This window comes from Brucella tritici (assembly GCF_902825325.1).
Taxonomy (GTDB): Bacteria; Pseudomonadota; Alphaproteobacteria; order Rhizobiales; family Rhizobiaceae; genus Brucella.
In genome coordinates this window covers 1-57,671 of the sequence record NZ_CADEAR010000008.1, presented here as the reverse complement: position 1 = coordinate 57,671, position 57,671 = coordinate 1, and the positions used below count along the sequence as shown (strand labels likewise).

The following is a 57,671-nucleotide window of genomic DNA, read 5'->3' as shown; positions in this document are numbered from 1 at the left end:
GGCCTCCTCCGGTACTGATCCACGTCCCGGCTGGTAATAGCCGGGCGTATCAACCAGACGATTTTCGCCAAGACGGCTCTGGGCAACCTTGTTCGTCACCTGCAGGCTGTCGAAGCCGGTCCGCAGCATCAGGGCAGCCTGATCGATCAGCACATCACCAACGGCACGCAATTCGCCCGCAAACCCCTCGCGGCGCAAAATCTCGGCCTTGGAATAAGAGCGACCGTCATTGAAAGCCGGGAACTGCAAGGCGATCAGAGGCAGGCTGCCCAGATCATCCAGCAGCGGTTCAATGGCTTCGCCCGGCGCAACCGACACGCCGATCCGGTGATTGGAGGCGCGGCGACGCTCCTCATCCAGTCCAAGCCAGACGGCCAGCGGAATGATGATCGCCGGGGTATCACCAGCCGCTTCAAGATCGTCGGCAAAGACATAATCGTCTTCGCGAAAGCCATCGGCAGACCAGAGTTTGGTTTCGTTGATATCGCTCATTTCCGGTCACCTGCTCCCAGTTTCTGCAAGCTGTCGGACAGACCCGACAGATGGATGCCGCATTCTGTCTTTTCCGACCCCGCCCAGCGTCCGGCACGTTGGTCTTCGCCATCGCCCACAGGCCGCGTGCAAGGCATGCAGCCGATGGAACGGTAGCCCTGCGCGGTCAAGGGATGCGGCGGCAGATCATGCTTTTCGGCATAGGCCTTGAGATCGCCTGCCTGCAAACGCGCCAGCGGATTGATACGAATACGCGGGCCGACCGATTCAAACGTTGCCAGGCTTTCGCGCGTCGAAGCCTGAAACTGCTTGCGACCCGTCATCCAGGCCCGATAAGGGGCCACGGCACGCGCCATAGGCTCGACCTTGCGGATGAAGCAGCAGCGGTCCTTGTCGGTCATCGACAAGGCACCGAAGGGATCATCCGCCTTGAGACTATCCTCAAGCGGCAGGATATCCTGCACATCGGTCAATCCCAGTCGGTCCACCAGATCATGACGATAATCGAGCGTTGCCCGAAAGTGCTTTCCCGTATCGAGAAACAGAACCGGTGTCGCCGGATCGATTTCCGCGATCATGTGCAGAAGCACAGCCGATTCTGCCCCGAAGGAGGAGACGACCGAAATCTGCCCTTCATAGAGTTCACGCGTGACGAGCGCGATCACTTCCTGCGGGGTAGACGCGCCGTGGCTTGCCTCCAGAAGGCGGGCTTCGGCGGCGGCAGTTTCTTCCGCATCAAGCTGCACGGCTTATTTCTCCATAAAGCGCGTGTTTGAACGGTTCCATGCCGACGCGGCGATAGGCGGCAAGGAAGGTTTCTTCCGGGCTTTCGCGCAAGGCGAGATAGGTATCGACCACCGTTTCGATGGCATCAACCACCTCTTCCGACGAGAAGCCACGACCAGTGATGTCACCGATGGTCGAATGCTCGTCCGCCGAACCGCCAAGCGTGATCTGATAGAGTTCCTCGCCCTTTTTCTCAACGCCCAGAATACCGATATGGCCGACATGGTGATGGCCGCAGGCATTGATGCAGCCGGAAATCTTGATCTTGAGATCGCCGATTTCAAGCTGGCGCTGCTGGTCGCCGAAGCGCTCGGAAATGCGTTGCGCCACCGGAATGGAGCGTGCATTGGCAAGGGCGCAATAATCGAGACCAGGGCAGGCGATGATGTCAGTGATGAGGCCGGCATTCGCCGTCACCAGCCCATCCGATTGCAACAGATCGTAGACGGCTGCGAGATCGGCCTTGGCCACATGCGGCAGAACCAGATTCTGCTCGTGGCTGACGCGGATTTCATCAAAGGAATAGGTTTCGGCAATATCCGCCACCAGCTCCATCTGCTCAGCACTTGCGTCGCCGGGAATGCCGCCAATGGGTTTGAGCGAAATGGTGACGACCGCATAATCCGGGTTCTTGTGCGGCGTGACATTGCGCGCCACCCAGCTTGCAAATTCCGCATCGGCCTTCTGGGTAACAGCCAGCACTTCCCAGCCTTCCGGCCGTTGCGGCAGCTTCGGCATGCGGAAATAGCTTTCAATCGCGTCGATATCGCGCTGCGGCAGCTTCAGCTCGCCATTGCGGATTTCTTCCCATTCAGCATCGATCTCGCGGGTCAGTTCTTCAACGCCCGTTTCATGGACGAGAATCTTGATGCGCGCCTTATATTTGTTGTCGCGACGGCCATGCAGATTATAGACGCGCACGATGGCCGTCACATAGGTCAGCATGTCCTCAATGGGCAGGAAGTCACGAATCTTCTTCGCCACCATCGGCGTGCGACCCTGACCGCCGCCGATATAGACGGCAAGGCCCAGATCGCCCGCCTCGTTCTTCTTCAGCTGCAAGCCGATGTCATGCACCTGAATGGCGGCGCGGTCATGGTCCGAGCCGACAATGGCGATCTTGAACTTGCGCGGCAGATAGGAAAACTCCGGATGCAGCGACGACCACTGGCGCAGGATTTCGGCGAAGGGGCGCGGATCGGCCACTTCGTCGGCGGCAGCGCCTGCGAAATGATCGGCGGTTACGTTGCGTATGCAATTGCCGGAAGTCTGGATGGCGTGCATCTCGACTTCCGCCAGCTCTTCCAGAATACGCGGCACGTCCTTCAGCGCAGGCCAGTTATACTGGATGTTCTGGCGCGTGGTGAAATGGCCGAAGCCACGGTCATAGACGCGGGCAATGTGGCCAAGCTTGCGAAGCTGGCGGCTCGAAAGCGTACCATAGGGGACGGCCACGCGCAGCATATAGGCGTGCAATTGCAGATAAAGGCCGTTCATCAGACGCAGCGGCTTGAACTGGTCCTCGGTCAGCTCGCCAGTCAGGCGGCGCTCAACCTGATCCTTGAACTGGGCAACGCGGGCCGCAACAAAATCGCGGTCGAATTCATCATAACGGTACATGGTTTAATCCAGATTCAGGAGGCGCGCTTCAATTCAGGCTTTTCGAGGGGCAAATCGCCAAAGGTCACGATGGTCGGGCCAGAAAGGCGGATGCGTTCGCGCAGGCGGATCGGGTAAAGCCCCTCTGCTCGCTCCTCGACATCGATCACATTCACATCGACAACCAGATTGGCTTTCGCTGCAACTTTGCCCGCATCTTCCAGCGCCGTCACGGCTTCGGCATGGCGGGCGATCAGCGCGCCGTCGATGGTTTCCTGCCAGGAGCCGTCGGCACCGAGCCACACAGCCTGCCCGTCGATCAGCCGGTTTGCAGTGAGAACTTTTACGACCATTTCCAAACTCCAAACTTTTGTTAACCGCGCATCCTGCGGGTTTAGGCTGCGACGGAAACCGGCCTGAGGGCCAGCGCTTCGGCTTTATCGATTGCGGCACCGGCGACCGCATCGCCAATGATCACCATGACCGGGCCGGAAAGTTCCTTGCGGTTTTCCAGATCCGGCAAATCCTTCAGCGTGCCATGGAACAGGCGCTTGTCCTGTCGGCTCGCATTTTCCACCACCGCCACGGCGGTATCTTCGTGCAGGCCTGCACCAATCAGGCGCGCGGCAACCGATGCCGCGACCGTGGAGCCCATATAGACGGCAATCGTTGCACCGGAGACGGCGAGCTTGGCCCAGCCCGGCAGCACATCGCCCGTCATGTCATGGCCAGTGGTGAACACCAGCGACGAGGCGACACCGCGCAGCGTCAGCGGCAATTCCATATCCGCAGCGGCAGCAAAGGCCGAGGTGATGCCGGGCACAATTTCGAAACCGATACCAGCGGCACGCAGCGCCGCCATTTCCTCGCCTGCGCGTCCGAACACCAGCGGATCGCCGGATTTCAGCCGCACAACGCGCTTGCCTTGCCGCCCCAGCGAAACCAACAGGCGATTGATCTCTTCCTGGCTTTTGGAATGGCAGCCCTTGCGCTTGCCGACGGCAAGGCGTTCAGCATCGCGGCGGCCCATGGCAATCACGCCTTCCGGCACCAGCGCATCATGCACGATGACATCGGCTTCCATCAAAGCGCGGTGGGCGCGCAAGGTCAGCAGGTCTTCAGCACCCGGACCGGCACCGACCAGCCAGACATAACCGGCGGCATTGTCGCGCTGCTCGATCAGGTCGCTCGCAGCCTTATAAGCTTCGGCGCGATCACCATTTTCAATGGCACTGGCGACACGGCCCGAAAAGAACCCGCGCCAGAAACTGCGGCGCGCCAGCCCCTTGGGCAATGCGCGCTCGACCAGCGGACGCCAGCTTTCGGCAAAATGCGCAAGCTCGCCAAGGCGCGGCGAAAAGGCGGCATCGATACGCGCGCGAACCATCTGCGCCAGAACCGGAGCGCTTCCTTCCGAACCAATTGCAATCGTCAGCGGCGCACGGTTGACGATGGCAGGCGTCAGGAAATCGCAAAGCGCGGGACGGTCAACGACATTGACCGGAACCCTCTCGGCCTTGACTGCGGCAGCAATGGCGCGGTCCTGCGCCTCATCGCCAGTCGCCACGAAAACCAGCTTTGCGCCCGCGACATGTTCCGGCGCAAAAGGTGCCGCAATATACTCCGCACCATGGCTCGCGATGAAATCGGCCAGATGGTGTACTGTTTCTTCGGCAATAATGCGAAGGCGTGCGGACGTCTGCGCCACGAGGCGCGCCTTGTTCAAAGCTTCCTCGCCGCCGCCAACAACGACAACCACTTCTTCCGAAACCCGGAAGAAGGCAGGAAAATCAGCCAGTAAACGCTTTTGCGGTAGAGACACGGCGCGATCCTTGGGAGCATTTCCAGCGAAAGTGGATACCGGTTTCGCGTGCGGAAATGCATCTGGTAAAAAGATGGCGCCATTATCCATGGAGAGCGGGAGATTTATAAGAAACGGGCTTGCGCGTGAAAATCACGGCGAGCATCACTTTTTCTCAAAACAGCCGATTGCGGGATTTTCATTCCCCGGAATGATCCCAATATACCCCACAATTTTTATAGGATTTACATGGGCTTATAGATAGTTTCCCGACACGAAGAATGCCGGAACATGTTTGGGCCACCGTCGCGGCAGCACGGCAATCAGATCGAAACGCAACGACAGACGGTCGTGGTCGGGCTGGCGTTGCAGCCAGAGATCGGCGGCGGCTTCGATGCGCTGCATGGCCTGTGGCGTGACAGCGAGTTGCGCCGCTTCCAGACTGCTCCGTGCCTTGACCTCAACGATGAGCACCAGATTGCCTCGGCGCGCGATCAGATCGATTTCGCCAAGTCTTGTCCGATAGCGCCGTGCGACAATCCGAAAGCCTTTCAGAAGAAGCATCACAGCCGCAAAGCGTTCAGCGCTGTGTCCACGAAAGAAAGCGGTTCGCTTTTTCTCGCGGAGGTCTGTCATCGCTGATCCGATTTCAGTTGCATGAGGCGCTGATAGAGAACGGATTTCTGGCCGCCGGTCATGCGCGCGGCTTCGCCTGCGGCCTTGGATGGCGGCAGTTCGTCGGCAAGCGACAGAAGCAACTTGTCGATGTCTTCCTCGCTTTGCGGAATGGCGTTGCCTGTCGGGGGACCAACCAGCAGAACCACTTCACCGCGAATGCGATCCTCACCGTCGAATTCCTTCGCCAGTTCGCCCAGTGGCGCAGTGCGAATGGTCTCGTAGGCCTTGGTCAGTTCGCGGCAGAGCGCGCCCAGACGATCCGGGCCGAACACTTCCGCCATTTCGGCCAGCGTCGCCGCCGTCCGGTTTGGTGATTCATAGAAGACCAGTGTTGCGTCGATCCCCTTGAGGCTTTCAAGCTTCGTCTGCTTTTGCCCGTGCTTGGACGGCAGGAAGCCACAGAACATGAAGGCGTCGGTCGGCAGACCGGAAGCGGCGAGTGCGGCCAGAACGGCGGAAGCACCCGGAATGGGGACGACACGAATACCGGCCTCGCGCGCCTCGCCGACCAGACGAAAGCCCGGATCGGAGACAAGCGGTGTACCGGCATCAGACACCAGCGCAACGCTTTTTCCCGCTGACAGCGCCGCTATCAGCTTTTCACCGGCTTCGGCAGCATTGTGCTCGTGATAGCTGATGGGGCGGCGCGCTATACCATAGCGGTCGAGCAGAACGCGGGTCACGCGTGTATCTTCACAGGCCAGAATATCGACGGACGCCAGCGTTTCGATACCGCGCAGCGTCATATCGCCGAGATTTCCGATGGGGGTCGAGACGATATAAAGAGCAGGTTCCAGTGGCCGGGCGCGCATTGTCGTGCCGCCAACCACATATTCGCGCCGCCCATCGCCAATATTCTGGGCGCCTGTTTCTTCCGTCATTCTACATCCTTCAGTGTCTGAATCAAAAAGCGGCCGGCTGTGGCGAAAATGGTGATTTCGAGAACCGGAGCGCAGCGTACATTAGAGTACGTGAGCACCGGAAGCGCAGAAATTGCCATTTGCAGCCCGGCATGGCGTCTTTTGGATCAGACACTCATGCTGCCAGATCGGCAACCAGCGCATCCAGCACCAGCGCACCGTCCGGCGTTGCGCGAATGATGCTGCCGCCCATCGGCTCGATCATGCCCTCGGTGATCAGTTTCGCCAGACGCTTCTGGTCAACGTCGTGACCAGACAGCCGCTTGTAGCGATCCAGATCGATGCCTTCGCGCAGACGAAGCCCCATCATCAGGAACTCGTCGCCCTCCTGCCCGCCATCAAGATATTCTTCCTCGATAATGCCGTGGCCGCGTCGTTCAACCTTGTCGAGCCAGGTTTCCGGATGCTTTTCGGTAATCGTGACCGTACGAACGTCGTTTTCCACGAAACGCCCATGCGCGCCGGGGCCGATGCCGACATATTGCCCATAGCGCCAATAGACGAGATTGTGCTGCGACTCGCGTCCCGGCACGGCGTGGTTGGAAATTTCATAGGCAGGAAGACCGTGCTCTGCTGTCACCCTTTGCGTTTCCTCATAGAGCGCTGCGGCATGATCCGGCTCGGGCGTGGTCAGTTTGCCAGCCTTCCAGAGATTGTAGAACTGCGTGCCTTCCTCAATCGTCAACTGGTAAAGCGACAGATGATCGGCGGCGAGCCCGATGGCCTCTTTCAGTTCCTCCCGCCAGTCCTCGATTGTCTGGTTCGGGCGTGCATAGATCAGGTCGAAGGACAGGCGCGGGAAAATCTCGCGTGCCAGCCGAATGGCCGCCTTGGCTTCCTCGACCGAATGCATGCGGCCAAGACGACGCAGATCAGGATCATTGAGCGCCTGAATGCCGAGCGACACACGATTGACGCCTGCCGCGCGATAGCCGCGAAAACGGTCGGCTTCCACACTTGTCGGATTGGCTTCCAGTGTCACCTCGATGTCCGCTGCGACAGACCAATGCGACGCAATACTGTCGAGCAGTGCACCGACGGTTTCCGGCTGCATCAGCGATGGTGTGCCGCCGCCGAGAAAAATGCTGGTGACGGTGCGCGGGCCAGTGCGCTCGCGCAGCGTTTCCATCTCGCGGCGGAACGCTTGCGAAAACCGCGCCTGATCCACCGGCTTATGGCGGACATGGCTGTTGAAGTCGCAGTAAGGGCATTTGGCCAGACAGAACGGCCAATGCACATAAACGCCGAACGCGGTTTCCCCATTCGCACGCGCGATGGGAATCGTGCTGACGCCGTCCGCTAACGCCTGTGAAGAGGGAAACAGCTTGTTCATTTCGCGGAAGCCTGCTCCACGTTGAGCGCCTTTTCGGCGAAAAGCTTGAAGGCACGGGCACGGTGCGACAGAGCCGAAGCGTCACCGGGTTTCCAGCCATGCTTTTCGTCGGCAGCCATTTCGCCAAAGGTCTTTTCATGACCGTCCGGCAGGAACACCGGATCGTAGCCGAAGCCGGTCGTGCCACGCGGCGGCCAGATCAGCATGCCTTCGACCTCGCCGCGGAAATATTCCGCTTCACCATCCGGCCATGCAAGACAGATGACGGATACGAAACGCGCCTTGCGCTTATCGGCCGTCAGCGCGCCCTTTTCCTGCAAAAGATCCTCGACCTTTTGCATCGCCATATTGAAATCGCGCGTACCGTCTTCGGTCTCGGCCCAGTCGGCGGTATAGACACCCGGCTCGCCGTCGAGCGCATCGACCATCAGGCCGGAATCGTCGGACAATGCGGGCAACCCAGTGGCTTCAGCCGCTGCAAGGGCCTTGATATAGGCGTTTTCTTCAAACGTGGTGCCGGTCTCGTCCGGCTCCGGCAGGCCAAGTGCTGCAACAGAGCTGACATCGAAACCAAACGGGCCGATCAGCCCGTCGAATTCCTTCAGCTTGCCCGCATTGTGCGAGGCGACAATCAGCTTGCCCTTTTCCAGCGTTCTCATTTTCAATTCCATAGTTTGGGTTCGGCGATTTCCAGCGAATTGCCGGATGGATCGCGGAAGTAAATCGAGCGCGCACCGTTGGGCCAATCGAAATCGGCCTCAATGGCGACGCCATGTTGTTCCAGATGTTTCTGCCAACCGTCGATTTCGGCACGACTTGCGGCAAAACATACATGACCCGGCCCCGTCGTGCCATGGGCTGGCACAGGCAGATGACCGGGCAATGGCGGTTTAAGCGTCTCTTCCGCCTTGAAGAGCAGCAATATACCCTCGCCGCAGCGGAAGAACGCGTTGCGTTCGCTGAGCTGGCCCACCGGTTCCAGCCCCATCGTGTTGCGATAGAATTCTACCGCCTCGGCGACATCGCGAACATAGAGTGCCGTTTCAAGAATACGTGCAGCGCGCATGGATTTTCCCCTCGGTTGCGACGCATCCGATGCGGTTCATCGAGATTCCGGTTATGGCGAGCCGAAAATGGTGGTCTTTGAGACCCGGAGCGGAGTGTACTTAAAGTACATGAGCACCGGAAGCGAAAAAGAACGCCATTTGCAGGCCGCCAGAGCCGGAATAACGCGAACCGTCAGGCTACGGCCATCTTCTGCAAGGACACGAGGCGATCGACACCGCTGCGTGCGAGCTTCATCAGGTTCAGGAACTCTTCTTCCGAGAAAGGCGTACCTTCGGCAGTTCCCTGAATTTCAACGATGCCGCCCGTGCCGGTCATGACGAAATTGCTGTCAGTCTGGGCGACGGAATCTTCCGCATAATCCAGATCGAGAACCGGCGCGCCTTCATAAATGCCGCAGGAAATGGCCGCGACATGATCCTTCAGCACCTTCTCGACCCGCACCATCTGGCGTGCTTCCATCCAGCGCAGGCATTCATGCAAGGCCACCCAGCCGCCGGTGATCGCCGCCGTGCGCGTGCCACCATCGGCCTGAATGACATCACAGTCCACCGTGATCTGCACTTCGCCCAGAGCCTGCATGTCCACGACGGCGCGCAAGGAGCGTCCGATCAGACGCTGGATTTCCTGCGTGCGACCGCCCTGCTTGCCGGCAGCGGCTTCGCGACGCATGCGATCGCCGGTCGAACGCGGCAACATGCCGTATTCCGCCGTGACCCAGCCCTTCCCGGTGTTACGCATCCAGCCAGGCACCTTTTCTTCAAGGCTTGCCGTGCACAGAACATGCGTGTCGCCAAATTTGACCAGGCAGGAGCCTTCCGCATGTTTGGAGATGCCGCGCTCGAAAGAGACGGCGCGCATTTCGTCGGCAGCACGCTTGGATGGACGCATATATCAAATTCCTTGGTCGAGTTTTTTGGGATTCAAAGTTTTCCGTGCGGCTTTTTAGGCCCCCCGGGCGCAAATAGAAAGGAAATTTGCGCTTTGCCAGCCCAAAGATATGTCGAGAAGTGTTGAGAGGTCTGCCAGGACAGAGCTAAAGACTTTGACGCTTCGACTTACGGTCTTATATTTATCGCATGCCATTCATAGGGTTCGCTACCATAACATGATGAAACCGCCGGAACACCAGCTCTTGAGTTCGCTCGACCAGCGCTCGCGCGATATTTTCCGGTTGATTGTGGAAACCTATCTAAACGATGGCGACCCTCTCGGCTCACGCAATCTGTCCCGGTTGTTGCCCCACACACTTTCTCCTGCGACCATCCGCAACGTCATGAGCGATCTGGAGCATCTGGGCCTCATCTATGCGCCGCACATCTCAGCTGGACGTCTGCCGACGCAGATAGGTCTGCGTTTCTTTGTCGATGCATTTCTGGAAGTGGGCGACCTGCCGCCGGAAGAGCGCTCTTCCATTGAGGCGCAGGTTCGCTCCGCCGGAATGAACAATTCGGTCGAAAGCGTTCTTACCGAAGCAAGTCAGGTCCTTTCGGGCCTTTCGCGCGGCGCCGGCCTCGTACTTGCCACCAAGGCGGAAGGTGCGCTGAAACATATCGAATTCGTTCGTCTCGAACCGACGCGGGCACTCGCCGTTCTGGTCATGCAGAATGGCGATGTCGAAAACCGTGTCGTCAGTCTGCCCGTCGGTATCAGCAATTCGCAGCTGGTCGAGGCATCGAACTTTCTAAACGCCCATATTCACGGCCACACGCTTTCTGAAGCCAAAGCCGAATTGAAAAAGCTGACGGAAGAAACGCGGGAGGAACTTGACCAGCTGTCGCAGGAACTGGTTTCCCAGGGGCTGGCAGTCTGGAGCGGTGCCGGAACGGATCAACCGGCGCGGCTGATTGTTCGCGGTCGCGCCAATCTTCTGGAAAATATTCATGCGCAGGAAGACATCGAGCGCCTACGTCACCTGTTCGATGATCTCGAAACCAAGGACGGCATGGTCCAGCTTCTCGATCTTGCCGAGGCCGGATCAGGTGTCCGCATCTTCATTGGTTCGGAGAACAAGCTTTTCTCCCTTTCGGGCTCATCGCTGGTAGTCGCCCCCTATCGCGACAGCGAGCAAAGGGTTATTGGTGCTCTGGGAGTCATCGGGCCTACACGGCTCAACTACGCGCGGATCGTTCCTATGGTGGACTACACCGCCCAGATCGTTTCCCGGCTCCTGCGGTAACTGTGAGACTTGCCGGGACAAACCAAGTCCCTGAAAATAGACCTTGATTTTACTGGCATGAAACTCGATATCCGCCCCAGAAGATATTCAAGACGGAAGTAGCACTATGGCTGACGAAAAAAACAAATCCCAGAATCCCGATCTTGAGCAGCGCGACATCAACAATCCCCGGGATCGTGAGGCGCTGAACCGAGCTGCCGACGATTTTCTGAAGGCACGCAAGGCTGAAGCTCGTGCGGAAGCTGCCGAGGATGAAGCTGAGGCGTCCGTGGATGAAACCGCAAACCGGATCGCGATGCTCGAAGCCGACAATGGCGAGCTGAAGGACCAGCTGCTGCGCGCTGCAGCCGAGATGGAGAACCTGCGCAAGCGCACCCAGCGCGATGTGCAGGATGCACGCACCTATGCCGTGACCAACTTCGCCCGCGACATGCTGTCGGTTTCCGACAATCTGCGCCGCGCACTCGAGGCTATCCCTGCCGAAGCCCTGGCGACCGACGCGAGCCTGAAATCGCTCGCAGACGGCGTGGAAATGACCGAACGCGCCATGCTGCACGCTCTGGAACGTCACGGCGTCAAGAAGCTGGAGCCGGAAGGCCAGAAGTTCGACCCGAATTTCCATCAGGCCATGTTCGAAGTACCGAATCCGGATTTGCCGAACAACACAGTCGTGCAGGTTGTGCAGGATGGTTACGCCATCGGCGACCGCGTTCTGCGTCCGGCGATGGTCGGTGTGTCCAAGGGTGGCCCGAAGGTAACTGCCGACAATGGCGGCGCGGCTTCCGACGGCAACGCCTGATTTCAGCAATAACCGGTGAAAATTGGAGCGGCGGCTTTGTCTGCCGCTCTTTTCATTTCCGCAGTCCACTTTGCAATGAGGTACATATTGCTATTGGAGCGAACCGGTGAAAAGTTGTCACTGGATGTGTGGAGGAGACCGGCTGCGTGACTATACCTGAGTTTCTGAATTTCGCAGGCGTTTTCGTTTTCGCGGCGACTGGCGCCCTTGCCGCTTCGCGCCGCCAGCTCGATATTATCGGCTTTCTGTTCCTTGCCAATATTACCGGTATTGGTGGAGGAACACTGCGCGATCTCGTCCTCGGCGCGCCAGTTTTTTGGGTTGTCGAGCCCGCTTATCTGCTGGCGGGCACGCTGGCAGCGATCTTCGTCTATTTCACCGCGCACATGGTGGAGTCGCGCTATCGTGTGCTGCTCTGGCTCGATGCCATTGGCATGGCGGCTTATACGGTGTTGGGTGCGGCCAAAGGGTTGGCGCTTGGCTTCGGGCCGTCCGTCGCTATCGTGACCGGTATATCCACAGCTACCCTCGGCGGCATATTGCGCGATATGGTGGCGGGTGAGCCTTCCGTACTGATGCGCCGTGAAATCTATGTCACGGCTTCGCTCGCCGGTGCGTGTCTTTATGTTCTGCTTGCGTGGCTGCAGGTCGAACCAGCCATATGTGCAATCGCAGCAGCCTTGATCGCTTTTGTCATTCGCGGCGGCGCGCTTTATTTCGGCTGGACATTGCCCGTCTATAAAAGCCGTCCCGGACGCACGGAAGAAGAACTTCAGCGCGACCGGATCATCAGGCCGGAATAACTACTAGACCAAACCGGCCTGGCTTGCAGCAGCCTGCAGGCTGAGCTGCGGACGCGGTCCCATTTGCTGGATGATAAGACCTGCCGCCAGCGAACCTAAACGCGCGCAATCTTCAAGTGAACGCTCGTTTGTATAACCATAAAGGAAACCGGCTGCATAGAGATCGCCCGCTCCGGTCGTATCGACCAGCGCATCAATTTCAATAGCTGGGATGGTCAAAGTTTGGTCTGGTGTGATGACCACCGCACCTTTTTCCGAACGGGTGATGATCGAAAGCGTGCAATCCATACGCATGGCGGCAATCGCCGTTTCAAGCGACTGCGTCTTATATAGAGATTTCGCCTCATCTTCGTTGGCGAAAACAATATCGACGGTGCGCGAGCGCATGAGTTCCAGAAACTCTTCACGATACCGGTCGACACAGAACGGATCGGAAAGCGTCATTGCCATCTGGCGTTTCTTCTCGTGCGCGATCTTCGATGCCATGACGATGGCTTCCTTCGCACGTGGCGGGTCCCACAGATAGCCTTCGAAATAGGTCACCTTCGCATCGGACACCTTGGAGGTCTCGACATCTTCCGGTCCGAGTTCCACGCAGGCGCCAAGATATGTATTCATCGAGCGCTCGCCGTCCGGCGTTACGAAAATCATTGAACGGGCGGTTGGCGATCCTTTTTCCAGCGGGCGGGTATCGAAGGCAACGCCCTGCGCGCGGATATCATGCGCGAAAACACGGCCCAGATGATCGGTCGCCACCTTGCCGAAATAGGCCGAGCGTCCGCCCAGACTTGCTACGCCCGCTGCCGTATTTCCGGCACTGCCGCCGGACATTTCCGTCGCCGGACCTGCAATCCGACTATAAAGCAGTTCCGCACGCTCCGCATCGATCAGGTTCATCGCACCTTTGACGATACCGTTCGTTTCCAGAAAAGCGTCATCGGTACGCGAAAGAATATCGACAATGGCATTGCCGATACAAAGAACATCGAATGTGGCCATGAGCGCGAGAAGCTCCCCTTTTGATTAGTCTCCTATCCGCCTGACCCAAAGCGCAACGCGCTTCAAGTGCTTTTACGCAAGTCGCGCTCGGAAAACCGCTATGCACTTTTCCGCGACGTGCTTCAGGCCGGATATGCGGTAGTCATGTGCGTGCCGGTTTAGCGTCTTATAGGCAAATAGCAGCTTTAACGCTTTCGCTTCAACCAACATGAACCGTTGGTAATGCGCTCGCCACGTACAGGCAAGTCACTTAGCGGTCAAATTGGGGATAACCGGGCAAGGGACAAACAACATGACTTATCCACAAGCCCAGATCGCATGCTCTTGGAAGCAGACAATTCCTGTCAGGCAAAAGCCGATATATCGTAGCGACACGCAGCACTTTCCCAGAACTACGCGATACTGCGCGGCTAATTGGCCAATGTATTATATAGATCGCGTTCTTAAGCGAGACTGTGCTTTGCCGCTTATTCTGATGAAAGCACGGTCTCACTCACCGAATGCTCGCAACCCGTTAGGGGGCTGTGCCGGATTTTCTCTCTGAGAGTATCGAACATCTGTGGGGAGAGTAACTCCGCAGTGGTCCATTCACCTGTTGAGCAACAGAACCCGGCTTATGCAAAACCCAAAATCTACCATCCCGCAGATACCGACCGATGGTTATTTATTGGCACGGCGACTGTTTTGATGGATCAGTAGCGGAACGACCGTTTGCCGAGTACGTTCTATTGCGTCAGCGGACGGGTCGTAGCACTTATTTTCAGGCTCCCCACGCCTCACAAGCGCGTTAGCAATTTCGCGCCGAACTCGGCGCTCGTTCGGGTGTCGAGCCCACATCTCACAGAGTTCATAGCTCCGACGCCCATCAAAATAGGCCACTACGTCGGCGGGTGGTGCAGAGGCAATCCATAACTCGCTGCCTTTAAAACCTAGCGCAATCTTGCCATCAGAAGTACTGGAACAAGCTGACAAAGCGAGACATGCCAACAAATTAATCGAACGCATTTTTTAATTTCCTTCTTTTATATATTTGGCAATATTAAATTGCATAATTATTAAATAGATCTTTTTTTAAATATAAAACCAATAATATAAAAAGTTTAATTTACCATTTAAAATTATTAAATTAATACAAGCATTAAAATACTTTTATAATAGAAATTTTGTCAATTATACGACATCATGCATTGTAAATTCGCTTATTTCATCGTAACCACCAGACTAGATGGCGTATTAAGTATTTTGCTGAATGATATATTACATATATCATTCAGTATTATATGTCAGAATATTGGGAACAAGAATTATTGTATACCCTCCATAGATTCATATCCTAGAGATGGCGATGGCACGTATCTCGCCGCCCTGTCTGGCTACCCTGCATATCTCCCGCATTGTGGGTAGCGCGGCTTGCGCAAGGGTGAAGGCATAACTATTTTCATCCTCATCAACAGTCGGAATTGGATCGAAAATGATCTTGGATGCTGCCTTGAAAGCCCTGAAGCGCCTGACCACACCGGAGTTACGCGCAGTTTTCTGGAAGACAATAGGGTTGACGCTGTTGCTGCTCGTCGGCCTTTGGGCCGCAGTCCGTCAAATCTTTTTTACTTTTGCCTGGCCGTGGATGGAGCAAATTCTGCCTGGCATGCCGGAATGGGCGGGCTGGTTTGGTATCGTCGCCGCTATAATCGCAGGCCTTGGTCTGGCGCTTGTGCTCGCATTGATGATTGCACCTGTCACAGCGTTAGTGGCGGGCCTCTTTCTCGACGACGTGGCCGAAGTGGTCGAGCGAGAGGATTATCCGGGCGATCCTCCAGGCACGTCCTTGCCGATTGCCCGCTCCGTCGTCGTTTCGTTGAAATTTCTCGGTATCGTCATCCTCGGCAATATCGTCGCCTTACTCATGCTGTTTATACCAGGCGTCAATCTGATCGCCTTCTTCGTCATCAATGCCTATCTGCTTGGGCGGGAGTTTTTCGAGTTTGCAGCCATGCGCTACCGATCCGAGGCCGAGGCGAAGGCACTAAGGTCGCATTATGGCGTGACAGTCTTTCTGGCCGGGTTGCTGATTGCAGGCTTCATGGCGATCCCCATCGTCAATCTTTTGACCCCGCTTTTTGCGGCCACAATGATGGTCCATCTGCACAAAGCCATCTCGCGGCGGGAGGCCGCGCTCACGCCTGCGGCGGCAAGGGGATAAGCGGCGCGGGGATATCGCAGGTTTTCGCCGGATACTTGCAGATATCGGCAATCACGCATTTCTCGCATTCCGGCTTGCGCGCCTTGCACACATAACGCCCATGCAGGATGAGCCAGTGATGCGCATGAAGCATGTATTCCGCCGGGATAACCCGGACGAGGATGGCTTCCACGGCCTCCGGCGTTTTTCCGAGCGCAAGACCAATCCGGTTTCCAATACGCAGAATATGCGTGTCCACTGCCATAGTCGGCTGGCCGAAAGCCATGTTCAGCACCACATTGGCGGTCTTGCGGCCAACGCCCGGCAGCTTCACCAGTTCGTCCCGGTCCCCCGGTACTTCTCCGCCAGAATCGCGGATCAAGGCTTCGGACAGAAGAATGACATTCTTTGCTTTATTACGCCAAAGACCGATGGTGCGAATGTGGTCGCCGACTTTCTCTTCGCCGAGCGCCAGCATTTTCTGCGGCGTATCGGCAATTGCGAAGAGCCCGCGCGTCGCCTTGTTGACCCCAGCATCGGTGGCCTGTGCCGATAAAACGACCGCGACAAGAAGCGTGAAAGCATTCACATGCTCCAACTCGCCCTTCGGCTCCGGTCTCTGAATGGAAAACCGGCGAAATATCTCATGAATTTCGTCTGCCGTATAAAGCGTACCACGCACCCGACGTTGAGGGCGGGCGGCGGAAGAAGCGTTCACAGGCGATTTGATTTTGGCCTTTTCCATTCCGCCTCTATAATGGTTTCTCTATCGACAAAACAATCAGCAGCTTGACGCAGCCCACTCAAAATGGCCCGACAATCTGCCAGATGACCTGAATGCCATGCATCATCCAGACGGCGCAGAACCTGACCGGTTCGACAAACCCATTTTCGAAGCCCTGCTCACTCCCTATCGTTCGCTGGGGCGGACGGGCTTCACCATCCTGATGGGAGCCCTGATCGGCTGCTGGATGTTTGTCGGCATTCTTTTCTGGTCCATCGGTGCGTGGCCGATCTTTGGATTTTTCGGCCTCGATGTTCTGCTGATCTATCTCGCTTTTCGCTGGAATTACCGTGCCGCCCGCGCACGCGAGGAAATCTCCGTGTCCCGCTCTGCCCTGCAGATTCGCAAATATGCAGCGTCTGGCAAGATGACTGTACATCGTTTCAATCCATTCTGGACACGGTTCAAGGTCGCGCGAAAGCCGGATATCGGAATTACCGGCATGAGCGTCGAAAGCCGTGAAGCGAGTGTCGTGATCGGAAACTTCCTCTCCCCGGACGATCGCGAAAGTTTTGCAACCGCTTTCGGTGCAGCGCTTTCAGAAGCGCGCCGATAGCAACACTCCTAATCTTTCCGGGTATATCGCGCCTGAATTTCGTTTTACCTTGAAACGAACGAATCCGGATTGGCCCTTGAAGTCAGGCTTTTCACAAGCCATATCAGTGAGCGAGGAGATACGCCGTAAGGGTTCTCTTCATAACGGTCGCTTCTCATCAAGGACTGATGCAATGACAAGAATGACTCCGTTTTCGAGCCCTTTGCTGCTCGGATTCGATACGATGGAAAAGACGCTGGAACGGATCGCTAAATCCGGCGACGGTTATCCGCCCTACAACATTGAACGCCTGCGCGGCGAGACGGGTTCCGAACGCCTGCGCATCACTTTGGCGGTGGCCGGCTTTTCCAGCGACGACCTCGAAGTCATGACGGAAGACAATCAGCTCGTCATCCGTGGACGCCAGACCGACGATACCGAACGCGAGTTTCTGCATCGAGGCATAGCCGCCCGACAGTTCCAGCGCGTTTTCGTTCTGGCGGACGGTATGAGGGTTCTCGGTTGCGATCTGAAAAATGGTCTTCTGGCCATTGATCTCGACCGTCCGGAACCCGAACGGCTGGTTAAACGAATCAACATAGCGGTGAAAGACTGAACTTGTTCAGTTTTTGTTCAGCACAATGCCGCTATATTGAAAATGTGAAGCTCTGATGCGGCATGGTCGCAAATGACATGCCGACGAAATGGAGGCTAAGACCATGGACAGACATATATTCACCGAAAACGAATTCGCCCATCTCGGCGAAGGTGAAATTGCCTATGTGCGCAAGATCCGTTCAGATGACCTTGCCCGCAGCTTCCCTGCCCTCCCACCGATCGAGCCGGGCCTGGAACTCTGGGCGCTCTTTGGTGCCAGCGGTGAGCCAATTGTGCTCTCTGATGTTCGCGCCACCGCGCTACAGGGTGCACAAGACCACGAACTGCGCACGGTGATGCTGCACTAAAGTTTGATGCGATACCGGCTATCGCCGGTATCGCCACTCCGCACGTACTTTGTGCGGAAGTTTCCAGCGCATGCAATCGCCGCAAGCCATCGTCAGGCAGCAATGTGCTTCTGCTTGGGTAGTATGTTTTCCCTAGAAATTGTTTCTGCAAGCAAACAAACAAAACCGCCGTTCGAGATGAACGGCGGTTTTGTTTACGAGAAACTATTTGAACTCAGGCAGCGTTGGAGGCTGGTTGAGCGGTCAGGAATGAATAAAGTGCCTGCGCGTCATGTGTACCGCGCAATTTGGCAACAGTATCGGCGTCGCGCAGCATACGGGCGATGCGCGAAAGTGCCTTCAGATGATCCGCGCCGGCATTTTCCGGCGCGAGAAGCAGAAAAACAAGATCGACGGGTTGATCGTCCAGCGCCTCGAAATCGACCGGGGTTTCCAGACGAGCGAAGATTCCGGCTATTTTGTTGATATTCGCCAGCTTGCCGTGCGGAATGGCAACGCCATTGCCGACCCCGGTGGAACCGAGGCGCTCACGCTGGAGAATTGTTTCGAAAACTTCACGCTCAGGGAGACCGGTCAGTTCCGCAGCCTTCTCAGACAAAATCTGCAAAAGCTGTTTTTTGGAGCTGGCTTTCAGCGCCGGGATAATCGCCCCGGGCTGAATCAGATCACTAAGATCCATTCTCTCCGTTCCTTCTTCAATCAGGCCTTTGTGGCCCGGTTTGGGGAAGCGCACGCGGCCGCCTAATCGCGATCCGCTGCGTGCGCTTCAGGTTTGCCGTCAGGCGCGAGGCGCGGCCTGGCGGGTGACCATCGATGGATCGACCCAGCCGATATTGCCGTCCGCGCGACGGTAGACGATGTTAACTTCATCATTGCCAGCATTGCGGAACACCAGAACCGGATTTTCAATCAGGTCCAGCTCCACGACCGCCGACGCCACCGACATGGTGCGCAGGGCGACGGACGATTCCGCAACAATTGTCGGCGCGTAATCTGCCGGAAGATCCTCCTCTTCCTCCGACAGCGGTGCCATAACACGATATGCAACGTCATCATAGATCGCATCTGGCTGCGTAGCCGGGCGCGACTTCAGACGGCGCTTATAGCGGCGAAGGCGGGTTTCGATCTTGTCCGCCGCTGCTTCAAAAGCCAGCTGCGGATCCTGCGCGTCGCCAGTGCTTTGCAGGGTTGCACCGCTATCGAGGTGCAAGGTGCAATCCGCACTGTAACGCGAACCGGACTTGGTGACCGTAACCTGTCCGGAAAAGCCATGATCGAAATATTTGCCGACAGCCTCATTCACCCGATCAATGATCCGGGTTGTGAAAGCTTCACCGACGTCCATATGCTTTCCAGATACACGCAGAGTCATTTGGCACACCTCATTTGCGTTACACCACAGGACTCAGTCTAATCACAAGGCGAGCGAAGCGCAAAGCGAACCAGCATCAAAGATGCTTTTCGTCCTGTGCGTTTTCCAACTAAATTCACGGCGCCTGCACGCTTCTCAGGCACACTTTCCGGCGAGGTGTTGAAACACCTTCCGAAAAGCCTTCGAAGTCGTGGCTGCTCCAATCGTTAGCCCCTTTTCGGGATGGTTGCCGCACATCGCTCTGTTACGTAACGCCCCAGTAGCTGGTCCGTTGCCAGGATTGTTCTGGTCCGGCTTCCCCGGAGCGTCACATTGCCCTTCCTTCAAACATATGAACAACCGCAATTTCTTCCAGAAATTACAGCGATATTATCAGACTTTGCCCGCAGAACGCATTCGCCGGAAACGTCCAACCCATGTCTTCATCCCAAAACCGGTACTATTTTGAAAAGACATGCTTCAATTCTGCTTTGGCGTATTTTCGACAGCAGAAATACAAGCGCTTTCTGCTGACATCGCGCCAATTCACGCTGTCGACTTGTCATGAAGCCCCTAAATAAAGGGGGCCAGACATGTGCCGCAGCGCGAGCCGGGCTTCTATTGGGTGAATTGGCGCTTGTCAATTGGTCCTCATGCCAGTTGGTCGTCCTGCAATGCCGCTCTCTCCACAAATCGAGATCGAATTTTTCTGAAAGAGCAGCGCTACAGATCCAAAATTTTAGAGCATTCCTCCCTATTCAAATACGGGAATGACGCTCAAGAGGTACAATCGGTGATTTAAAGCGGTCCCTTCACAGCGCAATTTGTGGAACCGTTCTGGCTACGCAATCAGGAAACCGACGATCTTGCCTTCTTTTCACGCCTGCGCTGAACCGATGAAGCAATATTCATCGATTCCCGATATTTTGCGACCGTTCTCCGCGCGATATCCACACCGTCCTTCTTCAATGCATCTACGATAGCGTCATCGGACAGCACGTCATCGGGCTTTTCAGCATCAATCATCTGGCGGATGCGATGGCGTACACTCTCCGACGAATGAGCGTCGCCGCCCTCGGATGAAGCAATCGAAGCTGTAAAAAAATAGCGCAGTTCAAACACCCCGCGCGGCGTGGCCATGAACTTGTTTGCCGTCACGCGGCTGATGGTCGATTCATGCATACCGACCGCATCGGCGACAGTACGCAGATTGAGCGGTTTCAAGTGGGTCACCCCTTGTCGCAAAAATCCGTCCTGCTGCCGAACTATCTCCTGCGTGACCTTGAGGATAGTGCGCGCACGCTGGTCAAGGCTGCGTACGAGCCAGTTCGCAGTCTGCATGCAGTCCGAGAGAAACGCTTTTTCCTCGGCCTTCACAGACGCACTGACTTCTGCATAGTACTCGTTGTTGACGATGAGACGCGGCATCGCGGCGGCATTCAGCTCGATAGCCCAGCCGCCGTCACGTGATGGCGTCACAAGTGCATCCGGCACGATGGCATCCGCCACAGAAATCTCGAATAATGAACCGGGCTTTGGATCAAGCATGCGAATTTCGGTCAGCATATCGAGAATATCGGCCTGATCGACGCCACACAGCTTCTTGAGCGTCGCGAAGTCGCGCCGCGCCAGAAGATCGAGATTGTCGACCAGCGCCTCCATCGCCGGATCGAACCGATCCTTGAGGCGCAACTGTATCGCCAGGCAATCCCGCAGATCACAAGCAAAAAGGCCAGGCGGATCAAAGCTTTGCATTGTTCCCAAAATGCGCTCGATCTCAACCGTTTCAACGCCCAGATTCTGTGCAAGCGCAATAATATCGATACGCAGATATCCGCCTTCGTCCAGCGCGTCGGCAAGTGCTGTCGCGATGAAGCGGTCTGTTGCTCTGGAAAACGTCAGCGCGATCTGTTCTGCCACATATTCACTCAGCGAAACCCGGCTGGCTGTGACTTGATCTATGTCATAGCCACTGCCTGAAACATATCCGTCGCCAATTGACGATTTCCATTGTGCGGCAAGATCGGGGCCGATCTCGTCAAAGCGACCCGGATCGTCTGGAAAGATATTTTCAAGCGAACTGTCGAAAGTGGATGAGAGATTTTCCGCGTCATCCGAAGCATCCGTTTTGAACCAGTCGCCGTCCGACATATCGTCGGATGCCAGATCGTCATCGCCGGTTTCAGTACTTTCCCGCACTGGTTCCGCGCTCGAAAAATCATCATTCGCTGCCTCAATTCGATCCAGCAGCGGATTTTTTTCGATTTCAACATCGAGAAACTGTTCGAGCTCAATATGCGTCATCTGCAGCAGCTTGATCGACTGCATCAGCTGCGGTGTCATCACCAGCGATTGCGATTGACGGAAATCGAGCTTGGTCGACAGAGCCATGCGACGCGTTATTCTCCCCCGGTTAAACCCTGTCAATCATTGCCGAGCACACGGTCAACGCCCACGCTACCTTGACAGCAAACTTGCCTTCAGACGGCATTCCATCGACATGGGACCTGTGAGTCCATACAGAAGAATAAGCCGCCCGCTCGCAGCCGTTTTAGACTGAAAGCGTATTTGAATGAAAACTGGTATGAACCTTGCTTGTCAATTCAGAATGTGCAGTTTTGGGACAAAAGGGGAAATAGTCGCGATTCCGCTGCACTTTCTGCAACCTTGCACAGAACCTGACAGGCCCGAACCGATGCCCAGTCAGAGTGAGGCACTTCCGAAGGAAAGCGAGACGACCTGAAAATGCCCTGAATATTAAAGTGTGAATTGATCGCCGAGATAGAGCCTGCGCACGTCTGGATTGGCGACGATTTCGGCAGGACGACCATGTGTCAGCACCTGACCGGCGTGAATAATGTAGGCGCGGTCGATAAGGCCGAGCGTTTCACGCACATTATGGTCAGTAATCAGAACGCCGATACCGCGGCTGGTCAGATGGCGAACGAGCTGCTGGATATCCGAAACGGCGATCGGATCGACGCCGGCAAAAGGCTCATCGAGCAGCATGAAGTTTGGGCGTGATGCCAGCGCACGCGCAATTTCGAGACGACGACGCTCGCCGCCTGAAAGAGAAATGGCAGGCGCCTTGCGCAGATGAGCGATGTGAAACTCTTCCAACAGCGCATCCAGTTCGGAAGCGCGCTTGGAACGATCCTTTTCTACCACTTCCAACACGGCCTTGATGTTGTTTTCCACCGAAAGGCCACGGAAAATAGAGGCTTCCTGCGGCAAATAACCGATGCCCAGGCGGGAACGACGATACATCGGCATCGACGTAACATCGAAACCGTCGATCTCGATGGAACCGGCATCAGCCGGGACCAGACCCGTCACCATATAGAAGCAAGTGGTCTTGCCTGCGCCGTTCGGCCCTAGAATACCGACAGCCTCGCCCGCACGTACACCGAACGACACGCCATTGACAACCTGCCGTCCGCGATAGCTCTTGCAGAGACCGCGCGCCACCAGCGTACCCTTGAGGCGCGTCGACTTACCCGGCTGGCCGGGCATCGCGCCCGCGACATCGGATGGTGCGTTGACATTTTGCGATGCGTCTTGCGGCCCGTCAGCCTTCTTGTTCCAGAACAATCCCACGCCTGCTCCGGTCAGTTCTGCTTGGGCGCAGCACCGCCCTGCTGTTGATCTTTCGGAGCCATGATGATCGACACGCGACCCTTGGTCTGACCCTTGCAGCTTTCGACATTGGCGCGGCCAGTATCGAGATGCGCCGTCAGCTTGCAACCGGTCACGACATTGTCGCCATCGGTCAGGACCACTTTCTGTCCCTGAAGAACCATCACCTGGTTTTTCGCATCATAACGACCGGTATCGCCAGTTGCGACCTGCGTGCCAGATTTGAGATAAACTTTTCCGGAGATGTCGATGTGATCGATACTTGATGAATCAAGGCCTCCGACGCCAGCACTTGCCGGTTCCGGGGCTTGCGCCTCGCCGTCTTTCTTGGCTTTATTGTAATAAACGGTCATCTGCCCGGCCTTCAGCAAGGCATCGCCCTGCGAAACGGCAACATTGCCGGTAAATACGGCAATACCTTCCTTGTCGCGCATCTCCAGCTTGTCAGCGTCGATCTTGACCGGCGCCTTGCTGTTGGAAAGCTTCAAGCCGTTCACCGCCGCACCTTCCTGCGCCAAAGAGGCCGTCGGAGCCGCGACAAGCCCAAGCGCCAGAACTGCAAATCCCATCCGCAAAGTGCGGGCCATCGTACCCTTGTTCATCTTGCCCGTCTCGCGTTCCATATATCTTCAGCTCCCCGAAGCATTCGGCCCTCCCTGGGCCAACATGCGGTCAGACGCAACATTAAGCACTTTGCAGCCAAATGGGAACATTCGGCATCGCAGAATGCGATCAAAAAAGCGGTTTAGAGCCTGTAGCACCCTGACAGCATCAGAATCACGCTCTAACAATTTGTTTTCGAGCACATTTCAATCTGAAAATTAACTTCAGAATGCACTCAAGCGCCGCACAGATATTAATCGGTCCGAACGATTCCCTGTCTCAAATCAGGCAACCTTCTCAGGGAGCCTTGTTGGGCGAAACAACGCTGCCGTCAACAGTCATTCGAACCTTGTTCTCGAAAATGAGAACCTTGCCGTTGTCCTTGACCTGCATGCTGTCGGCCAGAATATGCGTGCTGCCGCTACGGATATCGACGGGCTTGTCGGTCGTGATCTGCCCGCTCTTGAGGTTTACGTCCGCAGAACGCAACACCGCACGTAAACCGTCATCTGTTGTAACAATAAAGTCCTTATCAAGTTGCAAACGTCCATTGGCATTATCGTAAATGCCGGATGTTGCCTCGACTTTGGCCGTGCCCTTTTCACCAACAGGCAGCTCGGCCGAAATGCCTTCAAGCGCAATCGCGCCGCTGTTCTTCGCGTCCTGCGTCGCCTTCGCCGCAGTCATCGAATAGGGACGATTATCCTTGGTATAACCGTTGAGATGCGGGCTAGTCATGACGAGCTTGCCGCTTTCGCCACCATTATTCACTTCCACCTTTACAGGCGTATTCGGCGTTGCAAGAAACGTGTACCATGAAAACACAGCACCAACGATAATCGCTGCTACCGGAAGCGCAGTTTTCAACACCCGGACGCGAACGGAATGACGCTGCGCAGCATGGAAAAGCGACTCGGCTTTCTCCGACGCACCAAAACGCATGCCACCTGCGCCGCGACCCGGAGCGGTCGCGTTCTGCGGCGCATGACTATGTGTGGTGTCGGCAGTCATCTTGCGTTCGATTCCTCAACGGCTTTCATAGAATTCGGCAATAAGCGCGTCTGTGTCGCGCTTTTTCATTTCAATAAGGTTTATTTGGGGTGAAATAGTCGGCCGCTCAATAGCTTTATACCGCGCAAAACACCGCACCCGCCTCGCAGATAAGGAGCAGGAACGGTTTATGCCTTTGATAATTCAGCCCAATTTGCACTCCACTAAATTAAGTAGAATGCTAATCAACTCTTTGATACCACATAACAACCCCGAATTACAGCAGAACGTAATACAGTTTCCGCGCGTTCACGCGCTATGTCTGATGGCGACGAGAAGAATTCGACGCTGTTTCATTACAATAGGTATTTCGAGTACTATCTTAGCCAGACCGGCTTATCGAAGAGACTTGCCGCATGCCTTCATTCGAGGCAAAAGGTGACTAGTCAGGCGCAAGCCGCGCTATTTGAACGAACGGATGGACGGGAATGGCTCAGGACGCCGAAGCAATCATCGAACGCCGGAAACTGCGCAGAAAACTGACAATCTGGCGTGGAGCCTTCCTGCTTTTGATAGCAGCTTTGATCGCCGTATTCGCTTCATGGTCCTTGCGTGGCACCAATTTCAACCAGCCGCATATCGCCAAGGTTCGCATTGAAGGCACGATCTTCGAGAACGAGGAATTGCTGAAGCGCCTCGACAAGATAGCCAAGGACGATGCCGTCAAGGGTGTGATTCTGGTTCTCGATTCGCCCGGTGGAACGACGGTGGGCGGCGAAGCGATTTTCGAAGCCGTGCGCAAGATTGCCGAGAAAAAGCCGGTCGTCACGCAGGTAGGAACACTTGCCGCCTCCGCCGGTTACATGATTGCCAGCGCATCCGACCATATCGTCGCGCGGCAGACATCCATCGTTGGTTCAATCGGAGTTCTGTTCCAATATCCCGATGTCTCGAAGCTTCTCGATACGATCGGCGTGAAGGTCGAAACCATCAAATCGTCGCCACTCAAGGCAGAACCCAATTATTTCAGCCCGGCCAGCGAAGAAGCCAAGGGTATGATCCGCAACATGATTATGGATTCCTATGCATGGTTCGTGGACATTGTCGAAAAGCGCCGTTCGTTTACGCATGAACAGGCGCTGGCGCTGGCCAATGGGGCAGTGTTTACGGGACGACAGGCACTGGACAAGAAACTGATCGACGGGTTGGGTGGTGAAGAAGAGGCCATTGCCTGGCTCGCAAGCAAGGGGCTCTCCAAGGATCTGCCGCGTCTTGAGTGGAAGCCAGTCAGCAGTGACACGGGTTTCTCGCTCCGCGATCTCGTCATTCATGCTGGCGCCCGCCTTATCGGTGTGCCACAGGAAGCAGACGGCATATTGAAGGAGATTGCCAAGGAACGCATCTTTCTTGACGGACTTCTCTCGGTTTGGCACGTTGACGGTACGCCTGAAGCGAATTGACGCCAGCCGGGCAAACTTACACAATATCCGGTAGATACCGGATGAAACAAACAGAAGAACAGGGGTTTAAAGCCGTGATCAAATCGGAACTCGTTCAGATTATCGCCAGCCGTAATCCGCATCTCTTTCAGCGCGATGTTGAAAACATCGTGGGCGCGGTATTCGACGAGATCACAAACGCCCTTGCGGATGGCAATCGCGTTGAGTTGCGCGGCTTCGGTGCCTTTTCGGTGAAGAACCGCCCTGCCCGCAGCGGCCGCAATCCGCGCACCGGCGAAACCGTGGACGTGGAAGAAAAGTGGGTTCCCTTCTTCAAGACCGGCAAGGAACTGCGCGACCGTCTCAACGGCGCAGTCTGATAGACACCATGGCGGCTAAACGCATCATCGCCATCATCGTTCTCGTGCCGCTTGCAGTGGTTCTGATTGCGTTGTCGGTTGCCAATCGCGCATCGGTGCAGTTCACGATCGATCCATTCAACCCGGGCAATCCCGCCCTGTCCTATAATGCACCACTGTTCCTATGGCTGTTTGGTGCACTTCTTCTCGGTGTTGTCATCGGTTCCCTGGTGACCTGGCTCACGCAGGGCAAGCATCGCCGCAAGGAGCGGATGTATAAACAGGAAGCCGCGCGCCTGCTTGAACGGAGCACCGCCGCCGAAAAGCGTAATATATCGGTCGTGAACTCCTGAAACGCCCGCTATTCTCAAACCCCGGGAGCAAAACTTCCGGGGTTTCATGGCCGAAATACCCTTTGTGAGCGTTTGAACGTCGTTTTCCCCTTTCGCGCTGGCCTTGTTTATCCTACCTAGACCCCAATCATGATGATTGGAGTTTCGGGTGAAAGCGCCAAAGGGAAAAGGCAAAAAGCCGTCGGGCGGCAAACAGGACCGCGGTTTCGAGCGCGCAAGACATGATGCGCCGCGTTCAGAAAACAAATTTGAAGGCCGATTTGATGGCAAGTCTGACAATAAAGGCTCGTCTTTCAAAAAGCCGCGTCCCCAATTCGCCAAGGCTGCACCCAAGCCCGTAGACGACAAGCCTGCCGCTCCGCTTCGCGAAATCAAACCCTATGCCGGTGCACGTCCGGGAGAAAGACTACCGCTCATTCTCGAAACGGAGCCCTCCCCCGATTATGCGCTTCTCGATAGCGGCAACGGGTTGAAGCTTGAGCAATATGGCCCCTATCGGATTGTCCGCCCCGAAGGTCAGGCGATCTGGTTGCCAAGCCTGCCGCAGAAAGAGTGGGATCAGGCCGATGCCGTCTTCACCGGCAACACCGACGAGGAAGGCATGGGGCGCTGGGCGTTTCCAAAAGAGCCGCTCGGCGAAACCTGGCCGATGCAGCACGACGGCATTTCCTTTCATGGCCGGTTCACGTCATTTCGCCATGTCGGCGTGTTTCCCGAGCAGGCAGCACATTGGTCTTACATGGATGGGCTTATCCGTGAAGGGGTGAAGTCCGGGCGCGGCGTGAAGGTGCTCAATCTGTTCGGCTATACGGGCCTCGCCTCATTGGTAGCGGCACGGGCAGGCGCGGAAGTGACCCATGTGGACGCATCCAAGAAAGCTATTCTCTGGGCGCGTGAAAATCAGGAAATGGCCGGGCTTTCCGATAAGCCGATCCGCTGGATCTGCGAAGATGCGATGAAATTCGTGCAGCGCGAGGAGAGGCGCGGCAGCTTCTACGACATTATCCTGCTCGATCCACCTGCCTATGGGCGTGGCCCGAGCGGTGAAGTCTGGCAGTTGTTCGAACATTTGCCCGCGATGGTCGATACATGTCGGTCCATCCTGACGCCAAAACCATTGGCCGTCATCCTGACTGCCTATTCGATCCGCGCCTCTTTCTTCGCCATTCACGAACTGATGCGCGACCGTTTCACCGGCCTTGGCGGCACGGTCGAATCGGGCGAACTTATTCTGCGCGAACGTTCCAACGATCAGACGGGCGCGCGCGCGCTTTCCACATCCATGTTCAGCCGCTGGGTAGCAAAATGAGCCGTGACGACGATTTTTCCAAAGGCGGCTCTCGTGCCGAATATTCCAAAGTGGGTCAGGTGAAGGAAGTCACCAGCCTCACCAACCCGATTGTGAAAGACCTTCGCTCGCTGGCGCTGAAAAAATTCCGCGACCAGCAGGGCGTATTTCTGGCCGAAGGGCTGAAGCTGGTTATCGATGCGCTGGAACAGGATTGGCGCATCAAGACGCTGGTTTTCGCCAAATCCGGCAAAGGCAACAAACTGGTCGAGCAGGTTGCCGTCCGTACCTTCGCCAAGGGCGGACTTGTGCTGGAAGTGACCGAAAAGATCATGGCTGCCATCACCCGCCGCGACAATCCGCAGATGGTTGTCGGCGTTTTCGAACAGCAATATCGCCCTCTTGCAAGCCTCAAGCCGAAGAACAATGACGTCTATATTGCGCTGGACCGCGTGCGCGACCCCGGCAATCTAGGCACGGTCATCCGCACCGCGGATGCGGTCGGCGCCAAGGGCGTCATTCTGATCGGCGACACCACCGATCCCTATTCGCTGGAAACCGTGCGCGCCACGATGGGCTCGGTCTTTTCCATGCCGCTCTACAAAGTGACGGAAGCCGATTTCCTCAACTGGCGCAAAGGCTTTTCCGGCCTTGTCGTCGGCACCCATCTGAAAGGTGCCGTCGACTATCGCACCATTCCCTATGCCAACAAACCGGTTGTGCTAATGATGGGCAACGAACAGCAGGGCCTTCCTGACAGCCTTGCCGACACTTGCGACAAGCTCGCGCGCATTCCGCAGGCCGGTCGTGCAGATTCTCTCAATCTCGCAATTGCCACCGGGGTCATGCTCTACGAAATTCGTCGCGACGCCCTCACGCTCGATGAAAGGACTTCCGGATGAAGCGACACGCGGTCTGGTCCTCACTTTTCGTCGTCATTCTCACAGTGTTGATCGATCAAGGCGTCAAGCATCTGGTGGAAACAAGGATGGGCTACGGCCAGCAGATTGACCTACTGCCGTTTCTTGCGTTGTTCCGCACGCACAATGAAGGCATTGCCTTCTCGATGCTCGCCTGGCTGCACGACTGGGGACTGGTCGCAATTACCGCCGCCGTCATTGCGTTCGTGCTTTACCTCTGGTGGACCAACGCGCCGGACCGCATTTTCGCACGCTACGGCTTTGCACTCGTCGTCGGCGGTGCCATCGGCAACCTTATCGATCGCGTGATGCACGGTTACGTCGTGGATTATATTCTGTTCCACCTGCCGACCTGGTCATTCGCGGTTTTCAACCTCGCCGACACGTTCATTACCATCGGTGCCGGCCTCATAATTCTGGAGGAATTCCTTGGCTGGCGGCGCGAGCGGGCTGCCCGCTAGCCCACCGGGTTGAACAGTTTCTGCCTTTCGCATAATTTGATCTCTTAAAATTAAAAGCTTTTTGAAGAGGATAAGGTCCAGTCATCCGAATTGACACATTGGTGACATGCTTCTGTCATCGTCGCGTAGCACTGAATCTGTACTGCTTCGGTCGAACTGGACACCTTGTCCATGCAATTGACTGAACGAGGATTGGAATTGGTTAGCTCTCGCTGAAATATCAGTGGGAAAGCCGTTCAGGAATACGTGAATAGACAAATCAGGAGCCATCATCATGACAGTACTGCTTGGAATGGACCAGCAAATCATTGATGATACGGTCATGTCAGGCTTAGAAGCACAACAGGCGCTGTTCGCGTCCAACGGCGACCCCATCGTTCTGGGGCGCATCGGATCGCTGGAAGTACGGCTTGCAAACTCACGCGAGGCCATCGAGGCCGCGCAGGAACTGCGTTTCCGCGTCTTCTTTGACGAAATGGGCGCGCGCCGGGAAAGCATCGAAGCCGTGGAGCTTCGTGATGCCGACCGCTTCGACGCTATTTGCGATCATCTGCTCGTTTACGACACCGCCCTGCCCGTGCCGGAGCACCAGCAGATTGTCGGCACCTATCGTCTGATGCGCAGCGATCAGGCAGAAAAGGCGCTCGGCTTCTATTCTGCCGACGAATACGACGTGCAGCGTCTGGCCCTTTCGCGCCCGAACCTCCGCCTGCTTGAACTGGGACGCTCCTGCGTGAAGGCGGAATACCGCTCCAAGCGCACTGTCGAGCTTCTGTGGCAAGGTGCCTGGGCTTATTGCCGCCGCCATTCCATCGATGTGATGTTCGGCTGCGCGTCGTTCCACGGTGCTGTGCCTGCAGCTCATGCGCTCGGCCTGTCGTTCCTCCATCACAATTGCCGGGCCACCGATGACTGGGACGTTCGCGCCCTGCCCAATCGTTATCAGGCCATGGACCTGATGCCGAAGGAAGCCATCAACAACAAGGTTGCCTTGTTCTCGATGCCGCCTCTGGTAAAGGGATATCTGCGTCTTGGCGCGATGATCGGGGATGGCGCGGTGATTGACGAAGCATTCGGCACGACCGATGTCTTCATCATTCTGCCCATCGAGCGGATTTCCAGCCGCTACATCACCTATTACGGCGCGGAAGCGAACCGCTTTGTGTAAATAAAAAAGGCGAAGCATCTGCTTCGCCTTTTTGCTTCTGAGGCCCAGCTCACGCCTTTCCGGCCAGTTCCTTCAGCTTATAGATCAGGTCCAGCGCTTCTCTGGGCGTCAATTCATCGGGGCTGATGGCCGCGACCGCTTTCACCAGTTCGCTGTCTTTTGCCTGAACCTGCGGTTTCGGTTTTTCCTGCTGCAAGACGACCGAGAACAGCGGCAGATCGTCGATCAGCTTGTCCGCCTTGCCGGAGGTTTCGCCCGCTTCAAGCTGGTGCAACACATCGCGCGCACGATTGACGACCGCTTCCGGCAACCCCGCCAAACGCGCCACCTGCACACCATAGGAGCGGTCGGCGGCACCCTTGGCCACTTCATGCAGGAAGACGACATCGTTGTCCCATTCCTTGACCCGCATGGTGACATTGGAAAGCCGCGCGAGCTTTTCTGAAAGCGCCGTCATTTCATGGAAATGCGTGGCAAACAGTGCACGGCAACGGTTCTTCTCATGCAGATATTCGACCGCCGCCCAGGCAATGGACAGTCCGTCGAACGTCGCTGTACCGCGCCCGATTTCATCAAGGATTACCAGTGAACGCTCGCCCGCCTGATTGAGGATTGCCGCCGTTTCCACCATTTCGACCATGAAGGTCGAGCGCCCCCGCGCCAGATCGTCGGAAGCACCGACACGGCTGAACAGCCGGTCCACGACACCGATCTGCGCAGAACCCGCAGGCACGAATGAGCCCATCTGCGCCATGATCGCAATCAGCGCATTCTGACGCAGGAAGGTCGACTTACCGCCCATGTTCGGACCGGTCAGAAGCCAGATGGCACCATTTCCGCCGTCTGCTTGCGGCGAGAGATCGCAATCATTGGCGACGAACGGATTGGCTGCCTGACGCCGCAGGGCCTGCTCGACGACCGGATGACGACCGGCTACAATGTTGAATGACAGGCTGTCATCGACCTGCGGACGGCAATATCCCTGCTCTTCCGCCAGTACGGCAAGCGATGCCGAGACATCGAACATCGCGAGCGCCGATGCAGCAGCGCGGATGCTATCGGCGTGGGACACGGCCTCCGCCGTCAGTTCTTCAAACACGGCAAGCTCAATGGACAATGCGCGATCGGCAGCATTGGCGATCTTGCTTTCCAGTTCCGCCAGTTCGGTGGTGGTAAAGCGCATGGCATTGGCCATGGTCTGGCGATGGATAAAACGGCTCTTGGCTTCATCCGTATCCGTCATCGCCCCGGCATTGTTGGCCGTCACCTCGATGAAATAACCAAGCACATTGTTATGCTTGATCTTCAGCGATTTGATACCGGTCTCTTCGATATAGTTGGCCTGCAGACCGGCGATCACCCGGCGTGACTGGTCGCGCAAGGCCCGCATCTCGTCGAGTTCGGAATTATAGCCCGCGCGCACAAAACCGCCGTCGCGTTTCAGGAGCGGCAATTCGTCGGCCAAGGCCCGGTCGAGATGAGCCGTGAAGATGGCAGGCATGGCACTGACGGCATCACGGGCATGCGCCAGTTCACCGGGCAGCAACGCGCTTTCCAGCAGGCCCGCAATGACATGCGCAGCTTCGAAGCCTCGGGCAAGGCTACCCAGATCGCGCGGCCCGCCGCGCCCAACGGCAAGACGCGAGAGTCCGCGCGGCATATCTGGCACGCCCTTCAGTTCAGCACGCATGGCTTCGCAAAGCGACTGTTCGCTCAGGAACCAGGAAACGGAATCGAGCCGCAGCGCGATTTCCTTCGGATTGGTCAGCGGTGCGGTCAAGCGTTCGGCGAGAAGCCGCGCGCCACCACCCGTCACCGTGCGATCAACCGCCTTCAGCAAACTGCCGTCGCGATTGCCAGACATAGTGCGGGCAAGTTCAAGACTGGCGCGTGTGGCCGGGTCGATGAAAAGTGTGCCGCCCTCATGCTCGCGTTCGGGCCGCATCAAGGGCGGACGCTCGGAAATCTGCGTCTTTTCGATGTAGGCGATTGCCCCGGAAATGGCTGAAAGTTCAGGACGGCTGAACTGGCCAAAACCATCCAATGTCGCGACGTTGAAATAGCGCTGGATTCGCGCTTCCGCAGCCGCGCTGTCAAAGAGAGTCGCCGGTTGCGGCGTTACCGCCTTGCCGACCAGATCGAAGACCGGACGCAGTTCCTCATCATGGAAGGCGTTGTCAGCCACGACCAGTTCACGCGGGTCCACCCGCATCACATCGGCGAAAAGCCGGTCCGATGTGGTTTCCGCCACGCGGAACGTTCCGGTAGAAATATCGATCCAGGCGAGCGCCAGCGCACCGTCGCCGCGCGTACGCCCCATCGCCATCAGGAAATTGGCTTCGGATGGGTCCAGCAATTTTTCTTCGGTCAGCGTGCCCGGTGTGACGAGACGGATCACATCGCGCTTCACCACCGATTTAGAGCCACGCTTCTTCGCCTCTGCCGGATCTTCCACCTGTTCGCAGACCGCGACGCGATAGCCCTTGGTGATCAGCTTCTGCAGATAATCGTCGGCAGCATGGACAGGCACACCACACATGGGGATATCCTCGCCCAGATGCTTGCCGCGCTTTGTGAGCGTGATGCCCAAAGCCGCAGAGGCCTCCACTGCATCATCGAAGAACAGTTCGTAAAAATCGCCCATGCGATAGAAGAGCAGCGAATCGACATTCGCCGCCTTGATCTCAATATATTGTTCCATCATGGGCGTCAGGCGAACGGGCGCTGCCTCGGCGGTGTTTTCTTCCGCTTCCGAGCTATGTTCGTTAGCCGTCGTTTCCATTTAAAAACCTTCATTTATTGCTTAGCCGAGGAGGCTAAAGTTATAAAATTTCGTATTCCATCGTTTTTGGATGAATATCTATTCCTCGAAGCACTGTTTACACGATGCGTGACTGGCGCTATCGAGGTTCTCCCGCAGATGAAACCGGAGGGAACATGCCAGCCTCGACGCCGAAGGGCAACACATCAGAACGCGCACCCACAGCCAGTGAGAAGGAAGCGCTAGACTTTCACGCGCAGGGCCGCCCGGGCAAGCTGGAGATCAACCCCACCAAGCCCATGACCACGCAGCGCGATCTGTCGCTCGCCTATTCTCCGGGCGTTGCCGTGCCGGTAAAGGCAATCGCCGAAGACGCCGCCCGCGCCTATGACTATACAGCCAAGGGCAATCTGGTCGCCGTCATCTCGAACGGCACCGCCATTCTCGGCCTCGGCAACCTTGGTGCGCTCGCATCCAAGCCGGTGATGGAAGGCAAGGCCGTGCTGTTCAAGCGCTTTGCCGATGTCGATTCCATCGATCTAGAAGTCGATACGACCGACATCGATGCCTTCATCAATGCGGTACGCTATCTCGGACCATCGTTTGGCGGCATCAATCTGGAAGATATCAAAGCGCCCGACTGCTTCATTATCGAGCAGCGCCTGCGCGAATTGATGGACATTCCGGTTTTCCACGACGACCAGCACGGAACGGCTATCATCGCCGCTGCCGGCCTCATCAATGCGCTGCATCTGACCGGTCGCGACATGAAGACGACGAAGCTCGTCTGCAATGGCGCGGGTTCGGCGGGTATTGCCTGTATCGAACTCATCAAAGCGATGGGGTTTGCCTCGGAAAACGTCATCCTGTGCGACACCAAGGGCGTCGTCTATCAGGGTCGTGAAGAGGGCATGAACCAGTGGAAATCCGCACATGCCGTGAAGACCGACAAGCGATCCCTCGCAGATGCCATGAACGGCGCGGATGTCGTGTTCGGTCTTTCGGCCAAAGGCGCGTTCACCGAAGACATGGTCCGTTCCATGGCGCCGAACCCGATCATCTTCGCCATGGCCAATCCCGACCCGGAAGTCACGCCTGAAGAAGTGGCGCGCATCCGTGATGACGCCATCGTTGCCACCGGTCGCTCGGACTATCCGAACCAGGTCAACAATGTCCTTGGCTTCCCCTACATCTTCCGTGGCGCACTCGACGTTCGTGCAACCACCATCAACGACGCGATGAAGATCGCTGCCGTCAATGCGCTGGCCGAGCTTGCCCGTGAGGATGTGCCGGACGATGTAGTTGCCGCCTATCAGGGCAGTCGTCCGCGTTTTGGTCCGAACTATATCATTCCGGTGCCGTTCGATCCGCGCCTGCTTGCGTCCGTCTCGGCTGCGGTCGCCAAGGCAGCGATGGAAACCGGCGTTGCCGGACGCGCCATTGCCGACATCGAAGGTTACAAGCGCGAATTGTCGGCGCGTCGCGATCCGATCGCTTCCACCTTGCGCGGCATCTATGAACGTGTCCGCCGTCAGCCGAAGCGCATCGTCTTTGCCGAAGGCGAAGAAGAACAGGTGATGCGTGCCGCCGTTTCCTACGTCAATCAGGGTCTCGGCACCGCTATTCTGGTCGGCCGCGAGGAACGGGTAAAGGATACGGCGAAGGCTGCCGGTCTCGATCTCGACCGTCCGGGCATCGAAATCATCAATGCACGCCTGTCGAGCCGCAATGCCGCCTATGCCGACTATCTCTACGAGAAACTGCAGCGCAAAGGCTATCTGACACGCGATTGCCACCGTCTCATCAACAATGACCGCAATCATTTTGCGGCCTGCATGGTGGCGCTTGGCGATGCCGATGGCATGGTGACGGGCGTGACCCGAAATTATGCGACGGGTCTGGACGACGTGCGCCGTGTGATCGATTCCAAGCCCGGCCACCGCATGGTCGGTGTTTCCATCGCGCTTTGTCGCGGACGCACGGTGTTCATCGCCGATACCGCCGTACACGAAATGCCGACCGCAGCCGAGCTTGCCGATATTGCGGTTGAAGCTGCAGGTATGGCGCGCCGCATGGGTTATGTGCCGCGTGTCGCACTGACCGCTTTCTCGACTTTCGGCCATATGGGCGGTGAACGTTCCGCGCGCATTCAGGAGGCCGTCCGCATTCTGGCGACGCGTCATGTCGATTTCGAATTTGACGGCGAAATGAGTGCCGATGTGGCTTTAAACCCGAAGCTGATGGAACAGTATCCTTTCATCCGCCTGTCGGGCCCGGCCAATGTGATCGTCACGCCGGACAATCATTCAGCCTCAATTGCCGCCGACATGCTGCAGGAATTGGGTGGTGCGACGATCATCGGCCCATTGCTCGTCGGCCTCGACAAGCCAGCGCAGATCGTCACCATCGGCGCGAAGGATTCCGACATCGTCAATATGGCGGCAATCACCGCCTATAACGCGACGAACTGAAAAAACCGCGAAGAGTAATACAAAGGCCGGGTTTCCCCGGCCTTTGCTTTTGGATATTCATCATCCATAAAAGCGGCTATAGGATAGCCATCGTCCACTATCCTTTTCTCCGCAAACCGGATCTACATGCCGCATGAGCGCACACGACCTTAAGCTGGAAGAGATCGTCAATCCCGAGACGCTACGCCGCAAGCTCAACGAACTGGCGGATTCCACGGACGAAAACTACACCAGTCCTACCGTACGAAAAGTGGTACTTCAGGCTCTGAAGGATGCTTTGGTGCGTGGTCGCGCCAATGCGGAAGGCATGCTGATGAAGGATGGCGGCGGCACGCTATGCGCCAAACGCCTTTCCTTTCTCATGGATACGCTGATTGAGGCGCTGTTCGAATTCGCCACTACCAAAGCCTATCCGATGGTCAATCCGTCAAAGGCCGAGAACATGGCCATCATCGCGGTTGGTGGTTATGGACGTGGAGGACTGGCGCCGGGGTCGGATATCGATCTCCTGTTTCTGCTGCCCTACAAGCAGACCCCCTGGGGTGAGCAGGTTGTCGAATACATGCTGTACATGCTGTGGGACATGGGGTTGAAAGTCGGTCATTCCACGCGCAACATTGATGAGTGCATTCGTCTTTCGCGCGAGGACATGACGATACGCACGGCAATTCTCGATGCGCGGTTTCTAACCGGCAATCGCGAGCTCTTCAGAACGCTTGTTACCCGCTTCGACGAGGAAATCGTCAAGGATACCGGCCCGGAATTCATTCAGGCCAAGCTTGCCGAACGCGATCAGCGCCATCGCAAGGCAGGCGAAACCCGCTATCTGGTTGAACCGAATGTCAAGGAAGGCAAGGGCGGCCAGCGCGACCTGCATACGCTGTTCTGGATCACCAAATACTTTTACCGCGTCAAAACGAAGGAAGAACTGGTCAAGCTTGGTGTTCTGTCACGAGCCGAGCTGAAGCTGTTCAACAAGGCGGAAGATTTTCTCTGGGCGGTGCGGTGCCACATGCATTTCGCGACGCTCAAAGCCGAAGAACGCCTGTCCTTCGACATACAGCCTGAAATTGCCGAACGCCTTGGATATACGGCGCATCCCGGCCAGAACTATGTCGAACGCTTCATGAAGCATTATTTCCTCGTGGCAAAAGATGTGGGCGACCTCACTCGCATCATCTGTGCCGCGCTGGAGGAACAGCAGGCCAAGCATGTGCCGGGCTTCAACCGCATCTTCCTCACTTTCTCGCGGCGCAAGCGCAAGCTTTCCGCAGACGGCGACTTCGTTTCGGAAAATCACCGCATCAACATCGCACGGCCGGAGGTTTTCAAGGAAGACCCGGTCAATATCCTCCGTCTCTTCCATTTGGCCGACAAGCACGGGCTGGAATTTCACCCCGAAGCGATGCAGAGCCTCACCCGCTCGCTGAAACTCATCAATTCCGATCTGCGTGAAAATCCCGAAGCCAACAAGCTTTTCCTCGAAATCCTGACTTCGCCGCGCAACCCCGAACTCATTCTACGCCGCATGAACGAATCCGGTGTGCTCGGAAAATTCATTCCGGACTTCGGCAAGATCGTCGCCATGATGCAGTTCAACATGTATCACCATTATACGGTAGACGAGCATTTGTTGCGCTGCATCGCCGTGCTTTCGGAAATCGAGCATGGCGAACTGGAAAACGAGCACCCGCTTTCAAACCATCTCATCACCACGATCAAGCGCGACCGCAACCTGCTTTATGTGGCGCTGCTCTTGCACGACATTGCCAAGGGGCGCCCGGAAGATCATTCTGTCGCTGGCGCGCGCATCGCCCGCAGGCTGGGACCACGGCTGGGTCTTACCCCTACCGAAACGGAAACCGTCGAATGGCTTGTGCGCGAGCATCTCACCATGAGCATGGTGGCACAGTCGCGTGATCTCAATGATCGCAAGACCATCATCGACTTCGCAGACACAGTGCAGACCATGGAGCGGTTGAAGCTTCTCCTGATCCTGACCGTCTGCGACATCAAGGCGGTTGGCCCCGGCGTATGGAATGGCTGGAAGGGCCAGCTTCTGCGCACACTCTTCTACGAAACCGAACTGGTCCTGACCGGCGGCTTTTCGGAATTGTCGCGCGCCGACCGCGACCATCAGGCGCGAGAAGCGCTTGCCGAACGGCTTTCCGATTGGCCGAAGGACAAGCGCGATGCCTATCTGGCGCTTCACTACACCAACTATTTTCTGACCGTCAGTCTCGAGGATCAGGTCCGGCACGCCCATTTCATTCGCGAAGCTGATCGCGAAGAACGGGCGCTGGCCACCATGGCCAAGCCGCATACTTTCGAGGCAGTTACGGAAATTACGGTGCTGGCGCCCGACCATCCACGCCTGTTGTCGATCATCACCGGTGCCTGCGCAGCGGCAGGAGCCAACATCGTTGACGCGCAGATTTTCACCACTGGTGATGGACGCGCACTTGATACCATCCTCATCAGCCGCGAGTTCGACACTGACGATGACGAACGCCGCCGTGCGGAACGTGTCGGAAAGGTCATCGAGGATGTATTGTCCGGCAAGGCCCATCTGCCCGACGTGCTCGCCAGGCGTACCAAGCCGAAGAAGGCAGCCAAGGCTTTCAAGGTGGAGCCGCGTGTTGAGATCAACAACACGCTCTCCAACAAGTTTACCGTCATCGAGGTGGAAGGTCTGGACAGGCCCGGTTTGCTTTCAGAACTGACCGGCCTTATTTCCGATCTTTCGCTGGATATTGCATCGGCTCATATCACCACCTTCGGCGAGAAAGTGATCGACAGTTTTTACGTGACTGACCTTGTGGGCCACAAGATTTCAAACGCCACCCGCCAGGGTAATATCAGGCGCAAGCTGCTTGGTGTTCTGAGCGGAGATTCTGGCAATAAGACAAACGGTCGCTCGTCGCAGGCCGCAGCATAGGTTTTTCAGTAAATGAGTTTGGTCAAAAAGTTCGCCACGGTGGCGTCAGGAACGCTGATGAGCCGCATTTTCGGCTTCACGCGCGAGATGTTCATGGCGGCAGCACTCGGCACCGGCCCGGTAGCCGACGCCTTCAACGCAGCCTTCCGTTTCCCGAACACATTCCGCAGGCTCTTTGCCGAAGGCGCGTTCAATTCAGCCTTCGTGCCGCTTTTTGCCAAGGAAATCGAAAAAAACGGCATGGATGGCGCGCGCCGTTTTTCCGAAGAAGTCTTCGGCGTGCTTTTCACCGTGCTTCTGTTCCTGACCATCGTGATGGAACTTTCGATGCCATTCATCGTGCGGACGGTGATCGCTCCGGGCTTCACTGACGATCCGGTGAAATTCGACAATACAGTGCGTCTCGCCGTCATCATGTTCCCCTATCTCGCCTGTATGTCGCTGGCCGCGATGATGGGGGGGATGCTCAATTCACTGCACCGCTATTTCGCGGCAGCCATTGCGCCGGTGTTCCTCAACATCATTCTGATCGGGGTGCTGGCTTTCGCATGGTGGCGGGGCTATGACGCGCTTTCAGTCGGCTATGGCCTTTCCTGGGGTGTTATGGCAGCAGGTCTGGTGCAGCTTGCCATCGTCTGGCTCGCCGTGCGCAATGCTGGCATCAAGATCGGCTTCCGCCGTCCTCGCCTGACAGCCAATGTCAAACGGCTGCTGGTGCTGGCGCTGCCTGCCGCCATCACCGGCGGCATCACGCAGATCAACCTTCTCATCAACACCAATATCGCGTCGGGCATGGAAGGTGCGGTGTCATCGCTCGTCTATGCGGACCGCATCTATCAGCTACCGCTCGGTGTCGTCGGCATCGCGGTCGCGACCGTGCTTCTGCCGGAACTGTCTCGCGCGTTGCGCGGCGGCCACATGAAGGAAGCGTCGAACCTTCAAAACCGCTCGGTCGAGTTCACATTGTTTCTGACGCTGCCAGCCGCTGCAGCTCTTCTGGTCATGTCGGAACCCATCGTCCGACTTCTGTTCGAACGTGGCAAGTTCAGCCCGGATTCCACGCTCGTCGTTTCCAATATTCTGGCGATCTATGGCCTTGGTCTGCCCGCTTTCGTATTGATCAAGGCGTTCATTCCCGGTTTCTTCGCCCGCGAGGATACACGCACGCCGATGATCTTCGCCGCCATTTCGGTGGCGGTGAACGTCTCGCTTGCCATCACGCTTTTCCCGCATTTCGGTCCGACCGGTATCGCCACGGCGGAAATCATCGCGGGCTGGGTCAACGCTGTCCTGCTGTTCGCCATGCTGGTAAAACGCGGCCATTGGGGACGGGATATTCCGCTGCTTACCCGTATTCCGCGCCTCCTCGTCGCTGCCGCGATCATGGCATTCGGTATTCATCACGCCATCGGCTATTTTGCGTATGAGCTTTCCTCCGCAGCGCCGCTTGTTGTGCGGGCGGGAACCGTTACCGCGATCGTCGTTGCGGCAATGGTGGTCTATTTTGGCTTTGCCTTCGGTCTTGGCGGCGCCAATACGGGAATGATCCGCCGCAACATCAAGCGCGGTGCAGCAAAGAAAGCCCCTGAAAGCGAGCAATAATTCACGCTTGAAAGGCGGCTGCGTCTCTGCGAAAAGACCAGCATTCAAAATCCCCGCTCTCCACCGGCGGGGCAATTTTCGTCACGCATTTCCGAACGCGAAACCGGTATCCACTTTCGCTGGAAATGCTCATTCAGGATAAAGCCATGAGCACGTTCAAACCGCTTGTTTTCTCCGGCGTCCAACCGACCGGAAATCTTCACCTCGGCAACTATCTGGGGGCGATCAAGCGGTGGGTCGAGGTTCAGGAGACGCAGGAATGCATCTATTGCGTCGTGGACATGCACGCGCTGACCATTTCGCCCGATCCGGCTGAGCTTATGCAATCGACCCGTGAAGTCACCGCAGCTTTCCTTGCTGCTGGCATCGACCCGAAGAGGAGCATCGTCTTCAACCAGAGCCGCGTCATGCAGCACGCGGAGCTGGCATGGGTGTTCAACTGCATTGCACGTATCGGCTGGATGAGCCGTATGACCCAGTTCAAGGACAAGGCAGGCAAGGACCGCGAAAATGCTTCGCTCGGCCTGTTCGCCTATCCAAGCCTGATGGCCGCCGACATTCTGCTTTACCGCGCCACTGCTGTCCCCGTTGGCGAGGACCAGAAGCAGCATCTGGAATTGACCCGCGATATCGCGCAGAAATTCAACAATGACTATTCCGACCGTATCGCTTCGCTCGGTGTGGGTGTGGATATGCAGGTGGGTGACGAGCAGGTTTCCGGCTTCTTCCCGATGACGGAACCGATGATTTCCGGTCCTGCGATGCGCATCATGTCACTGCGCGACGGCACCAAGAAGATGTCGAAGTCCGATCCGTCCGATCTGTCGCGCATCAACCTGATCGACGACGAAGAGACCATCACCAAGAAAATCCGCAAGGCAAAAACCGACTCGGACGGCCTGCCCACCGATCTCGACGGTCTCGCCGGTCGTCCGGAAGCCGATAATCTGGTTGGCATCTATGCAGCGCTTTCCTCTCAATCGAAGGAAGACGTGCTCAACGAATTCGGCGGACGCCAGTTCTCCGAATTCAAGGCATCGCTTGCAGATCTGGCCGTAGCGAAGCTTTCGCCGATCACCCATGAGATGCGCCGTCTGGTCGCTGATCCGGCTTACATCGACAGCGTTCTGCGCGACGGTGGTGAGCGGGCTGGCGTGATTGCCGAACAGACCATGCGTCATGTTCGCGACATCGTCGGCTGGCTGCAGAACTAAACTTCTCAATTATTGAAGGGGCGGCGGCACTTCTGCTGCCGCCCCGCTTCATTTGAGAATCGTCATCCGATCGTCAACCACCTAGGAGAGCACGTTTCGATCTGATTGAATCAGATCGGCGCGTCACATTTTTTGACGTGCATCTTGTCCGAAAACCGTTTCGCACTTTTCGGGATGCACTCTAAATGTCAGCTTGCAGACGGTTAATCCCGATGGCAAATTGCGGCCATGGTATCAAAACGACTTAGCCGGGAAGCCGGTCACCGCCGCAAGTTTCTTGCCGTCATCGATGAGACGCCCGAATGCGGGCGCGCCGTCGCCTATGCCGCGCGCCGTGCAAAAAATACGGGCGGCTCTCTCATCCTGCTTTTCGTGATTGATGACTCTGATTTCCAGCAAATTCTGGGCGTCGGCGAAATCATGCGTTCCGAAGCGCAGGATCGTGCTCGCGCAGCGCTGGAGAAATTCGCCGCAACCGTGCGTGCGGACCAAGGTATAGAGCCGGAAATCAGCATCCGTGAGGGCGAAACCGCCGAAGAGCTCATGTGTCTCATCGAGGAAGATCAGGATATCGCCATTCTGGTTCTGGCTGCTGGCTCCGGCAAGGAAGGTCCCGGTCCTCTCGTGCAATCGCTTGCCAGCCGCTCCCAGTTCCCGATCCCGGTTACCGTCATTCCGGCAGGTATGAGCGACGATGACATTGATGCGGTGACCTAATCACCCTATATTGATGATAACTGATACGCGCGAGATCGGGACAGGACTTGCTTCCATATGGATCTGCGCTTACGAAAATCGTTCCAAAATCTGAAAGCGGGACAACTGGCATGTTCATCCAGACTGAAACCACGCCCAACCCGGCGACCCTGAAGTTTCTTCCCGGCAAGGTGGTTATGCCGGAGGGCACCGCTGATTTTCGCGACCCGTCTACCGCAGGCAACACATCACCGCTCGCAGCCAAGCTTTTTTCAGTTCCGGGCGTGACCGGTGTTTTCTTCGGCTACGATTTTATTACTGTCACCAAGGACGATGGTGAATGGCAGCATCTGAAGCCCGCCATTCTTGGCACGATCATGGAACATTTCATGTCGGGCGCACCTGCAATGGCTGGCAACAGCAACGCAGACGCTGCCGCCGCTCATGGCGAAGAAGAATTTTTCGATGACGCCGATGCCGAAACCGTCGAGATCATCAAGGAACTGATCGAGACCCGCGTTCGCCCGGCAGTTGCACAGGACGGCGGTGATATCACGTTCCGTGGTTTCGAAAACGGTACCGTATTCCTGAACATGAAGGGTGCATGCTCTGGTTGCCCGTCATCGACGGCAACGCTGAAGCACGGAATTCAGAACCTCCTGCGCCATTTCGTGCCGGAAGTGCAGCAGGTCGAACAGATCTGATCTTATTGAGACTTGTAAAGAAAAAGGCCGCTTGAAGCGGCCTTTTTCATATCTGTCATCATCTGGACTTACTGCTTCACGATGACCTTGGCACCCTGTTCCGTGCGGTCGTAAAGATCCATGATGTCCTGATTCATGAGGCGGATGCAGCCGGAAGACATGGCCTTGCCGATGGACCACCATTCCGGCGTGCCGTGCAAACGATAGCCCGTGTCACCGCCCTTGTTGTAGAGGTACAGAGCCCGTGCACCGAGCGGATTGCGCAGGCCTGGGTCCATGCCGTTACGGTATTTCGCCAGTTCCGGCTGGCGCTTGATCATGGCGGAAGGTGGCGTCCAGGTCGGCCATTCCCGCTTCATGGCAACGCGCGCCGTACCGGACCATTCGAAACCTTCACGGCCGACACCAATGCCGTAACGCATGGCCTTGCCTTCTGGCATGATGAGATAAAGGAACTTTTCCCGCGTATCGACGATGATAGTGCCTGGCTTTTCATCCGTCGGATATTTGACGATCTGGCGGCGATATTGCGCCTGGATCTTTTCGCTCGGAATGGCCGGGACGACATAGCCAGCGTCACTGACCGAAGAATAGGAGGCAGTATAGAAAGTGCCGCCTACGGTCGAGCAGCCTGCCAATGCACCTACCAGAAAAAGAGCCGTCGTCAGTTTAAGGACGCGAGAATTCATGCATTCCCCCAGATTGGTTCATTCCGTCAATGGGACCACGATGGGCCGGAGATTGAAGCGAATCGCTCATTCTTGTCGAAGATGCGGTAGTATTGTTAACCAGGCGTTAACCGTAAATTGAAAATTCCTTGAATAAGACATTTTTTGGCCATGTTTTACCATGTTACCGCAGTTTTCGCGCCGAGCGCCCCAGTTTTCGGATTGTTTCGATCTCAATCCGCGCACAAACTACACCTATGCCAATCGTGATTCCCAACCAGACCCACCCTCTTTCCGACGGTCGACAGTCGGAGAACGCCATGCTGGTGCGGCGTGGCGTACAGCGTCTTTTTCTGGAAATGGGGCTTGCAACATTGCCCGAACTACCGCTGGTATCTGGCAGGCGCGCCGACCTGATCGCGGTCACTCGCAAGGGCGAAATCTGGATCGTGGAAATCAAATCCTCGATCGAGGACTGGAAGGCGGATCGTAAATGGCCCGAATATCGCGCTTATTGTGATCGACTGTTCTTCGCAACCCACCCGGCGGTGCCGCGCGAAATATTTCCGCAAGAATGCGGCTTCATTCTCTCTGATGGATATGGAGCGGAAATTCTGCGCGATGCACCGGAACATAAATTACCTGGCGCAACACGAAAGGCGCTGATGTTGCGCTTTGCGCGGGCGGGCGCCGTCCGCCTGACAATCGCCGAACTCGCCGGTCTCGATGTCCCCGAGACCGAAATAGATTGATTAGTGCGCATCCCGAAAAGTACGAAGCGGTTTTCGGAAGAAGATGCGCATAAAACTTAACGGGGCGCGCGCTTCGCCAGAATGCGCTGCAATGTACGGCGATGCATGTTGAGACGACGTGCGGTCTCGGAGACATTGCGCTCGCACATTTCATAGACGCGCTGGATATGTTCCCAGCGCACCCGGTCGGCCGACATGGGGTTTTCCGGCGGTGCAACCTTTTCACCGGGACGGCGGGTCAATGCCGCAAAGACCTCATCCGCATCGGCAGGCTTCGACAGATAGTCGATGGCACCGAGCTTAACGGCATTCACAGCGGTAGCGATATTGCCGTACCCGGTAAGAACGATGGCGCGCGTATCGGCACGACGCGAACGAATAGCTTCAATAATATCGAGACCGTTGCCGTCGCCGAGCCGCATATCAACGACCGCATAGGCCGGGGCAGCGGCCTTGGCGGCGGCGATGCCTTCCTCAACCGATTCCGCAGTCGTCACCTGAAAACCCCGGCTCTCCATGGCGCGGGCAAGGCGCTGCAAGAAGGGCTTGTCGTCATCAACCAGAAGGAGGGTCGGATCGTTGCCTATGGCTTCGGTGTCTTCCTGCTTCAAGTCGTCCATCGGGTGCTTCCTGCCTGTATTTTTCTTTCCTTATTGATACCCCTGCGTCAAAAAGTCAAATAGCCATTGAATTGTTGAAGCAATTTCAGCATTCACCCATTCGCAAGATTAGTGCAAACCTTTGTATTTTCAGAATATTTTGAAATGTGGACACGAGGATTTGATAGGAAAATCGTGTATTTGCCGCAACAGGCTTCAGGCGGACCAGTATTCCCGCGCCTCGTCGGATACCCCAGCCAGAAAATCATCCAGCTCCACGTGATCGATATGCGCACGCAGCGCCTTGGCAACGTCGTAAATGGCTGAATCCGGTGCAAAATTGTGATCTTTGCGCAAGGACTGCACTTCGCGGGTCATGGCTTGTCGGCTGTCGAATGGCCGTTTCGCCTCGCAAATATCCCAGTTCGCTACAAAAATAGCGCGAAGAACCGGCGGCAATATCGTGGCAAAGCGAATCGCTTGATCGACGTCCAACCGGTGACGAAAGGTGAGCAGCACAGCCTCCGCCATCGTATAGGCCTGATTGCGTGTGGCGAGCCCTGCCTCGTCCCGAGCCATATGGAGAAACTTGTCGAATTCCTCTGTCGCTCTTTGGATCTCAAGCGGTATCGTCATATGGCATCCTTCTTCAGCCGGATATGAATGCGGAACGCGGCCAAACCACTTTTACCTCTGCACCCTGCCCCGGATTGTTGCGATTGCGGAAGGTGATATGCGCACCCGAGCGTTCCAGCAGGGTTTTTGCGATGAACAGGCCGAGGCCAAGGCCACCGCCGTTCCGCGTGTTGTCGCGGCTCGTCATATAAGGCTCGCCGATACGGTCGAGAATTTCCGGCTTGAATCCTTCGCCGTCGTCCTGAATGGTCACACTCACATTGCCGTCCGTCCAGCCCCAGGTAACGTTGACCGTACCACGTGCGAAATCGACGGCATTTTCCACCAGATTGCCGAGGCCATACAGCAGGCCGGGATTGCGTCGGGTGACAGGCTCCGGTTTCGGGCCTTCCGTCTTTTGCACGTCGATCGTAATACCGAAGTTGCGATGCGGAGCGATCACCTCTTCGATGAGCGAAGAGAGTGGCAGGCGCGACATATGTTCCTCGCCTTCGGAGGACAGGCTGGTCAGTCGCTGAAGGATTTCCCGGCAACGCTGGGTTTGGGAATGGAGCAACGCAATGTCCTCGGCAAGGCCCAGATCTGTGGTACGGGCGCGCTGCATTTCCTTCACCACCAGTGCAATCGTCGCCAGTGGCGTGCCCAGTTCATGGGCAGCAGCCGCAGCCAGCCCATCCAGCGCCGACAAATGTTGTTCACGCTGGAGAATGAGTTCGGCAGCACTCAATGCATCGCCCAGCTGGCGCGCTTCTTCGGCGATGCGATAGGCATAAACACCAGTGAATCCGAGTGCCGAAATAATGGCGCACCAGATACCAATCACGAACAGGAATGGCAGGTCCAACGTTTCACCTGGATACCATGGCAGCGGCTCATGCCTGATAGTGAGCACCGAAGTACAGGCCACGACCAGCAGGGCGAGCACCAACGTATGGCGGGCGGAAAGCGACGTCGCCGAGATGATGACGGGCACGATCATCAAAATAATGAAAGGGTTCTGCAGCCCGCCGGTAAGATAGAGAAGCCCTGCCAGCTGCAGAACGTCGAACGCCAGAACCAGGCTTGCCGCTGCCGGATTGAGCCGATGGTTGGTCGGAAAACGGAAGGCCAGATAAAGATTGAGCCATGCTGAACAGGCGATCAGCGCAAAACAGATGCCAACAGCAAAAGGAAACTGCAAATAGAGCGCCACGAACATGACTGCGGCCGTCTGCCCGGCTATGGCCAGCCAGCGCACACGTATCAACGTGGTCAGGCGCGGACGGCGCGAAAGATTGGAAGCGCGATTCTCGAATTCTGCGTGCATGAGGTCCCTCGTCAGGGCCTCTTATGAGGCAAGCCCGAACCAGAAAGCAAGCGAAACTGCGTTATCCGGTCGCAGGGCGCCGTGGTGGGACCTATTGAGATTTTGATTATGACGTGCCGAAAATGGTGGCTTCGAGAACTGGTGAGGAATTCACTTTTGGATGCATCAGCACCGGAAGCGCCGAAGAGTGCCATTTGCAGGCGGTCAGAACCAAATATCTCAGGTTCCGCGCGGCTTGGCTCGACGGGTCGCTTCGGCATTGGCCGGATCTTCCGGCCAAACATGCTTCGGGTAGCGTCCACGCATGTCGGAACGCACATCCGCCCATGATCCCTTCCAGAAGCCGGGAAGATCGCGGGTAATCTGGATCGGGCGATGAGCCGGAGAGAGAAGCTCCAGCAAGAGCGGCACCTTGCCGTTGGCGATGGCCGGATGCACGCCAAGGCCGAACAGTTCCTGCACGCGGACTGCAATCACCGGCTCTTCGGTATCATAGCGGATTGGAATATTCGAGCCGGTGGGCACTTCGAAATGCGTCGGCGCAAGTTGGTCGACACTGCGCTGGAGATCGAAGGGTACGAGGCTCATCAGACCGTTCTTCAATACGTGTCCCGGAATGCGGTCAAGTTGGGCTTCACCCGTCAGGAAAGGCAGCAGCCAGTCGTCCAGCCTTTCGACAAGATAGTCATCGTTCATTGCAGGCCACGGATCGCCGAGGCCTCGATGCAGCCAGCCGAGGCGTCGGCGCAGAATATCGGCTTCTTTGCCCCACGGCAGAATATCGAGGCCATTTTCACGCACCGCGGCAATCACGCCTGCGTCGGCAGCACTCCCCGAAGGAGCGGCGAGCGGCTTTTCGGAGAGAGCTATTGCACCAATGCGCACAGCTTCACGAGCCCGCAAGGCATTCTTTTCCGGATCATAGACAACCTGTCTGCCGCTTTCGATCCTATTGCCAAGGGCAGCGCGGATTTCAGTTTCTGAAACTTCCGCAGCAGAAAGAATGCGGGCCCGCCCGGCTTTGCCTGACATATCGGCAACCACCAGCCATGCCGCCCGGCTGAGGCTGATAGCGGGGTCGACTTCGCCGCCACGCCCATTGGCAAGCAGGAATTGCCCCGTCTGGCCGCGTGCCTTCGCTATGCGGTCAGGATAAGCGTCGATAAGCATACGGCCAACGCTTGAGCCTGCCGCTTCACCCTTGTTCGGGACATTTGCTGCAAGTCGCCTTGCCAGCCCTTTTGCGCGCTGTGCACGATCCGAGCGGTCATTGCGGAACCGCGACATGCGTGTGTCGAGGTCAGTTTCATTGCCGCCAAGACCGCGCTCGGTCAGCAACACCGCGAGTTCGGCCGCCTTCTGCGCTTCACCGCGTTTGCCAGCTTCTGCCACCATATGCGCCAGACGTGCGGGCAGAGCCAAAGAACGCATCGCATCACCATCAGGCGTCAATCGTCCCGTCTCATCCAGAGCGCCAAGCCGCAGCAGAAGGGCTTTTGCTTCCTTCAGCGCAGGCTTGGGCGGAACATCGAGAAAACTGAGCGTTGCCGGATCAGTCACACCCCACGCAGCCGCATCGAGCACAAGCCCGGACAGGTCAGCTTCCAGAATTTCCGGTGGAGAAAAAGCGGGAAGCGACGCCGTTTGACCCTGATGCCAGAGCCGGATCGCAACACCAGGCTCCGTACGCCCCGCGCGACCCGCACGCTGATCGGCGCTCGCTCGTGAGGTGCGCACTGTTTCCAGCCGTGTCAGGCCAGTGGCAGGTTCGTATTTCGGCTGGCGCGCAAGCCCGCTGTCTATCACCACACGCACGCCATCAATCGTGATGGAGGTTTCGGCAATCGAGGTCGCCAGCACCACCTTGCGATAGCCCACCGGTGCAGGCTTGATTGCCGCATCCTGATCACGGCCTTCCATCGCCCCGTAAAGCGGGGCCAGATTGATATTGGCAGGGAGGAACTTTTCCAGAATGCCTGCCGTGCGCTCAATCTCGCCTTGCCCCGGCAGAAAAGCCAGAATGCTGCCGGTCTCGTCGGCCAATGCATCACGAATAGCACGCACCATCACGTCTTCGATCCGTTCATCTGCCTTGCGGTCGCGATAGCGGATATCGATGGGATAAGCGCGCCCCTCACTTTCAATCACCGGCACATCACCGAGAAGCGAAGCAACGCGAGCGCCATCGAGCGTCGCAGACATCACGAGTATCTTGAGGTCGTCGCGCAGTGCAGCCTGTACATCGAGCGCCAGCGCCAGACCGAAATCGGCATCGAGACTGCGTTCGTGGAACTCGTCAAACAAGACTGCGGCAACGCCCTTCAGGTCTGGATCGTCCAGAATCATGCGCGCAAAGACGCCCTCGGTGACGACAAGGATTTTCGTTTTCCCCGATACCTTGCTTTCAAGGCGCATCCGGTAGCCGACCGTTTCACCCGGCTCCTCGCCCAGAAGCTGCGCCATGCGGCGAGCGGCTGCGCGTGCCGCCAGACGACGCGGTTCAAGCAGCACGATCATGCCATCCTTGCGCCAATCCGCGTTCAGCATATGAATAGGCACCAGCGTCGTCTTGCCCGCACCGGGCGGCGCAACAAGAACCGTACTCGCATGATGCGCCAATGCCTCGTCAAGCTCAGGCAGAATTCGTGTCACAGGAAGATCGGGCAGACTCGTCAAAATAATTTCCGTCAGATAAGGCTTCCGCTTTCGTGCTTATCACACAGGGAACGCACATGATCCATATTCGAAAATCGAGCAAGGCCGATACGCCTGCACTTGTCGAAATCTGGCGCGCCAGCGTTCTCGCCACGCATGATTTCCTGAGCCGCGATGATTTTCTGGAAATCGAAAAGCTGGTGGCCGAGCAATATCTGCCGAATGTGGAAGTCTGGCTGATTGAAGACGCTGGCAAGCCGGTCGGCTTCATGGGTATGAGCGAGCGTCATATCGACAGCCTGTTCATCGCACCCAACCAGCGCGGCAACGGCATCGGCAAACAGATGATAGCATATGCAATAACTCTCGGCAGTCCGCTGACAGTCGATGTGAACGAGCAGAACCTGCAGGGTGTCGGCTTTTACCGACATATGGGATTTGTCGAAACCGGACGCTCAGAGACAGACGACCAGGGACGACCCTATCCACTCTTGCACTTGCGGTTGGCGACCGACAATTGACATACTCCCCTAGAGTATATAGATTTCGCTGAGATCGGGAGAATCCATGCCGCATTCACCGGAAGACAAGAAGCGCGCCTTGACGCGCCTGCGCCGCATTCGCGGACAGGCCGAAGCACTGGAGCGCGCGGTGGAGGCTGGCACGGAATGCGCAGCGTTGTTGCAGCAGATCGCGGCACTGCGGGGGGCTGCCAACGGGTTGATGGCGGAAGTACTGGAAAGTCATTTCCGCGAGACATTTGGGCAGGAAACCAAAGCTGATCCCGATACACAAATCGACGAAATCATGCGGATTCTACGCACCTACCTCAAATGAGTGCGTTGCTCTAAGATAGACTGAAGGGAGAAACATCGTCATGAAATCACGCGCAGCCGTTGCGTGGGAGGCAAAAAAGCCGCTCACCATCGAAACAGTCGAGATTGGCGGCCCACGGGCTGGCGAAGTGCTGGTCGAAATCATGGCGACGGGTGTTTGCCATACAGATGCCTACACCCTTTCAGGTCTCGATTCCGAAGGCAAGTTTCCGGCCATCCTCGGCCACGAAGGCGCGGGTATCGTGCGCGAAGTGGGAGCGGGCGTTACCTCGGTCAAGCCCGGCGACCATGTCATTCCGCTCTACACGCCGGAATGCCGCCAGTGCAAAACCTGCCTTTCGCAGCGCTCTAACCTCTGCACCTCGATCCGCGCGACGCAAGGTCAGGGCCTGATGCCGGACAAGACGACGCGCTTCTCCTGCGATGGCGGCGAAGTGTTCCATTATATGGGCTGCTCGACCTTCTCGAACTTCACCGTTCTGCCGGAAATTGCCGTCGCCAAGGTGCGTGAAGACGCGCCTTTCGACAAGATCTGCTATATCGGCTGTGGCGTGACGACCGGCATCGGTGCAGTGATCTACACGGCAAAAGTTCGTCCGGGTTCCAATGTCGTTGTGTTCGGGCTCGGCGGCATCGGCCTCAATGTCATTCAGGGCGCCCGTATGGTCGGTGCTGACAAGATCATCGGCGTGGACATCAATCCGTCCAAGGTCGAGATGGCGAAGAAATTCGGCATGACCGACTTCATCAATCCGCGCGAGATCGGCAATGACAAGGTGGTGCAGGCCATTCAGGATCTGACCGACGGCGGCGCGGACTATTCCTTCGACGCCACGGGCAATACCGATGTCATGCGTCAGGCGCTGGAATGCTGCCATCGCGGTTGGGGTGAATCGATCATCATCGGCGTGGCGGAAGCGGGCAAGGAAATCGCCACCCGCCCGTTCCAACTGGTCACTGGACGCGTCTGGAAAGGCACTGCATTCGGCGGCGCGCGCGGGCGCACCGACGTGCCGAAGATCGTCGACTGGTATATGGAGGGCAAGATCAATATCGATGATCTCATCACCCACACCATGCCGCTCGATGAAATCAACACTGCCTTCGATCTCATGCATGAAGGCAAGTCCATCCGTTCGGTGATTGTCTACTGATGAGTGACAAGTTTCTCGTTTCCCAATGGGACGAAATCGACAATCTGACCCCGCGCGCACTTTATGCGATGCTGAAACTGCGCGTGGATGTCTTTGTGGTCGAACAGAAATGTCCCTATCCGGAAATCGACGGCAAGGACGCCGAGGCGTTTCATTTGCGCATTCTCGACGGTGAGGAACTTGCAGCCAGCCTGCGAGTTCTACCGCCGGAACAGGATGGAAAGCCGGTGAAGATCGGACGCGTCGTCGTAGCGCCGGATTATCGCGGCTACAAGCTCGGTCAGCGCCTGATGAAAGAGGCCGTCGATTTTGCCCATGCCCGCTTTCCAGGCATCGCGATTGAGCTTGGAGGCCAGAGCCATTTGCAGAAATTCTATGGCTCGTTCGGCTTCGTAGCGATTTCCGACGAATATCTCGAAGACGGCATTCCACACGTCGATATGCGATTGGAACCAAGGGAAACGGTTGCCTGATGTTTCTGCTGCGCCGCCATATGTCGTTCTATCTTGGCGCTCTCGGCGGCGTGACAGCATTCATCATTGCCTGGCTTCTTAGAAGCCCGCTTGCGCCAGTCATCGGCGCTAACTGCTTCTTCGTGCTCTATCTGGGGCTGTCTGCCTCTGCCCTGCCGAAACTCACGGCCAGCTTTTTGAAAAAGCACGCCGCAAGCGCTGACGAACCCGTCTGGATCATCTTTCTGGTGACATTTGCAACAGTTCTCGTCGCAATCGTCTCTCTGTTTATTCTCATCAACAGCGAGACAAAGGCCGATACATTCTCGCTGGTCATGACACTCGCGTCTGTGCCACTCGGCTGGTTCACCATCCATATGATGACGGCGATCCACTACGCGCATGTCTATTGGCAGCCGGGTGAACCGGCTGGCGACGATACCAGCCATGCCAGCCGTTATCGTGGCGGCTTTGAATTCCCCGGAACCACTGAACCCTCCGGGTGGGATTTTGCCTATTTCGCCTATGTCATCGGCATGACGGCACAAACGTCCGACACGAGCGTGACGACGCCTGCCATGCGCAGGGTCACGCTGCTGCACAGCATCGTCTCCTTCTTCTTCAATACCGTGCTGGTCGCCGCTTCCGTCAATGTTGCGGTGGCGCTCGGAAGCTGAACAAAACCGAGGTTCTTTCATGGAAACCATTTCGACCGCCAAGTGCTTTGATGGAACGCAAGGTGTCTATCGCCACAAAAGCGAGACGAACCAGTGCGACATGACCTTTGCCGTCTTCCTGCCACCGCAGGCTAAGGATGGGCCGGTGCCCGTATTATGGTATCTGTCCGGCCTCACTTGCACGCATCAGAACGTGATGGACAAAGGTGAATATCGGCAAATGGCAGCAGAATTGGGAATTGCCGTCATTTGCCCCGATACGAGCCCGCGCGGTGATGACATTCCGGATGAGCCGGACAACTGGCAATTCGGCAAGGGTGCCGGTTTTTATGTCGATGCCACGCAAGAACCTTTCGCCACGAACTACCAGATGTATAGCTACATAACCGAAGAGCTGACCGATCTGGTGGCGCGCGAATTTCCGCTCGATATGGCGAGGCAGGCAATCACTGGTCATTCCATGGGCGGTCATGGCGCGCTAACCATTGCGCTGAAAAACCCGGACCGTTTCAAATCAGCATCTGCATTTGCACCCATTGTCCAGCCTTCAACGGCAGGCTGGTCCAGACCGGCGCTGGAAAAATATCTCGGACCGGAAGAACGGGCCTGGCGCGCCTATGATGCCACGCTTTTGATCGAAGACGGCTATCGGTTCCCAGAGTTTCTGGTTGATCAAGGCACCGCGGATGGCTTTCTCGATGAAGGCTTGCGTCCGTGGCTTCTGGAACAGGCATGCAAAAAGGCAGGCATTCCCCTCACGCTCAATATGCGTGAAGGCTATGACCATTCCTATTTCTTCATCTCGACCGTCATGGACGACCACTTGAAATGGCATGCTGACCGGTTGAAAAGCTAATCAGCGCTTCAAAACCTTCATCGGCAGACCGCCCTGAGGCTGGGTCGTGAGCTTTTGCACTGGCCACGGCTTAGTTGTGTCCAGCACCTCGAAGCGGCGTCCGTCGAGCAGGATGGCAAGCGCAATCACAGCCTCCTGCAAGGCAAAACTCGCGCCGATGCAGACGCGCGGGCCTGCGCCGAAGGGTAGATACTGAAAGCGATCCAGCCTGTCACGGTTTTCTGACCAGAAACGTTCAGGCATGAAAGCGTCCGGCTGGTCCCAATAGAGCCTATGGCGATGAATGACCCACGGCATGACCAGCACGGTCGCGCCCTTCGGGATTTTCAGATCGTCATACTTATCGTCGGTCGCCGCCTCGCGGTTGATCGACGGCGCAGGCGGATAAAGCCGCATTGCTTCTTCAAAAGCCGCACGCGTGAAGGGCAGCGAGGCCAGCCATTCCTGCGGCGGCAGATCCCGTCCACCTTTTGCAAAAAAGCCGTCGATTTCCAGTTCAATACGGTCGCGCTCTTGCGGCGCCTTCGCGAGCAGATAAAGCGTCCAGCCGAGTGCGCGGGCGGTCGTCTCGTGACCGGCACCAATGAAGGTGATGATGTTGTCTTCGATTTCGGAGCGGCTCAGGCCGTCCGGTCCTTCGGCGCGCAGAAGCAAAGTGAGGAAGTCGCTCGGCACATCTTCCTGCCTGTCCATGCGCGTTTTACGCAGCGCGATGGTGTTTGAGACCAGTTCGCGGAAGAAACCCAGCGATTGCTGTCCACGCAACCGCGTGAGGCGCGGCAGCCAGTCGGGCAGTCCCAGAAGGTCGAACGGATCGACCCGTCCCATGGTCTCGAACAGCTTGTCGATCTGATGTGCGAAATCGTTTGGATCGCCTGCAATCTCTCCCGAGAATAGCGTCTCGGCCAGAATATCATAGGTCAGGAGCGTCATGTCATGGGCGACATCGGTGATCGTGCCGGGGGTCTTGTATCGCTCGACGAACTGGAGCGACCGGTCGCGCATGGTTTCAGCAAAACCGCCGATATGGCGCGGGGTAAAAACCGGCGCCATGGCCTTTCGCGACCGCTTCCATACCTGGCCTTCCGCCGTCAGCAGACCATCACGCAACAGGGGGCGCAGCACGCGCTGGCGAATGGCGGACATGGGATAATTGGCGGCATTGTCGACCAGCACATGGCGGATCAGCCCCGGATCGTTGGCGATGATGGTTTTCATGCCGAACCAGCTGACGGAAATCCACCGCTCGTTATAGGAAGGCTCGCCCCAAAGCTCGAGCGGGTTCTTGTAGACGACCCGCATCATCTCGAAACGCCCTACCGGTTTTTCGCGCGGACGCGGTGCGGGCGGCACGAATGGACTTGGTCTTTCGTTCATCACGTTCGCAATTTCCATCAAGCGTTCCTTTCGTCATAAAACAGGTCGAGAACGCCCCCGTCAAACCGGATATAAGCGTCAATTGTGGCGGTTCCAGAAGCCAAGTGGCACCGCTACTGTTCACATATGAACCAACTGCCGGAATCCCCGGTAAATTTACCGCCAGAATTTGGAAAAAAAGCCTTTAGCACCTATATTAAAGCCATGTTTGTCGCGTGATTCGACATATCTTTGAAGCTGCATTCGCAGCGCGTTTTTCGAAAGATTTTCATGAGCGAGATGCCCGAGATGAATTCCGAAGCCCCCGCCGAGTATGGCGCGGATTCCATTCGTGTCCTGAAAGGTCTGGATGCTGTTCGCAAGCGCCCCGGCATGTATATCGGTGACACGGATGACGGCTCCGGCCTGCATCATATGGTCTACGAGGTCGTGGACAATGCGATCGACGAAGCGCTGGCAGGACATGCCACGCTTGTCACGGTCGCCCTCAATCCGGACGGGTCCTGCACCGTGACCGATAACGGTCGCGGCATCCCGACCGACATCCATAAGGAAGAAGGCGTTTCGGCGGCGGAGGTCATCATGACCCAGCTCCACGCAGGCGGTAAGTTCGACCAGAATTCCTACAAGGTTTCCGGTGGCTTGCATGGCGTCGGCGTATCGGTGGTGAACGCGCTGTCGATCTGGCTGAAGCTGAAGATCCGCCGCTCCGGCAAGATTCATGAGATGAGCTTTACCCATGGCGTGGCCGATGCTCCGCTCGTGGTAACCGGTGATGCTGGTGCGGAGACGGGTACAGAAGTCAGCTTCCTGCCCTCGCCTGATACCTTCAGCATGGTCGAATTCGATTTCGACACGCTGGAACGCCGCCTGCGCGAACTCGCCTTCCTCAATTCCGGTGTACGCATCAAGCTCACCGACCGCCGCCATGCGGATGTCGTTGAGCATGAGTTGCACTATGATGGCGGGCTTGTGGAGTTCGTGAAATATATCGACCAGAGCAAAAAATCGCTTCTGGAAGAGCCGATCTATATCCGCAGTGAAAAAGACGGCATGACGGTTGAAGTCGCCATGTGGTGGAACGATTCCTACCACGAGAAGGTACTGTGCTTCACCAACAACATCCCGCAGCGCGACGGCGGCACGCATCTGGCCGGTTTCCGCGGCGCGCTGACCCGTCAGGTGACGGGCTATGCCGATGCTTCGGGCATGACCAAGAAGGAAAAGGTGCAGCTTACCGGCGATGACTGCCGCGAAGGCCTGACCGCCGTTCTTTCGGTCAAGGTTCCCGATCCTAAGTTTTCGTCGCAAACCAAGGACAAGCTGGTTTCCTCGGAAGTTCGCCCGGTTGTGGAAAGCCTCGTCAACGAAGCACTTTCCACATGGCTTGAAGAACATCCGGCTGGCGGCAAGATCGTGGTCGAAAAGGTCATTCAGGCCGCTGCTGCCCGTGAAGCCGCCCGCAAGGCGCGTGACATCACCCGCAAGAGCAATCTGAGCGTGACGTCCTTGCCCGGCAAGCTTGCCGACTGTCAAGAGCGCGATCCGGCCAAGTCTGAAATCTTCATCGTCGAGGGTGACTCGGCAGGTGGTTCCGCCAAGAGCGGTCGTTCGCGCCAGAACCAGGCCATTCTGCCGCTGCGCGGCAAGATTCTGAATGTGGAACGCGTCCGCTTCGACCGCATGATCTCGTCCGACCAGGTCGGCACGCTCATTACTGCGCTCGGCACATCGATCGGCAAGGATGAAACGCACGGCTTCAACCCGGACAAGCTGCGCTATCACAAGATCATCATCATGACCGATGCTGACGTCGATGGCGCGCATATCCGTACATTGCTGCTGACCTTCTTCTTCCGCCAGATGCCGGAACTGATCGAGCGCGGCCATATCTATATTGCGCAGCCGCCGCTCTATAAGGTGTCGCGCGGCAAGTCCTCGCAATACATCAAGAACGAGGCCGCCTTCGAAGACTTCCTCATCGAGACAGGTCTTGAAGAAGCCACGCTGGAAATGGCAAGCGGCGAAGTTCGCGCCGGGCCGGACCTGCGTTCGGTTGTGGAAGATGCCCGCACCATGCGTCAGCTTCTGACCGGTCTTCACACGCGCTATGATCGTCGCGTGGTGGAACAGGCGGCCATTGCCGGGCTGCTGAACCCGGATGCCTCGAAAGACAATTCAACCGCACAGCGTTCTGCCGATATTGTTGCAAAGCGTCTCGACATGATCTCGGAAGAAACCGAGCGTGGCTGGGAAGCACATGTAACGGAAGATGGTGGCTATCGCTTCGAGCGCATGGTGCGTGGCGTGAAGGATGTTGCCATTCTCGACATGGCGCTGCTCGGTTCTGCCGATGCCCGCCAGATCGACCGCGTGGCTGCACGCCTGTCGGAAGTCTTTGCCGAGCCACCGGTGCTGCGTCGCAAGGACAAGGTGGAGACACTTTCTGGCCCGATGGGCCTGCTCGATGCGATCTTTGCGACGGGCCGCAAGGGCCTGACCCTGCAGCGTTATAAAGGCTTGGGCGAAATGAACGCCGAGCAGCTTTGGGAAACCACACTCGATCCGAATGTGCGTTCACTGCTGCAAGTCAAGGTGACGGATGCAACCGACGCCGATTCACTCTTCACGCGCCTCATGGGCGACGAGGTCGAACCGCGTCGCGAATTCATTCAGGAAAACGCACTGAGCGTTGCCAATCTGGACGTTTGATAAAGAAAAACCCCGAAAGGCCGGATAGCCTCTCGGGGTTTTGATCGGGTAGGAGGGCATTTTAGGCCCTCCTCCCACACCACCGTACGTACGGTTCCGTATACGGCGGTTCATGAAGCG

At 56.8% G+C, this 57,671-nt stretch carries 54 protein-coding genes (1 of these 54 running past the window's edge); 28 read left to right on the top strand and 26 right to left on the bottom strand.

Annotation, left to right across the window (positions count from 1 at the left end; all coding sequences use genetic code 11):
• From HWX93_RS13245 to rph, 11 genes are all read right to left on the bottom strand, one after another.
• A protein-coding gene (locus HWX93_RS13245) for a DUF934 domain-containing protein (protein WP_109985906.1) crosses the window boundary here: on the bottom strand, positions 1-492 show its 5' portion. 33 nt of this gene lie to the left of the window's left edge; the window shows 492 of its 525 coding nt (coding positions 1-492); the start codon lies at positions 490-492; its stop codon lies beyond the left edge, outside the window.
• Positions 489-1,238 carry a phosphoadenylyl-sulfate reductase gene (locus tag HWX93_RS13240; protein ID WP_176037600.1) on the bottom strand — a complete coding sequence of 250 codons (750 nt, stop codon included), beginning with the start codon at positions 1,236-1,238 and terminating at the stop codon, positions 489-491. Before HWX93_RS13240 ends, HWX93_RS13245 begins: the two co-directional genes overlap by 4 nt.
• The gene (locus HWX93_RS13235) at positions 1,228-2,898 is read right to left on the bottom strand and encodes a nitrite/sulfite reductase (RefSeq protein WP_176037599.1); all 1,671 of its coding nucleotides are present in this window, start codon (positions 2,896-2,898) and stop codon (positions 1,228-1,230) included. The genes HWX93_RS13240 and HWX93_RS13235 overlap by 11 nt, the downstream gene beginning before the upstream one ends.
• 14 nt (positions 2,899-2,912) lie before the next feature.
• Entirely contained in the window at positions 2,913-3,230 is a 318-nt protein-coding gene (locus HWX93_RS13230) for a DUF2849 domain-containing protein (RefSeq protein WP_176037598.1), read from the bottom strand.
• A 41-nt stretch (positions 3,231-3,271) separates the two neighbouring features.
• Positions 3,272-4,699 carry a siroheme synthase CysG gene (cysG, locus tag HWX93_RS13225; RefSeq protein WP_176037597.1) on the bottom strand — a complete coding sequence of 476 codons (1,428 nt, stop codon included), beginning with the start codon at positions 4,697-4,699 and terminating at the stop codon, positions 3,272-3,274.
• A 234-nt stretch (positions 4,700-4,933) separates the two neighbouring features.
• Positions 4,934-5,314, bottom strand: coding sequence for a YraN family protein (locus HWX93_RS13220; protein WP_176037596.1), 381 nt, complete (start codon positions 5,312-5,314; stop codon positions 4,934-4,936).
• Positions 5,311-6,237, bottom strand: a complete 927-nt coding sequence (rsmI, locus tag HWX93_RS13215; RefSeq protein ID WP_176037595.1) for a 16S rRNA (cytidine(1402)-2'-O)-methyltransferase — start codon at positions 6,235-6,237, stop codon at positions 5,311-5,313. The genes HWX93_RS13220 and rsmI overlap by 4 nt, the downstream gene beginning before the upstream one ends.
• A 154-nt stretch (positions 6,238-6,391) precedes the next feature.
• On the bottom strand, positions 6,392-7,609 hold the full coding sequence (hemW, locus tag HWX93_RS13210; protein WP_176037594.1) for a radical SAM family heme chaperone HemW: 1,218 nt from the start codon (positions 7,607-7,609) through the stop codon (positions 6,392-6,394).
• Positions 7,606-8,268, bottom strand: a complete 663-nt coding sequence (rdgB, locus tag HWX93_RS13205; RefSeq protein WP_176037593.1) for an RdgB/HAM1 family non-canonical purine NTP pyrophosphatase — start codon at positions 8,266-8,268, stop codon at positions 7,606-7,608. Before rdgB ends, hemW begins: the two co-directional genes overlap by 4 nt.
• A gap of 2 nt (positions 8,269-8,270) precedes the next feature.
• Entirely contained in the window at positions 8,271-8,675 is a 405-nt protein-coding gene (locus tag HWX93_RS13200) for a VOC family protein (protein WP_176037592.1), read from the bottom strand.
• 173 nt (positions 8,676-8,848) lie between these two features.
• Complete coding sequence (rph, locus tag HWX93_RS13195; protein ID WP_104757069.1) at positions 8,849-9,565, bottom strand: ribonuclease PH; 717 nt, start codon at positions 9,563-9,565, stop codon at positions 8,849-8,851.
• 217 nt (positions 9,566-9,782) lie between these two features.
• On the opposite strand from rph, the gene hrcA reads away from it, so the two are divergent.
• The 3 genes from hrcA (at position 9,783) to HWX93_RS13180 (ending at position 12,455) form a co-directional block, all read left to right on the top strand.
• Positions 9,783-10,853 carry a heat-inducible transcriptional repressor HrcA gene (gene hrcA, locus HWX93_RS13190; RefSeq protein WP_109985898.1) on the top strand — a complete coding sequence of 357 codons (1,071 nt, stop codon included), beginning with the start codon at positions 9,783-9,785 and terminating at the stop codon, positions 10,851-10,853.
• A 106-nt stretch (positions 10,854-10,959) separates the two neighbouring features.
• On the top strand, positions 10,960-11,652 hold the full coding sequence (gene grpE, locus HWX93_RS13185) for a nucleotide exchange factor GrpE (protein WP_109985897.1): 693 nt from the start codon (positions 10,960-10,962) through the stop codon (positions 11,650-11,652).
• A gap of 146 nt (positions 11,653-11,798) precedes the next feature.
• Complete coding sequence (locus HWX93_RS13180) at positions 11,799-12,455, top strand: trimeric intracellular cation channel family protein (RefSeq protein ID WP_176037591.1); 657 nt, start codon at positions 11,799-11,801, stop codon at positions 12,453-12,455.
• 3 nt (positions 12,456-12,458) lie between these two features.
• On the opposite strand, the gene HWX93_RS13175 is transcribed toward HWX93_RS13180, so the two are convergent.
• On the bottom strand, positions 12,459-13,454 hold the full coding sequence (locus HWX93_RS13175; protein ID WP_109985896.1) for an adenosine kinase: 996 nt from the start codon (positions 13,452-13,454) through the stop codon (positions 12,459-12,461).
• Between the two features lie 1,471 nt (positions 13,455-14,925).
• On the opposite strand from HWX93_RS13175, the gene HWX93_RS13170 reads away from it, so the two are divergent.
• On the top strand, positions 14,926-15,654 hold the full coding sequence (locus HWX93_RS13170) for a sulfate transporter family protein (RefSeq protein WP_176037590.1): 729 nt from the start codon (positions 14,926-14,928) through the stop codon (positions 15,652-15,654).
• On the opposite strand, the gene nth is transcribed toward HWX93_RS13170, so the two are convergent.
• Positions 15,629-16,378 carry an endonuclease III gene (nth, locus tag HWX93_RS13165; RefSeq protein ID WP_176037589.1) on the bottom strand — a complete coding sequence of 250 codons (750 nt, stop codon included), beginning with the start codon at positions 16,376-16,378 and terminating at the stop codon, positions 15,629-15,631. The two genes, HWX93_RS13170 and nth, sit on opposite strands and share 26 nt — an antisense overlap.
• A 97-nt stretch (positions 16,379-16,475) precedes the next feature.
• Between nth and HWX93_RS13160 the strand changes: the two genes are divergently transcribed.
• The 3 genes from HWX93_RS13160 to HWX93_RS13150 all read left to right on the top strand — a co-directional run bounded on the left by HWX93_RS13160 (position 16,476) and on the right by HWX93_RS13150 (position 17,917).
• The gene (locus tag HWX93_RS13160; protein WP_176037588.1) at positions 16,476-16,973 is read left to right on the top strand and encodes a DUF2244 domain-containing protein; all 498 of its coding nucleotides are present in this window, start codon (positions 16,476-16,478) and stop codon (positions 16,971-16,973) included.
• Positions 16,974-17,145: 172 nt separating this feature from the next.
• Positions 17,146-17,568: an Hsp20 family protein gene (locus HWX93_RS13155; RefSeq protein WP_104757083.1), complete on the top strand. Its 423-nt coding sequence runs from the start codon at positions 17,146-17,148 to the stop codon at positions 17,566-17,568.
• A 103-nt stretch (positions 17,569-17,671) separates the two neighbouring features.
• Positions 17,672-17,917, top strand: coding sequence for a DUF1150 family protein (locus HWX93_RS13150; protein ID WP_176037587.1), 246 nt, complete (start codon positions 17,672-17,674; stop codon positions 17,915-17,917).
• A gap of 214 nt (positions 17,918-18,131) precedes the next feature.
• On the opposite strand, the gene ptsN is transcribed toward HWX93_RS13150, so the two are convergent.
• From ptsN to lptC, 6 genes are all read right to left on the bottom strand, one after another.
• The gene (ptsN, locus tag HWX93_RS13145) at positions 18,132-18,596 is read right to left on the bottom strand and encodes a PTS IIA-like nitrogen regulatory protein PtsN (RefSeq protein ID WP_006465889.1); all 465 of its coding nucleotides are present in this window, start codon (positions 18,594-18,596) and stop codon (positions 18,132-18,134) included.
• A 99-nt stretch (positions 18,597-18,695) separates the two neighbouring features.
• Positions 18,696-19,289 carry a ribosome hibernation-promoting factor, HPF/YfiA family gene (gene hpf, locus HWX93_RS13140; RefSeq protein ID WP_010658005.1) on the bottom strand — a complete coding sequence of 198 codons (594 nt, stop codon included), beginning with the start codon at positions 19,287-19,289 and terminating at the stop codon, positions 18,696-18,698.
• A gap of 828 nt (positions 19,290-20,117) precedes the next feature.
• Positions 20,118-21,659, bottom strand: a complete 1,542-nt coding sequence (gene rpoN / locus HWX93_RS13135) for an RNA polymerase factor sigma-54 (RefSeq protein WP_176037586.1) — start codon at positions 21,657-21,659, stop codon at positions 20,118-20,120.
• A gap of 366 nt (positions 21,660-22,025) precedes the next feature.
• Positions 22,026-22,865, bottom strand: a complete 840-nt coding sequence (gene lptB, locus HWX93_RS13130; RefSeq protein ID WP_010658003.1) for an LPS export ABC transporter ATP-binding protein — start codon at positions 22,863-22,865, stop codon at positions 22,026-22,028.
• Between the two features lie 11 nt (positions 22,866-22,876).
• Entirely contained in the window at positions 22,877-23,527 is a 651-nt protein-coding gene (locus HWX93_RS13125) for an LptA/OstA family protein (RefSeq protein WP_109985890.1), read from the bottom strand.
• A 277-nt stretch (positions 23,528-23,804) separates the two neighbouring features.
• A complete protein-coding gene (gene lptC, locus HWX93_RS13120; protein WP_109985889.1) occupies positions 23,805-24,518 on the bottom strand; it encodes an LPS export ABC transporter periplasmic protein LptC in 714 nt (237 codons plus the stop codon).
• Positions 24,519-24,985: 467 nt separating this feature from the next.
• On the opposite strand from lptC, the gene sppA reads away from it, so the two are divergent.
• The 7 genes from sppA to HWX93_RS13085 all read left to right on the top strand — a co-directional run bounded on the left by sppA (position 24,986) and on the right by HWX93_RS13085 (position 30,485).
• Positions 24,986-25,957, top strand: a complete 972-nt coding sequence (gene sppA / locus HWX93_RS13115; RefSeq protein WP_176037585.1) for a signal peptide peptidase SppA — start codon at positions 24,986-24,988, stop codon at positions 25,955-25,957.
• Between the two features lie 74 nt (positions 25,958-26,031).
• A complete protein-coding gene (locus tag HWX93_RS13110; protein WP_061344837.1) occupies positions 26,032-26,316 on the top strand; it encodes an integration host factor subunit beta in 285 nt (94 codons plus the stop codon).
• An 8-nt stretch (positions 26,317-26,324) separates the two neighbouring features.
• Complete coding sequence (locus tag HWX93_RS13105; RefSeq protein ID WP_061344836.1) at positions 26,325-26,648, top strand: lipopolysaccharide assembly protein LapA domain-containing protein; 324 nt, start codon at positions 26,325-26,327, stop codon at positions 26,646-26,648.
• A gap of 148 nt (positions 26,649-26,796) precedes the next feature.
• Positions 26,797-27,957 (top strand): class I SAM-dependent rRNA methyltransferase, encoded by a 1,161-nt coding sequence (locus HWX93_RS13100; RefSeq protein WP_176037584.1) that lies wholly within the window; start codon positions 26,797-26,799, stop codon positions 27,955-27,957.
• Positions 27,954-28,838: a TrmH family RNA methyltransferase gene (locus HWX93_RS13095; RefSeq protein WP_176037583.1), complete on the top strand. Its 885-nt coding sequence runs from the start codon at positions 27,954-27,956 to the stop codon at positions 28,836-28,838. The genes HWX93_RS13100 and HWX93_RS13095 overlap by 4 nt, the downstream gene beginning before the upstream one ends.
• A complete protein-coding gene (gene lspA / locus HWX93_RS13090; RefSeq protein ID WP_140020326.1) occupies positions 28,835-29,317 on the top strand; it encodes a signal peptidase II in 483 nt (160 codons plus the stop codon). Before HWX93_RS13095 ends, lspA begins: the two co-directional genes overlap by 4 nt.
• A gap of 274 nt (positions 29,318-29,591) precedes the next feature.
• Positions 29,592-30,485 (top strand): GNAT family N-acetyltransferase, encoded by an 894-nt coding sequence (locus HWX93_RS13085; RefSeq protein ID WP_167394094.1) that lies wholly within the window; start codon positions 29,592-29,594, stop codon positions 30,483-30,485.
• Between the two features lie 49 nt (positions 30,486-30,534).
• Here HWX93_RS13085 and mutS read toward each other — a convergent pair whose 3' ends face one another.
• Positions 30,535-33,267 (bottom strand): DNA mismatch repair protein MutS, encoded by a 2,733-nt coding sequence (gene mutS, locus HWX93_RS13080; RefSeq protein ID WP_176037582.1) that lies wholly within the window; start codon positions 33,265-33,267, stop codon positions 30,535-30,537.
• 155 nt (positions 33,268-33,422) lie between these two features.
• Here mutS and HWX93_RS13075 point away from each other — a divergent pair, with 155 nt between their 5' ends.
• The 6 genes from HWX93_RS13075 to HWX93_RS13050 all read left to right on the top strand — a co-directional run bounded on the left by HWX93_RS13075 (position 33,423) and on the right by HWX93_RS13050 (position 42,871).
• Complete coding sequence (locus tag HWX93_RS13075) at positions 33,423-35,717, top strand: NADP-dependent malic enzyme (protein WP_176037581.1); 2,295 nt, start codon at positions 33,423-33,425, stop codon at positions 35,715-35,717.
• 133 nt (positions 35,718-35,850) lie between these two features.
• Entirely contained in the window at positions 35,851-38,655 is a 2,805-nt protein-coding gene (locus HWX93_RS13070) for a [protein-PII] uridylyltransferase (RefSeq protein WP_176037580.1), read from the top strand.
• A gap of 12 nt (positions 38,656-38,667) precedes the next feature.
• On the top strand, positions 38,668-40,257 hold the full coding sequence (gene murJ / locus HWX93_RS13065; RefSeq protein ID WP_176037579.1) for a murein biosynthesis integral membrane protein MurJ: 1,590 nt from the start codon (positions 38,668-38,670) through the stop codon (positions 40,255-40,257).
• A gap of 146 nt (positions 40,258-40,403) precedes the next feature.
• The gene (gene trpS, locus HWX93_RS13060; protein WP_109985880.1) at positions 40,404-41,471 is read left to right on the top strand and encodes a tryptophan--tRNA ligase; all 1,068 of its coding nucleotides are present in this window, start codon (positions 40,404-40,406) and stop codon (positions 41,469-41,471) included.
• Positions 41,472-41,699: 228 nt separating this feature from the next.
• A complete protein-coding gene (locus HWX93_RS13055; protein ID WP_109985879.1) occupies positions 41,700-42,188 on the top strand; it encodes a universal stress protein in 489 nt (162 codons plus the stop codon).
• Between the two features lie 110 nt (positions 42,189-42,298).
• Entirely contained in the window at positions 42,299-42,871 is a 573-nt protein-coding gene (locus HWX93_RS13050) for a NifU family protein (protein ID WP_109985878.1), read from the top strand.
• Positions 42,872-42,939: 68 nt separating this feature from the next.
• Here the strand turns inward: HWX93_RS13050 and HWX93_RS13045 are convergent, their stop codons facing one another.
• Entirely contained in the window at positions 42,940-43,560 is a 621-nt protein-coding gene (locus HWX93_RS13045) for a L,D-transpeptidase (protein WP_109985877.1), read from the bottom strand.
• A gap of 236 nt (positions 43,561-43,796) precedes the next feature.
• On the opposite strand from HWX93_RS13045, the gene HWX93_RS13040 reads away from it, so the two are divergent.
• Complete coding sequence (locus HWX93_RS13040; protein ID WP_109985876.1) at positions 43,797-44,291, top strand: MmcB family DNA repair protein; 495 nt, start codon at positions 43,797-43,799, stop codon at positions 44,289-44,291.
• A 56-nt stretch (positions 44,292-44,347) separates the two neighbouring features.
• On the opposite strand, the gene regA is transcribed toward HWX93_RS13040, so the two are convergent.
• From regA to hrpB, 4 genes are all read right to left on the bottom strand, one after another.
• Positions 44,348-44,911 (bottom strand): global response regulator transcription factor RegA, encoded by a 564-nt coding sequence (gene regA, locus HWX93_RS13035; RefSeq protein ID WP_006465866.1) that lies wholly within the window; start codon positions 44,909-44,911, stop codon positions 44,348-44,350.
• 195 nt (positions 44,912-45,106) lie between these two features.
• Positions 45,107-45,526 (bottom strand): DUF2267 domain-containing protein, encoded by a 420-nt coding sequence (locus HWX93_RS13030; protein WP_176037578.1) that lies wholly within the window; start codon positions 45,524-45,526, stop codon positions 45,107-45,109.
• 13 nt (positions 45,527-45,539) lie between these two features.
• Positions 45,540-46,832: an ActS/PrrB/RegB family redox-sensitive histidine kinase gene (locus HWX93_RS13025; protein WP_176037577.1), complete on the bottom strand. Its 1,293-nt coding sequence runs from the start codon at positions 46,830-46,832 to the stop codon at positions 45,540-45,542.
• A gap of 219 nt (positions 46,833-47,051) precedes the next feature.
• Complete coding sequence (gene hrpB, locus HWX93_RS13020) at positions 47,052-49,508, bottom strand: ATP-dependent helicase HrpB (RefSeq protein ID WP_176037576.1); 2,457 nt, start codon at positions 49,506-49,508, stop codon at positions 47,052-47,054.
• Between the two features lie 56 nt (positions 49,509-49,564).
• Between hrpB and HWX93_RS13015 the strand changes: the two genes are divergently transcribed.
• The 6 genes from HWX93_RS13015 to fghA are packed head-to-tail and all read left to right on the top strand — an operon-like array spanning position 49,565 to position 53,462.
• Positions 49,565-50,008, top strand: coding sequence for an acetyltransferase (locus HWX93_RS13015; protein WP_176037575.1), 444 nt, complete (start codon positions 49,565-49,567; stop codon positions 50,006-50,008).
• A gap of 46 nt (positions 50,009-50,054) precedes the next feature.
• Positions 50,055-50,324, top strand: coding sequence for a metal/formaldehyde-sensitive transcriptional repressor (locus HWX93_RS13010; RefSeq protein WP_010657981.1), 270 nt, complete (start codon positions 50,055-50,057; stop codon positions 50,322-50,324).
• Positions 50,325-50,364: 40 nt separating this feature from the next.
• The gene (locus tag HWX93_RS13005) at positions 50,365-51,477 is read left to right on the top strand and encodes an S-(hydroxymethyl)glutathione dehydrogenase/class III alcohol dehydrogenase (protein ID WP_109985870.1); all 1,113 of its coding nucleotides are present in this window, start codon (positions 50,365-50,367) and stop codon (positions 51,475-51,477) included.
• Positions 51,477-51,950 carry a GNAT family N-acetyltransferase gene (locus tag HWX93_RS13000; protein WP_176037574.1) on the top strand — a complete coding sequence of 158 codons (474 nt, stop codon included), beginning with the start codon at positions 51,477-51,479 and terminating at the stop codon, positions 51,948-51,950. Before HWX93_RS13005 ends, HWX93_RS13000 begins: the two co-directional genes overlap by 1 nt.
• Entirely contained in the window at positions 51,950-52,606 is a 657-nt protein-coding gene (locus HWX93_RS12995) for a DUF1345 domain-containing protein (RefSeq protein ID WP_176037573.1), read from the top strand. Before HWX93_RS13000 ends, HWX93_RS12995 begins: the two co-directional genes overlap by 1 nt.
• Positions 52,607-52,625: 19 nt before the next feature.
• Positions 52,626-53,462, top strand: coding sequence for an S-formylglutathione hydrolase (gene fghA / locus HWX93_RS12990; protein WP_176037572.1), 837 nt, complete (start codon positions 52,626-52,628; stop codon positions 53,460-53,462).
• Here fghA and HWX93_RS12985 read toward each other — a convergent pair whose 3' ends face one another.
• The gene (locus HWX93_RS12985) at positions 53,463-54,857 is read right to left on the bottom strand and encodes a cytochrome P450 (protein WP_176037571.1); all 1,395 of its coding nucleotides are present in this window, start codon (positions 54,855-54,857) and stop codon (positions 53,463-53,465) included.
• A gap of 252 nt (positions 54,858-55,109) precedes the next feature.
• On the opposite strand from HWX93_RS12985, the gene gyrB reads away from it, so the two are divergent.
• A complete protein-coding gene (gene gyrB, locus HWX93_RS12980; protein ID WP_176037570.1) occupies positions 55,110-57,551 on the top strand; it encodes a DNA topoisomerase (ATP-hydrolyzing) subunit B in 2,442 nt (813 codons plus the stop codon).
• Positions 57,552-57,671 lie beyond the last annotated feature (120 nt).

Bases quoted from the DNA above. Each gene is read 5' to 3' on its own strand.
- HWX93_RS12995 (WP_176037573.1), top strand. From the start codon at position 51,950: ATGTTTCTGCTGCGCCGCCATATGTCGTTCTATCTTGGCGCTCTCGGC.
- hrcA (WP_109985898.1), top strand. From the start codon at position 9,783: ATGATGAAACCGCCGGAACACCAGCTCTTGAGTTCGCTCGACCAGCGC.
- HWX93_RS13015 (WP_176037575.1), top strand. From the start codon at position 49,565: ATGATCCATATTCGAAAATCGAGCAAGGCCGATACGCCTGCACTTGTC.
- murJ (WP_176037579.1), top strand. From the start codon at position 38,668: ATGAGTTTGGTCAAAAAGTTCGCCACGGTGGCGTCAGGAACGCTGATG.
- HWX93_RS13025 (WP_176037577.1), bottom strand. From the start codon at position 46,832: ATGCACGCAGAATTCGAGAATCGCGCTTCCAATCTTTCGCGCCGTCCG.
- rpoN (WP_176037586.1), bottom strand. From the start codon at position 21,659: ATGGCTCTGTCGACCAAGCTCGATTTCCGTCAATCGCAATCGCTGGTG.
- HWX93_RS13150 (WP_176037587.1), top strand. From the start codon at position 17,672: ATGGACAGACATATATTCACCGAAAACGAATTCGCCCATCTCGGCGAA.
- HWX93_RS13230 (WP_176037598.1), bottom strand. From the start codon at position 3,230: ATGGTCGTAAAAGTTCTCACTGCAAACCGGCTGATCGACGGGCAGGCT.
- HWX93_RS13095 (WP_176037583.1), top strand. From the start codon at position 27,954: ATGAGCCGTGACGACGATTTTTCCAAAGGCGGCTCTCGTGCCGAATAT.
- HWX93_RS13105 (WP_061344836.1), top strand. From the start codon at position 26,325: ATGGCGGCTAAACGCATCATCGCCATCATCGTTCTCGTGCCGCTTGCA.
- HWX93_RS13050 (WP_109985878.1), top strand. From the start codon at position 42,299: ATGTTCATCCAGACTGAAACCACGCCCAACCCGGCGACCCTGAAGTTT.
- HWX93_RS13170 (WP_176037590.1), top strand. From the start codon at position 14,926: ATGATCTTGGATGCTGCCTTGAAAGCCCTGAAGCGCCTGACCACACCG.
- lspA (WP_140020326.1), top strand. From the start codon at position 28,835: ATGAAGCGACACGCGGTCTGGTCCTCACTTTTCGTCGTCATTCTCACA.
- HWX93_RS13155 (WP_104757083.1), top strand. From the start codon at position 17,146: ATGACAAGAATGACTCCGTTTTCGAGCCCTTTGCTGCTCGGATTCGAT.
- rph (WP_104757069.1), bottom strand. From the start codon at position 9,565: ATGCGTCCATCCAAGCGTGCTGCCGACGAAATGCGCGCCGTCTCTTTC.
- HWX93_RS13085 (WP_167394094.1), top strand. From the start codon at position 29,592: ATGACAGTACTGCTTGGAATGGACCAGCAAATCATTGATGATACGGTC.
- nth (WP_176037589.1), bottom strand. From the start codon at position 16,378: ATGGAAAAGGCCAAAATCAAATCGCCTGTGAACGCTTCTTCCGCCGCC.
- grpE (WP_109985897.1), top strand. From the start codon at position 10,960: ATGGCTGACGAAAAAAACAAATCCCAGAATCCCGATCTTGAGCAGCGC.
- mutS (WP_176037582.1), bottom strand. From the start codon at position 33,267: ATGGAAACGACGGCTAACGAACATAGCTCGGAAGCGGAAGAAAACACC.
- HWX93_RS13010 (WP_010657981.1), top strand. From the start codon at position 50,055: ATGCCGCATTCACCGGAAGACAAGAAGCGCGCCTTGACGCGCCTGCGC.
- gyrB (WP_176037570.1), top strand. From the start codon at position 55,110: ATGAGCGAGATGCCCGAGATGAATTCCGAAGCCCCCGCCGAGTATGGC.
- HWX93_RS13040 (WP_109985876.1), top strand. From the start codon at position 43,797: ATGCCAATCGTGATTCCCAACCAGACCCACCCTCTTTCCGACGGTCGA.
- HWX93_RS13200 (WP_176037592.1), bottom strand. From the start codon at position 8,675: ATGCGCGCTGCACGTATTCTTGAAACGGCACTCTATGTTCGCGATGTC.
- ptsN (WP_006465889.1), bottom strand. From the start codon at position 18,596: ATGGATCTTAGTGATCTGATTCAGCCCGGGGCGATTATCCCGGCGCTG.
- sppA (WP_176037585.1), top strand. From the start codon at position 24,986: ATGGCTCAGGACGCCGAAGCAATCATCGAACGCCGGAAACTGCGCAGA.
- trpS (WP_109985880.1), top strand. From the start codon at position 40,404: ATGAGCACGTTCAAACCGCTTGTTTTCTCCGGCGTCCAACCGACCGGA.
- HWX93_RS13125 (WP_109985890.1), bottom strand. From the start codon at position 23,527: ATGGAACGCGAGACGGGCAAGATGAACAAGGGTACGATGGCCCGCACT.
- HWX93_RS13160 (WP_176037588.1), top strand. From the start codon at position 16,476: ATGCATCATCCAGACGGCGCAGAACCTGACCGGTTCGACAAACCCATT.
- HWX93_RS13030 (WP_176037578.1), bottom strand. From the start codon at position 45,526: ATGACGATACCGCTTGAGATCCAAAGAGCGACAGAGGAATTCGACAAG.
- HWX93_RS13075 (WP_176037581.1), top strand. From the start codon at position 33,423: ATGCCAGCCTCGACGCCGAAGGGCAACACATCAGAACGCGCACCCACA.
- HWX93_RS13220 (WP_176037596.1), bottom strand. From the start codon at position 5,314: ATGACAGACCTCCGCGAGAAAAAGCGAACCGCTTTCTTTCGTGGACAC.
- rdgB (WP_176037593.1), bottom strand. From the start codon at position 8,268: ATGAGAACGCTGGAAAAGGGCAAGCTGATTGTCGCCTCGCACAATGCG.
- lptC (WP_109985889.1), bottom strand. From the start codon at position 24,518: ATGACTGCCGACACCACACATAGTCATGCGCCGCAGAACGCGACCGCT.
- fghA (WP_176037572.1), top strand. From the start codon at position 52,626: ATGGAAACCATTTCGACCGCCAAGTGCTTTGATGGAACGCAAGGTGTC.
- regA (WP_006465866.1), bottom strand. From the start codon at position 44,911: ATGGACGACTTGAAGCAGGAAGACACCGAAGCCATAGGCAACGATCCG.
- HWX93_RS13175 (WP_109985896.1), bottom strand. From the start codon at position 13,454: ATGGCCACATTCGATGTTCTTTGTATCGGCAATGCCATTGTCGATATT.
- HWX93_RS13235 (WP_176037599.1), bottom strand. From the start codon at position 2,898: ATGTACCGTTATGATGAATTCGACCGCGATTTTGTTGCGGCCCGCGTT.
- HWX93_RS13055 (WP_109985879.1), top strand. From the start codon at position 41,700: ATGGTATCAAAACGACTTAGCCGGGAAGCCGGTCACCGCCGCAAGTTT.
- HWX93_RS13005 (WP_109985870.1), top strand. From the start codon at position 50,365: ATGAAATCACGCGCAGCCGTTGCGTGGGAGGCAAAAAAGCCGCTCACC.
- HWX93_RS12985 (WP_176037571.1), bottom strand. From the start codon at position 54,857: ATGGAAATTGCGAACGTGATGAACGAAAGACCAAGTCCATTCGTGCCG.
- HWX93_RS13000 (WP_176037574.1), top strand. From the start codon at position 51,477: ATGAGTGACAAGTTTCTCGTTTCCCAATGGGACGAAATCGACAATCTG.
- hemW (WP_176037594.1), bottom strand. From the start codon at position 7,609: ATGAACAAGCTGTTTCCCTCTTCACAGGCGTTAGCGGACGGCGTCAGC.
- HWX93_RS13045 (WP_109985877.1), bottom strand. From the start codon at position 43,560: ATGAATTCTCGCGTCCTTAAACTGACGACGGCTCTTTTTCTGGTAGGT.
- rsmI (WP_176037595.1), bottom strand. From the start codon at position 6,237: ATGACGGAAGAAACAGGCGCCCAGAATATTGGCGATGGGCGGCGCGAA.
- hpf (WP_010658005.1), bottom strand. From the start codon at position 19,289: ATGACTCTGCGTGTATCTGGAAAGCATATGGACGTCGGTGAAGCTTTC.
- HWX93_RS13070 (WP_176037580.1), top strand. From the start codon at position 35,851: ATGAGCGCACACGACCTTAAGCTGGAAGAGATCGTCAATCCCGAGACG.